Origin of the sequence: Streptomyces sp. NPDC093260 (assembly GCF_040683715.1) — a bacterium.
Taxonomy (GTDB): Bacteria; Actinomycetota; Actinomycetes; order Streptomycetales; family Streptomycetaceae; genus Streptomyces; species Streptomyces sennicomposti.
Genome location: NZ_JBFBEK010000018.1, coordinates 124940 through 175465, shown reverse-complemented (window position 1 = coordinate 175465; position 50526 = coordinate 124940). Strand labels below are relative to the sequence as shown.

At 74.0% G+C, this 50526-nt stretch carries 37 protein-coding genes, 1 tRNA gene and 2 pseudogenes; 21 read left to right on the top strand and 19 right to left on the bottom strand.

The annotated features are described in order from the left end of the window. Positions 1-234: 234 nt before the first annotated feature. The gene (locus AB0N63_RS23335) at positions 235-693 is read right to left on the bottom strand and encodes an NUDIX hydrolase (protein WP_365531055.1); all 459 of its coding nucleotides are present in this window, start codon (positions 691-693) and stop codon (positions 235-237) included. Between the two features lie 390 nt (positions 694-1083). On the opposite strand from AB0N63_RS23335, the gene AB0N63_RS23330 reads away from it, so the two are divergent. Continuing rightward, positions 1084-4386 (top strand): S8 family serine peptidase, encoded by a 3303-nt coding sequence (locus tag AB0N63_RS23330; protein WP_365531053.1) that lies wholly within the window; start codon positions 1084-1086, stop codon positions 4384-4386. 57 nt (positions 4387-4443) lie between these two features. On the opposite strand, the gene AB0N63_RS23325 is transcribed toward AB0N63_RS23330, so the two are convergent. Beyond that, positions 4444-5349 (bottom strand): hypothetical protein, encoded by a 906-nt coding sequence (locus AB0N63_RS23325; protein ID WP_365531051.1) that lies wholly within the window; start codon positions 5347-5349, stop codon positions 4444-4446. 1 nt (position 5350) lies between these two features. Further along, entirely contained in the window at positions 5351-5896 is a 546-nt protein-coding gene (locus AB0N63_RS23320) for a sigma-70 family RNA polymerase sigma factor (protein WP_365531049.1), read from the bottom strand. A 377-nt stretch (positions 5897-6273) separates the two neighbouring features. Here AB0N63_RS23320 and AB0N63_RS23315 point away from each other — a divergent pair, with 377 nt between their 5' ends. Both AB0N63_RS23315 and pepN read left to right on the top strand, forming a co-directional pair. Next, positions 6274-7290: an aspartate-semialdehyde dehydrogenase gene (locus AB0N63_RS23315; protein ID WP_365531047.1), complete on the top strand. Its 1017-nt coding sequence runs from the start codon at positions 6274-6276 to the stop codon at positions 7288-7290. A 162-nt stretch (positions 7291-7452) separates the two neighbouring features. Further along, a complete protein-coding gene (gene pepN, locus AB0N63_RS23310; RefSeq protein WP_365531046.1) occupies positions 7453-10032 on the top strand; it encodes an aminopeptidase N in 2580 nt (859 codons plus the stop codon). An 85-nt stretch (positions 10033-10117) separates the two neighbouring features. On the opposite strand, the pseudogene AB0N63_RS23305 reads toward pepN, so the two are convergent. From AB0N63_RS23305 to AB0N63_RS23280, 6 genes and pseudogenes are all read right to left on the bottom strand, one after another. Beyond that, a pseudogene (locus tag AB0N63_RS23305) lies at positions 10118-10348 on the bottom strand (EamA family transporter); the annotation flags it as partial. A gap of 110 nt (positions 10349-10458) precedes the next feature. Beyond that, positions 10459-11916: an FAD-dependent monooxygenase gene (locus AB0N63_RS23300; protein WP_365531044.1), complete on the bottom strand. Its 1458-nt coding sequence runs from the start codon at positions 11914-11916 to the stop codon at positions 10459-10461. 264 nt (positions 11917-12180) lie between these two features. After that, entirely contained in the window at positions 12181-12456 is a 276-nt protein-coding gene (locus AB0N63_RS23295) for a hypothetical protein (protein ID WP_019983768.1), read from the bottom strand. A gap of 87 nt (positions 12457-12543) precedes the next feature. After that, complete coding sequence (gene malQ / locus AB0N63_RS23290) at positions 12544-14655, bottom strand: 4-alpha-glucanotransferase (RefSeq protein ID WP_365531042.1); 2112 nt, start codon at positions 14653-14655, stop codon at positions 12544-12546. After that, positions 14656-14958, bottom strand: coding sequence for a hypothetical protein (locus AB0N63_RS23285; protein WP_365531040.1), 303 nt, complete (start codon positions 14956-14958; stop codon positions 14656-14658). 511 nt (positions 14959-15469) lie between these two features. Continuing rightward, entirely contained in the window at positions 15470-16006 is a 537-nt protein-coding gene (locus AB0N63_RS23280) for an HNH endonuclease (RefSeq protein WP_009188639.1), read from the bottom strand. Between the two features lie 334 nt (positions 16007-16340). Between AB0N63_RS23280 and AB0N63_RS23275 the strand changes: the two genes are divergently transcribed. The 14 genes from AB0N63_RS23275 (at position 16341) to AB0N63_RS23210 (ending at position 35805) form a co-directional block, all read left to right on the top strand. Continuing rightward, a complete protein-coding gene (locus tag AB0N63_RS23275) occupies positions 16341-17435 on the top strand; it encodes a mechanosensitive ion channel family protein (RefSeq protein WP_365531038.1) in 1095 nt (364 codons plus the stop codon). A gap of 172 nt (positions 17436-17607) precedes the next feature. Then, positions 17608-18840 (top strand): ROK family transcriptional regulator, encoded by a 1233-nt coding sequence (locus AB0N63_RS23270; protein ID WP_365531036.1) that lies wholly within the window; start codon positions 17608-17610, stop codon positions 18838-18840. A gap of 63 nt (positions 18841-18903) precedes the next feature. Continuing rightward, complete coding sequence (locus tag AB0N63_RS23265) at positions 18904-20250, top strand: ABC transporter substrate-binding protein (protein WP_365531034.1); 1347 nt, start codon at positions 18904-18906, stop codon at positions 20248-20250. A 6-nt stretch (positions 20251-20256) separates the two neighbouring features. Next, positions 20257-21198 carry a sugar ABC transporter permease gene (locus tag AB0N63_RS23260; RefSeq protein WP_365531032.1) on the top strand — a complete coding sequence of 314 codons (942 nt, stop codon included), beginning with the start codon at positions 20257-20259 and terminating at the stop codon, positions 21196-21198. A 2-nt stretch (positions 21199-21200) separates the two neighbouring features. After that, positions 21201-22094 carry a carbohydrate ABC transporter permease gene (locus tag AB0N63_RS23255; protein WP_365531030.1) on the top strand — a complete coding sequence of 298 codons (894 nt, stop codon included), beginning with the start codon at positions 21201-21203 and terminating at the stop codon, positions 22092-22094. Positions 22095-22100: 6 nt separating this feature from the next. Further along, positions 22101-23366 carry a 6-phospho-beta-glucosidase gene (locus tag AB0N63_RS23250; protein WP_365531028.1) on the top strand — a complete coding sequence of 422 codons (1266 nt, stop codon included), beginning with the start codon at positions 22101-22103 and terminating at the stop codon, positions 23364-23366. Next, on the top strand, positions 23357-24328 hold the full coding sequence (locus AB0N63_RS23245) for a BadF/BadG/BcrA/BcrD ATPase family protein (protein ID WP_365531026.1): 972 nt from the start codon (positions 23357-23359) through the stop codon (positions 24326-24328). The genes AB0N63_RS23250 and AB0N63_RS23245 overlap by 10 nt, the downstream gene beginning before the upstream one ends. A 424-nt stretch (positions 24329-24752) precedes the next feature. After that, entirely contained in the window at positions 24753-26219 is a 1467-nt protein-coding gene (locus AB0N63_RS23240; protein ID WP_365531024.1) for a hypothetical protein, read from the top strand. Positions 26220-26254: 35 nt separating this feature from the next. Continuing rightward, positions 26255-27268 carry a glutamate ABC transporter substrate-binding protein gene (locus AB0N63_RS23235; RefSeq protein ID WP_365531022.1) on the top strand — a complete coding sequence of 338 codons (1014 nt, stop codon included), beginning with the start codon at positions 26255-26257 and terminating at the stop codon, positions 27266-27268. Between the two features lie 57 nt (positions 27269-27325). Next, positions 27326-28648 carry a hypothetical protein gene (locus tag AB0N63_RS23230; RefSeq protein WP_365531020.1) on the top strand — a complete coding sequence of 441 codons (1323 nt, stop codon included), beginning with the start codon at positions 27326-27328 and terminating at the stop codon, positions 28646-28648. Continuing rightward, positions 28645-31200 (top strand): tetratricopeptide repeat protein, encoded by a 2556-nt coding sequence (locus AB0N63_RS23225; protein ID WP_365531018.1) that lies wholly within the window; start codon positions 28645-28647, stop codon positions 31198-31200. Before AB0N63_RS23230 ends, AB0N63_RS23225 begins: the two co-directional genes overlap by 4 nt. 3 nt (positions 31201-31203) lie before the next feature. Beyond that, entirely contained in the window at positions 31204-32616 is a 1413-nt protein-coding gene (locus AB0N63_RS23220; RefSeq protein WP_365531017.1) for a protein phosphatase 2C domain-containing protein, read from the top strand. A 148-nt stretch (positions 32617-32764) separates the two neighbouring features. After that, positions 32765-34111, top strand: coding sequence for a VWA domain-containing protein (locus AB0N63_RS23215; protein ID WP_365531015.1), 1347 nt, complete (start codon positions 32765-32767; stop codon positions 34109-34111). A 104-nt stretch (positions 34112-34215) separates the two neighbouring features. Further along, the gene (locus AB0N63_RS23210) at positions 34216-35805 is read left to right on the top strand and encodes an FHA domain-containing protein (RefSeq protein WP_365531013.1); all 1590 of its coding nucleotides are present in this window, start codon (positions 34216-34218) and stop codon (positions 35803-35805) included. A 93-nt stretch (positions 35806-35898) separates the two neighbouring features. On the opposite strand, the gene AB0N63_RS23205 is transcribed toward AB0N63_RS23210, so the two are convergent. Further along, complete coding sequence (locus AB0N63_RS23205) at positions 35899-36945, bottom strand: methyltransferase domain-containing protein (protein WP_365531012.1); 1047 nt, start codon at positions 36943-36945, stop codon at positions 35899-35901. 212 nt (positions 36946-37157) lie between these two features. Here AB0N63_RS23205 and AB0N63_RS23200 point away from each other — a divergent pair, with 212 nt between their 5' ends. Then, positions 37158-37562: a globin gene (locus AB0N63_RS23200; RefSeq protein WP_365531010.1), complete on the top strand. Its 405-nt coding sequence runs from the start codon at positions 37158-37160 to the stop codon at positions 37560-37562. Positions 37563-37839: 277 nt separating this feature from the next. On the opposite strand, the gene AB0N63_RS23195 is transcribed toward AB0N63_RS23200, so the two are convergent. The 7 genes from AB0N63_RS23195 to AB0N63_RS23165 form a co-directional block, all read right to left on the bottom strand. Next, entirely contained in the window at positions 37840-38541 is a 702-nt protein-coding gene (locus AB0N63_RS23195) for a hypothetical protein (protein WP_365531008.1), read from the bottom strand. Further along, positions 38538-38954: a thioesterase family protein gene (locus tag AB0N63_RS23190; RefSeq protein WP_365531006.1), complete on the bottom strand. Its 417-nt coding sequence runs from the start codon at positions 38952-38954 to the stop codon at positions 38538-38540. The genes AB0N63_RS23195 and AB0N63_RS23190 overlap by 4 nt, the downstream gene beginning before the upstream one ends. An 8-nt stretch (positions 38955-38962) precedes the next feature. Next, positions 38963-40627 carry an energy-dependent translational throttle protein EttA gene (ettA, locus tag AB0N63_RS23185; RefSeq protein ID WP_365531005.1) on the bottom strand — a complete coding sequence of 555 codons (1665 nt, stop codon included), beginning with the start codon at positions 40625-40627 and terminating at the stop codon, positions 38963-38965. 523 nt (positions 40628-41150) lie between these two features. Continuing rightward, positions 41151-42581 (bottom strand): Cys-Gln thioester bond-forming surface protein, encoded by a 1431-nt coding sequence (locus AB0N63_RS23180; protein WP_365531003.1) that lies wholly within the window; start codon positions 42579-42581, stop codon positions 41151-41153. 176 nt (positions 42582-42757) lie between these two features. After that, positions 42758-43255, bottom strand: a complete 498-nt coding sequence (locus tag AB0N63_RS23175) for a single-stranded DNA-binding protein (RefSeq protein WP_365531001.1) — start codon at positions 43253-43255, stop codon at positions 42758-42760. Between the two features lie 279 nt (positions 43256-43534). Continuing rightward, the gene (locus AB0N63_RS23170) at positions 43535-45643 is read right to left on the bottom strand and encodes a GTPase (RefSeq protein ID WP_365531000.1); all 2109 of its coding nucleotides are present in this window, start codon (positions 45641-45643) and stop codon (positions 43535-43537) included. An 837-nt stretch (positions 45644-46480) separates the two neighbouring features. Continuing rightward, positions 46481-48085, bottom strand: coding sequence for a dynamin family protein (locus tag AB0N63_RS23165; RefSeq protein WP_365530999.1), 1605 nt, complete (start codon positions 48083-48085; stop codon positions 46481-46483). 320 nt (positions 48086-48405) lie between these two features. On the opposite strand from AB0N63_RS23165, the gene AB0N63_RS23160 reads away from it, so the two are divergent. The 3 genes and pseudogenes from AB0N63_RS23160 (at position 48406) to AB0N63_RS23150 (ending at position 49496) form a co-directional block, all read left to right on the top strand. Beyond that, a tRNA-Arg gene (locus AB0N63_RS23160) sits at positions 48406-48478 on the top strand. A 171-nt stretch (positions 48479-48649) separates the two neighbouring features. Next, positions 48650-49266: pseudogene (locus AB0N63_RS23155) on the top strand (exonuclease domain-containing protein); the annotation flags it as partial. A gap of 71 nt (positions 49267-49337) precedes the next feature. After that, positions 49338-49496 (top strand): TerD family protein, encoded by a 159-nt coding sequence (locus AB0N63_RS23150; protein ID WP_365530998.1) that lies wholly within the window; start codon positions 49338-49340, stop codon positions 49494-49496. Between the two features lie 163 nt (positions 49497-49659). Here the strand turns inward: AB0N63_RS23150 and AB0N63_RS23145 are convergent, their stop codons facing one another. Continuing rightward, a complete protein-coding gene (locus tag AB0N63_RS23145) occupies positions 49660-49902 on the bottom strand; it encodes a hypothetical protein (RefSeq protein WP_365530997.1) in 243 nt (80 codons plus the stop codon). 151 nt (positions 49903-50053) lie between these two features. After that, positions 50054-50320: a hypothetical protein gene (locus AB0N63_RS23140; RefSeq protein ID WP_365530995.1), complete on the bottom strand. Its 267-nt coding sequence runs from the start codon at positions 50318-50320 to the stop codon at positions 50054-50056. Positions 50321-50526: the final 206 nt, after the last annotated feature.

The window sequence follows — 50526 nt, the reverse complement described above, 5'->3', positions numbered from 1 at the left end:
AGCTTCTTGCGCCCCTGCGGAGTCCGGTCCCCTCGGATCTCGAAGTCCATCGCACCCCTTGAACTGGGGTGTTGCAACGACCACTAGAACCCAAGACGCACCCGGCGGCCCCTCCGCGTGCGGTCACACACCGGGCGCGGGCCGCCCGCCGCCCTCCGGCGACGCACGGGGCACGGGCACCGCGCCACCGCCCGGCCCGCGACGCCGCCCACCTCGGCCGCGCCGCGGCAGGCGTTACCCCTTGTCGCCCGGGACCCTGCCCGACCCCGGCCGCTCGCGCCACAACCTCAGGCCCACGTCGACCAGTTCGACGCGTCGCAGGTCGGGGACCATGTCCAGGGGGTGCCAGGCGGCCAGGTCGGTGGAACCGTTGGTCTCGTTGCGCAGTTCACCGCCGGTGACCCGGCCCTCGTAGACGATGCGCAGGCCGTGGAAGTCGGCCTGGGCTCCGAGGGGGCGGGGGTAGGTGCGGCGGATCGAGTCCAGGCCGAGCAGGGTGACGGGTTCGACGGTGTAGCCGGTCTCCTCCTCCGCCTCGCGCACCACGGTGTCGTAGGGGTCCTCGCCGTGCTCCATGCCGCCGCCCGGCAGGGTCCAGCGGCGTGCGCCGTCCCGTGCGACCCACCGCGCCAGCAGCATCTGTCCGTCCCGCACACACACGGCGTAGGCCGCCACCCGCAACTCCTCACGCATGAGCAGACGTTACGGCAGCGAGGGCGCGGCCGGCGCGGGTTCGGGCGGACCCCGGCGCGGCGGTGCGCGGCCCGGCGCGGCCGCCGCCGGTGCGCGCCGCAGCCCCACCGCGTGCCAAGGTGGCGTCCGGCCGCGGCGACCGTGCGCAGGCAAGCCGCCACGGCGTGCGGTCGGGCGCACCGAACCCCTGGCGGTATGGGGGAGTTCGACAGGGTGCGTCCCCGGTGGCGCATGGCGGAAGTACGCCATGCGTCCCTCACGCTACGGTCAACTCTCCACAAACATCTTCCTCTCAGGTAAAGCTGAGCGATCGTCCGGCTCCGAAATCCGGACGGCCGCGATCGAACCTGATCGCACCTCGCCTGGTTCCTTTATCTGCAAGGGATGCCGATGACCTCCGACTCCCAGCGCGCCCCGGGCGCGAGACGTCTGGCCCGCATAGCCGTGGCCGCCGGCGTGGTGGCCGCGCTCTCCGCGGCCGGGCCGATACCCCTGGCCGTCGCCGCCCAGGGCGACGGCCCCGCGCCCGCCGACCCGGCCGTCAAGTCGGCGAGCGCCAAGCTCGGTCCGGACGACGCCGAGCTGCTCGCCTCGGCCAAGGCCGACGGCGCCAAGAACGTCACGATGATGATCGCGACCGCGCCGGGCCGGACCGAGCAGGTCGCCGCGCAGCTGGAGGCGGTCAAGGGCGGTTCGGTGGGCCGCACCTACGACCAGGTCGGCTACGTCCGCGCGACCGTGCCGACCGCGAAGGCCGACGCCGCGATCGCCGCCGCCGAGAAGCTGTCCTCGGTGCACGCCATCGACCTGCGGCAGGAGATCCAGCTCGACGACCCGACGCCGGCCGGGGACAGCGCGCAGGCTGCGAGCGGCAAGAGGAGCGCCACGTACCCCGCCCCGGGCAGGAACACCCCGGCGGAGAACCCGTACAACCCGTCCTTCGAGACGGGCGCCGTCGATTTCGTGCGGCAGAACCCGAAGGCGGACGGCCGCGGCGTCACCATCGGCATCCTCGACTCCGGCGTGGACCTCGGCCACCCGGCCCTGCAGAAGACCACCACCGGCGAGCGCAAGATCGTCGACTGGGTGACCGCCACCGACCCGATCCTCGACGGCGACGCCACCTGGCGCCCGATGGTCACCCCCGTCTCCGGACCTCAGTTCGGCTACGGCGGCCAGACCTGGAAGGCCCCGGCGGGCTCGTACCAGATCAGCACGTTCAAGGAGTCCGCGACCGCCGGCGGCGACGCCAAGGGCGACGCCAACCGCGACGGCGACACCACCGACTCCTGGGGCGTCCTGTACGACCCGGCGGCCGGCACGGTCCGCGTCGACCTGAACAACGACAACGACTTCACCGACGACACGCCGATGAAGCCGTACAAGGAGGACCACCAGGTCGGGTACTTCGGCACCGACGACCCGAAGACCGACGTCGCCGAGCGGCAGCCGTTCGTCGTGCAGATCCGCAAGGACGTGCCGATGGACCCCTACGGCGGCTCCTGGGTCGGGCAGAAGGCCGACTTCGTCAACATCGGCGTCATCGAGTCCGAGCACGGCACCCACGTCGCGGGCATCACCGCCGCCAACGGCCTGTTCGGCGGCAGGATGAACGGCGCGGCCCCTGGCGCGAAGATCGTCTCCTCGCGCGCCTGCACCTGGACCGGCGGCTGCACGAACGTCGCGCTCACCGAGGGCATGATCGACCTCGTCGCCAACCGCGGCGTGGACATCGTCAACATGTCCATCGGCGGTCTGCCCGCGCTCAACGACGGCAACAACGCGCGCGCCGAGCTGTACACCCGCCTCATCGACACCTACGGCGTCCAGCTGGTGATCTCCGCGGGCAACTCCGGCCCCGGCGCCAACACCATCGGCGACCCGGGTCTGGCCGACAAGGTCATCTCGGTCGGCGCGTCCGTCTCCAAGGAGACCTGGGCGGCCGACTACGGCTCCGAGGTGAAGACCAAGTACCAGATGATGCCGTTCTCCTCGCGCGGACCGCGTGAGGACGGCGGGTTCACCCCGACGCTGACCGCGCCGGGCGCGGCCGTCAACACCACCCAGACCTGGCTGCCCGGCTCCCCGGTCGCCGAGGCGGGCTACTCCCTCCCGGCCGGCTACTCGATGCTCCAGGGCACCTCGATGGCCTCCCCGCAGGCCGCCGGCGCCTCCGCGCTGCTGCTCAGCGCCGCCAAGCAGAAGGGCGTCGACCTCACCCCGGCCGTCCTGCGCACGGCGCTCACCTCGACCGCCGACCACATCAAGGGCGTCCAGGCCTACGAGGAGGGCGCGGGCCTGATCAACGTCGTGGACGCCTGGAAGTCGATCCGCGAGGGCGCCTCCGCGCACGACTACACCGTCAAGGCCCCGGTCGACACCGCCATCGACTACGCGCTGAAGACGCCCGGCTTCGGCACCGGCCTCTACGACCGCGAGGGCGGCCTGAAGGCCGGTCAGAGCAGGACGTACGACATCACGCTGACCCGTACGTCCGGCCCGGACAAGGCGGTCCGGCACGAACTGCACTTCGAGAACAACACGGAGGGCACCTTCCGGGTCGTCGGCTCCGACGAGGTGAAGCTGCCGCTGAACCAGCCGGTCACCGTCAAGGTCCGCGCCACCCCGGAGTCGGCCGGTCTCAAGAGCGCGATCCTCGAACTCGACGACCCGAAGACCGAGGGCGTCGACCGGCAGATCCTCACCACGGTCGTGGTCGCCGCACCGGTGCAGTACACCTACACGGCCTCCGGCAGCGTGCAGCGCAACAGCACCAAGTCGTACTTCGTGACCGTGCCCGAGGGCGCCAAGTCGCTGGAGGTGGCCATCGGCGGGCTGAAGGGCGAGAGCCAGACCCGGTTCATCGCCATCCACCCCTACGGCGTCCCGGTGGACAACACCTCGACCCCCTACTGCTACCCGCACTACCTGGACGGCAACGGCTGCCGTCCCGACCTGCGCTCCTACGCCGACCCGCAGGCGGGCGTGTGGGAGATCGAGGTCGAGGCGCGCCGCACCTCGCCGCTGCTCGACAACCCGTACAAGCTGGACGTCACCGTGCTCGGCGCGGCGTTCGACCCGGCGACCGTGACCGTTCCCGAGGCGAGGGTCGGCTCCCCGGCCACCGCCTCCTGGACGGTGACCAACAAGTACGCGGCGCTGGACGGCAAGCTCGTCGGCGGCCCGCTCGGCTCGGCGAAGTCGGCCCGGCCGACCGTGAAGTCCGGAGAGAAGCAGACCACGACGGTGACCGTGCCCGAGGGCGCGCAGTCGCTGGACGTCGCGATCGGCGGCGTCTCCGACAAGTCGGCCGACCTGGACCTGACGGTGTACAACGCCAAGGGCGCGCAGGTCGCGCAGTCCGCCGACGGCGACTCGGAGGAGGCGGTGTCGATCGCCAAGCCGGCCGCCGGCGTCTACACGATCGAGGTCGCCGCCTACTCGGTGCCGTCCGGTTCGACCGAGTACGACTACCGGGACGTGTTCTTCTCCCCGGCACTCGGCGCGGTGACCGTGGACGACGCGGCGCCGGTGAAGCTGGGCACGGGTGCCGTGGCGACGGTGACCGGGACGGTCACGGCGGCCGCCGCCGCGCCGGAGGGCCGTGAGTTCTTCGGCCAGGTGCAACTGGTGAACGCCCGCGGCACGGTCGCGGGCCTCGGCAGCGTGCGGATCGAGAAGGTCGTGCAGTAACGCACACCGTGTGGAGGCAGGCGGGCGTCCGGTGGGCGCCCGCCTCTTCGCTGTGCGTCACCCGCAGGCGCCGGTGGGGGCGTCCGCCTGCGCGCGGGCGAGACGGTCCCGCCGCGGGGCGATGGTCCGCTCGCCGACGAGCCAGGCGCCGGCTCCGTCGGCGCGGCGCGGAACGGCCACGAGCACGTGGTCGCCGACGCCGAACCCGAGGGGGCCGGTCAGGGCGACGACGGCCTCCTTCGCCGACCGGTCGGCCTTGTAGACACGGGTCACCCGCAGAGTGACCCGCACCTCCGCGCTGCCGCTCACGGGAGCCACCCGGAGCACGTCCCCCTCGGCCACGAGCCGGGCACAGGCCAGGTACCCGGGCTCCTCGAACACCCCGGCCGCCCCGCTCCCGGCGGCCTTCCCGCCGGGCGCTCCGCTTCCGGCGGTCTCGCCATCGGCCGCCACCCCCCTCTCGGCCGGGTCACCCGGACGCGCCTCGCCGGCGCTCGCCGTGTCGGCGCCACTGGCCGCGCCGTCACCCGCGCCGCCCTGGACGGCGAGCCACCCGAACCCCAGCGCGACGGCGACGACACCGGCGGCGACCAGCCCACGCAGGGCGACGCCCCGCGCACGGCGCGCCCCGCGGGGCCGCCGGGACGACCGCCCGGGACCGCCCCGGACGGGGCGCGGCGCGGTCCCCCGCCCGGCGGGCCGGCCCCGGCCGGGCCGCGGGGCCGGCCCGGCCACCCGCCCCGCACCCGCCGCCGGGGCCGGCCCCTGGGGCGGGGCCGCGTCCGGGGATTCCTCCGTCAGGGCGTCCGCCAGGAGGTTCAGCTGCGCGCGGAGCGTGGCCAGGTCGGTGCGGGCCGATTCGTATTCGGTCAGGTAGGCGGGGTCGTGGGACGCCGACCTCGGGGGCGGTTCGTCCAGGATCGCGGCCAGCAGCGGGTCGGCGCCGTCATGGGGGGCCGTCACGTCACACCACCTCGTTCTCGTGCAGCCGGGTCCGCAGGGCGCGGACGGCGGTGTGCAGGCGGCTCTTGACCGTGCCCTCGGGCACGCCGAGCTGCTCGGCGATGTCCCGCACCGGCAGGTCGGCGTAGAAGCGCAGGACCAGTACCTGGCGCAGCGGGCCGGGCAGCTCGTCCAGGCCCTGGGCGACGGCGAGGGAGAGCAGCCGGGTGTCCTCGCCGGAGGCGGTGTGCTCGGGCCGGCGCTGGGCGGCCAGGCGCTCCCCCAGCCGGTCCTGGCGGGCCCGGGCGCGGTGCCAGTCCATGGCGAGGTTGGAGGCGACGACCGCCGCCCACGCGGAGACGTCCCGCGGCGCCTCCCGGCCGCTCGCGGCGCGTTCCAGCAGCCGCAGGCGGACCTGCTGCACCCCGTCCGGCAGGTCCGCCTGCGGCACGCCGCCGAGTGCGAGCACCGCCCGCACCCGGCGTTCCTGGGCCGCGTCCAGCGGATCGTCGCCCCCGTGGTCCCCGTGGTCCGCCTCCCGGCCCCGGCGCGCCCTTCTGCGCAGCACAAGCCCTCCCCTCCCCCGCTCCCGTCCTACGACGCCGGCGGCGCGCGGAACGTTCGGCGCGGGCGGCGGAAAAACTCCCGGCGCGGCGCGAGGAGGGGCCCGCCCCGGGCAGAGGCGTACGTCACACCGCCGTATGAGCCGGGGACGGGCGGGCAGGCACGCGGCAGCACAGCTTGCGGCACGGAGGCCCCACCGGGTGAATTTCTGCAGCTCAACCGGGGTGCGTACGGCAGTTCCGCAGGCCGTGTGCGGGCAGGGCGCGTCTCGTTCCCCGGGCCGGGGCGCAAAGAATTGGACACGTGGGTCGGGGTCGGCCGCATGATGGAAAGGCCTCGACCGAGCGCACAGCACCTACAGCACATGCAGAGGGAGACACCGTGAGGGTCGGAATCGTCGGAGCCACCGGTCAGGTCGGCACGGTCATGCGCAGGATCCTCACCGAGCGCGGCTTCCCGGTCACCGAGCTGCGCCTGTTCGCCTCGGCCCGCTCGGCCGGCACGGTGCTGGACGGCGTGACGGTGGAGGACGCCTCGACGGCCGACTACACCGGCCTGGACATCGTGCTGTTCTCGGCGGGCGGCGCGACCTCGAAGGCGCTGGCCGAGAAGGTCGCCTCGCAGGGCGCCGTGGTGATCGACAACTCCTCGGCCTGGCGCCGCGACCCGGACGTGCCGCTGGTGGTGTCCGAGGTGAACCCGCACGCGATCGCCGACCGGCCCAAGGGCATCATCGCCAACCCGAACTGCACCACGATGGCCGCGATGCCCGTCCTCAAGCCGCTGCACGCCGAGGCCGGTCTCGAAGCCCTCGTCGTGGCGACCTACCAGGCCGTGTCCGGTTCCGGTCTCGCGGGCGTCGCCGAGCTGCACGGCCAGACGCAGAAGGTCGTCGCGGACGCCGACAAGCTGACCCACGACGGGGCCGCGGTGGACTTCCCCGAGCCGGCCGTCTACAAGCGCCCCATCGCCTTCAACGTGCTGCCCTTCGCCGGCAACCTCGTGGACGACGGCCTGAACGAGACGGACGAGGAGCAGAAGCTCCGCAACGAGTCCCGCAAGATCCTGGAGATCCCCGGTCTGAAGGTCTCCGGCACCTGTGTGCGCGTGCCGGTCTTCTCCGGCCACTCCCTCCAGGTCAACGCCCGCTTCGCGCGCCCGATCAGCCCGGAGCGCGCCACCGAGCTGCTGGCCGGCGCGCCCGGCGTCGCCCTCTCCGACATCCCTACCCCGCTCCAGGCGGCCGGCCAGGACCCGTCCTATGTGGGCCGCATCCGCCGCGACGAGACGGTGGACAACGGCCTCGCGCTGTTCGTCTCCAACGACAACCTCCGCAAGGGCGCGGCCCTGAACGCGGTGCAGATCGCGGAGCTGGTGGCGGCCGAGCTGAGCGCGTAGACCGCGGCGCGGGGCGGCTCGGCCCCGTGGGGACGCAGAGGCGCACGACCCGTACGGACGCGTACGGGGGACGGGCGGTCGCCGTGAGTCGGTGACCGCCCGTTCGTACCGGGCGCGACGTGGAAGGATGACCGCACCCACACATCACGAGGAGATGACCGCGTGCCTGGCACAAACCTGACTCGCGAAGAGGCGCAGCAGCGGGCGAAGCTGCTCACCGTTGACTCGTACGAGATCGATCTCGACCTCTCCGGCGCTCAGGAGGGCGGCACCTACCGGTCCGTGACCACGGTGCGCTTCGACGTCGCGGAGGACGGCGCCGCCTCCTTCATCGACCTGGTGGCCCCGGCCGTCCACGAGGTCACGCTCAACGGCGACGCGCTGGATGCGACCGAGGTCTTCCAGGACTCCCGGATCGCCCTGCCGGGGCTGCTGAAGGGCCGCAACGTCCTGCGGGTCGTCGCCGACTGCGCGTACACCAACACCGGTGAGGGCCTGCACCGGTTCGTCGACCCGGTCGACGACCAGGCCTACCTCTACACGCAGTTCGAGGTGCCGGACGCCCGCCGGGTGTTCGCCTCCTTCGAGCAGCCGGACCTGAAGGCCACCTTCCAGTTCACCGTGAAGGCGCCCGCCGGCTGGACCGTCGTGTCCAACTCGCCGACCCCCGAACCGCAGGACGACGTCTGGCGGTTCGAGCCGACCCCGCGCATCTCGTCGTACATCACGGCGCTGATCGCCGGCCCGTACCACTCGGTGCACAGCGTGTACGAGAAGGACGGCCAGTCCGTGCCGCTCGGCATCTACTGCCGGCCCTCGCTCGCCGAGTTCCTCGACGCGGACGCGATCTTCGACGTGACCCGGCAGGGCTTCGACTGGTTCCAGGACAAGTTCGACTACGCCTACCCGTTCGCCAAGTACGACCAGCTGTTCGTGCCGGAGTTCAACGCGGGCGCGATGGAGAACGCGGGCGCGGTCACCATCCGCGACCAGTACGTCTTCCGGTCCAAGGTGACCGACGCGGCGTACGAGGTGCGGGCCGAGACGATCCTGCACGAGCTGGCCCACATGTGGTTCGGCGACCTGGTCACCATGGAGTGGTGGAACGACCTGTGGCTGAACGAGTCGTTCGCCACCTACACCTCCATCGCCTGCCTGGCGCACGCCCCCGGCTCGCGCTGGCCGCACGCGTGGACCACGTTCGCCAACTCCATGAAGACGTGGGCCTACCGGCAGGACCAGCTGCCGTCCACCCACCCGATCATGGCGGACATCAACGACCTGGACGACGTCCTCGTCAACTTCGACGGCATCACCTACGCCAAGGGCGCCAGCGTCCTCAAGCAGCTGGTGGCGTACGTCGGCATGGACGAGTTCTTCCGCGGCGTGCAGGCGTACTTCAAGCGGCACGCGTTCGGCAACACGCGCCTGTCCGACCTGCTCGGCGCGCTGGAGGAGACCTCCGGGCGCGATCTGAAGACGTGGTCGAAGAAGTGGCTGGAGACGGCCGGCATCAACATCCTGCGCCCGGAGATCGAGACGGACGCCGACGGCGTCATCACCTCCTTCGCCGTCCGCCAGGAGGCTCCCGCGCTCCCGGCCGGCGCCAAGGGCGAGCCGACGCTGCGCCCGCACCGCATCGCGATCGGCCTGTACGACCTGGACGAGACGACCGGCAAGCTGGTGCGCGCCGAGGACGGCCGGATCGAGCTGGACGTGGACGGCGAGCTGACCGCCGTGCCGCAGCTGGCCGGCCGGCGCCGTCCGGCGGTCGTCCTGCTCAACGACGACGACCTGTCGTACGCCAAGGTCCGCCTGGACGAGGAGTCGCTGGCCTTCGTCACCGAGCACCTGGGCGACTTCGAGTCCTCGCTGCCGCGCGCGCTGTGCTGGGCGTCGGCCTGGGACATGACCCGCGACGGCGAGCTGGCCACCCGCGACTACCTGTCGCTGGTGCTGTCCGGCATCGGCAAGGAGTCCGACATCGGCGTGGTGCAGTCGCTGCACCGCCAGGTGAAGCTGGCCATCGACCTGTACGCCGACCCGGCCGCCCGCGACACGCTGCTGTCCCGCTGGACGGACGCGACGCTGGCGCATCTGCGCGCCGCCGAGCCGGGCAGCGACCACCAGCTGGCCTGGGCGCGCGCGTTCGCGGCGACCGCTCGTACACCGGAGCAGCTGGACCTGCTCAACGCGCTGCTGGAGGGCTCCGAGTCGATCGAGGGCCTGGCCGTGGACACGGAGCTGCGGTGGGCGTTCGTGCAGCGGCTGGCGGCGGTCGGCCGGTTCGACGAGGCGGAGATCGCCGGCGAGTACGAGCGGGACAGGACCGCGGCCGGTGAGCGGCACGCGGCGACCGCCCGCGCCGCCCGCCCGACCGAGGAGGCCAAGGCCGAGGCGTGGGCGTCGGTCGTCGAGTCGGACAAGCTGCCGAACGCCGTGCAGGAGGCGGTCATCGCGGGCTTCGTCCAGACCGACCAGCGCGAGCTGCTGGCGCCGTACACCGACCGGTACTTCGAGGTGCTGAAGAGCGTCTGGGAGTCCCGTTCGCACGAGATCGCCCAGCAGATCGCGGTCGGTCTGTACCCGGCGGTCCAGGTCTCGGAGGAGACGCTGCGCAAGACGGACGCGTGGCTGTCCTCCGCCGAGCCCAACGCGGCCCTGCGCCGCCTGGTCTCCGAGGCCCGCGCGGGCGTCGAACGCTCCCTGAAGGCCCAGGCGGCGGACGCGGCGGCCAAGTAGCCGCACCGCGGTACGGCACGAGGGGCGCCCGGTGTTCCGCCGGGCGTCCCTCGGCCTGTCGGCATGTCCGGGGGCCCGCGCGGATCCGGGCGCCGAACGGGGCGACGGCGGCGAGGACGATCGCCAAGCGCCAGAAGGCGTGCTGGACGGGCGGCAGGCTGTCGTGCAGCGCGCGGCAGGTGACGAGGCTGCCGGACCGGACGGCCGTGGCGAGGACGGCGAGGGCGAGGACGGGCAGGGCGGCGGCCCCGCGGGGGCGGGCGGTGGGCGCGGGACTCGGGGCGGGTGTGGTGGTCCTGTTCGGGACGGCGGCCATCGGGAGTCCTTTCGCCGCGACGGCGCGGGAGCGGTCCCTCACCGTCGCAGCGCGCGACCCGTCAGGTCCGTCGTGACTTTCCGTCGCGTCCCTTCAGCGCGACCGAAAGGTCAGCCCACGTGCGCGGCGAGAGCGGCCTCGATCTCGCCGGAGTCCGCCGTGTCGGCGGCCCAGGCGGCGTAGCCGTCGGGGCGCACCAGCAGGGCGGTGCGGCGGTCGCTCGCCCACCGTTCGGCGGCCAGTCGCCCGGCTCGGCGGGGGCCGGCCTCGTGCGGGTAGGGCGCGACGAGGACGAACCGGCCGCCGCGCAGCGCCTCGTACAGCCGTCCGCCGCCCGCGAGGGCGAGGTCGGGCACCCGGGCGCCGACGAGCCGGTGGGCGCCGCGGGGAGCCGCGTAGCGGTGGTCGATGCCGCTGACCTGGCCGGCCACCCGGCGGTTGAGGGGGCCGAAGCGGCCGAGGGCGGTGACGAACGCGCCGCGCAGCGCCACGGCCGGGGGGCGCCGGGCCATGGCGAGGCGCAGCAGACCGCCGCTGCTGCGCAGCACGGACCTGCCGATCGGGTGGCGTTCGGCCTGGTAGGTGTCGAGCAGGGCGTCGGGGGCGTGTCCGTGGATCACGTGGGCGAGTTTCCAGCCGAGGTTGGCCGCGTCCTGGAGCCCGGTGTTCATGCCCTGGCCGCCGGCCGGGCTGTGCACGTGGGCGGCGTCGCCGGCGAGGAAGACCCGGCCGACGCGGTAGGCGGGCGCCTGGCGTTCGTCGCTGTGGAAGCGGGACAACCAGCGGGCGTCGTGCATGCCGAAGTCGCGGCCGAGGGCGAGCCGGGTGGTCTCCCGGACCTCCTCCAGCGTGACGGGCTCGTGGTCGGGCAGGTCCCGGCCCCGGCGCCAGCCGATGACCCGGTGGTAGCCGTCCCCGAAGGGTGCGAGGAAGGCGAAGGCGTCGCCGACGGCGTTGGCGGTGAGCACAGTCTCCGGCGGGTCCGTGAGCCGTACGTCCGCGAGCACGACGGACCGGATCACCGAGTGCCCGGGGAAGGGCAGCCCGATCGCCTCGCGGACGCTGCTGCGCATCCCGTCCGTGCCGACGACGTAGGAGGCCCGGAGCGTGACGGGGCGGTCGTCGGGGCCGCGCGCCTCGACCGTCACGCCCTCGCCGTCCTGGGCCAGGCCCGTCACCTCGGTCTCGTGGCGGAAGTCCACGCCGGCCTTCACCGCGCGCCGCTCCAGGGCCTCCTCCACCTCGTACTGCGGCAGGATCAGGACGTGGGCGAAGCGGGAGGGCAGGTCGCCGAGGTCGAGGCCGAGCCTGCCGAAGAAGGCCAGCCGCCGCAACGGGCGGCCCACCGCCTCCAGTTCGCCGGCGAGACCGCGGGCGTCGAGCTGTTCGAGGGAGCGGGCGTGCAGGGCGAAGGCGCGGGAGAGGTTGCTGATCCGGTGCGGCCGCTTCTCGACCAGGGTGACGGGGACCCCCGCGGTGGCGAGATCGCCGGCCAGCAGCAGCCCGGTGGGGCCGGCCCCGACGACGATCACGGGAGCGGGGGAACCGTGTGCGGTGGTGCCGGGCATGGGAGGCCTCCTGGGTGCCGACTGCCGGACGTCGCCGTTCCCACCCTCATGTCCGGCGTCCGCCCGGTCAACACGCCCCGCCGCCCCGCGCGCCCGCCTGTCCGGAACACGCCGAGGGCGCCGGCCCGCGCCCGTACGGCATGCGTACGGCGCGGGCCGGCGCCCTCGGTGGAAGCGTGTCGGCGGGCGGGTGGACCCGCGCGCGGGCGGACGGCGGCCGTCAGCTCGTGACGGCGCCGGGCCCCGCTTTCGTCGCCGGGCTCGTCAGGCCTTGACGTCGGCCTTGGGGCGGACGTCGATGTTCCGGCTGGTGTCCTGCTTCTGGGACCGGTCCAGGACCATGACCAGGCCGGCGATGACCAGGAACAGGACGATCGGGATGCCGACGAAGTAACCCAGCGTCTCGCCGACGCCGAGGCCCGAGCCGGGGTCGTCACCGTCGTCGCGGGTCACCGCGAGCGCGGGGGACGACATGAGCAGCATCATCAGCGTCGTACCGGCCGCCAGGGTGCCGGCGCGCAGGGCGTTCTTCTTGTCCACAGTGCCAAAGTAGCGAACGCCGCAACGGACCGCGCGTCCGGGGTGCCCCTGACGCCCCGCCGGGAGCCGCCCGGCCCGCGCGGCACCTTACGCCTCCGGCGTCACCCCCGCGCGCAGCACGTCGGTGAGCGCGCGCAGCCGCGGGGAGCCGGCCAGGTCCTCCAGGGTGACCGGGCGGCCCTCGGCGTCGGCGATCGGCAGGCGCCAGTTCGGGTACTGGTCCCAGGTGCCGGGCAGGTTCTGCGGGCGGCGGTCGCCGACGGCGTCCGGCAGCCAGAGGCCGACCATCCGGGCCGGGGTGCGCAGCAGGAACCGGTGGACGGCCCGGATCTCCTCCTCCTCACGACACCGGTCCTCCCCGGAGGGGTCCCCGGGGCCGTGCAGCAGTCCCAGGTCGCCGAGCACCCGCAGCCAGGTCCGCACGTCCTCGGCGGCCTCGGCGCGCTCCTCCTCCAGCGGGCGGGTGAGCAGGCCGAGGCGGTGGCGCAGTTCGACGTGCTCGCCCGTCAGCCGGGCCGCGGTGGACGGCAGGTCGTGGGTGGTGGCGGTGGCCAGGCAGTCGGCGCGCCAGCGGTCGGGCGGCAGCGGGAGGCCGTCGCCCGCCCAGTCGCGTTCGAACCACAGCACCGACGTGCCGAACACGCCGCGCCGGTCCAGCGCCTCGCGCACCCCCGGCTCGACGGTCCCGAGGTCCTCGCCGATCACGACCGACCCGGCCCGCGCGGCCTCCAGGACCAGGGTGGCGAGCATGGCCTCGGCGTCGTAGCGGACATAGGCGCCCTCGGTGGGCGGCCGGCCCTGGGGCACCCACCACAGCCGGAACAGGCCCATGACGTGGTCGATGCGCAGGGCGCCCGCGTACCGGAACAGGGCGCGCAGCAGATGGCGGAAGGGGGCGTAGCCGGAGGCGGCCAGCCGGTCGGGGCGCCACGGCGGCAGGCCCCAGTCCTGGCCGCGCGCGTTGAAGGCGTCCGGCGGGGCGCCGACCGACATGCCGGCGGCGAAGTGGTCCTGCTGGGCCCACGCGTCCGCGCCCTCGGGGTGCACGCCGACGGCGAGGTCGTGCACGAGCCCGACGGACATCCCGGCCGCACGGGCGGCGCGCTGCGCGGCGGTGAGCTGTTCGTCGGTGAGCCAGGCCAGGCGGCAGTGGAAGTCCACGCGGTCGGCGAGTTCGGTGCGGGCGCGGGCGGTCTCCGCGGAGCGCGGGTCCCGCAGCCCTTCGGGCCAGCGGCTGTGGTCCGGGCCGTGCTTCTCGGCCAGCGCGTACCAGGTGGCGTGGTCGGTCAGCGCCCGTCCCTCGCGGGCGAGGAAGGCGGCGTAGGCGGCGCGGCGGCCGGGGCCGAGCGGGACGCGGCACACCGCTTCCAGCGCCTCGCGCTTGAGGTCCCACACCGCGTCCCGGTCGATGAGGGCGCCCTCGTCGAGGACGGCGGCGCGCAGCCGGGCGGCGCGCTCCAGCAGCCCGGCCACCCGCTCGCGGTCCGCGGGGTCCTCGATGTACGGGTACTCGGGCACGTCCTCGACGCGCAGGTGCACCGGGTCGGGGAAGCGCCGGGAGGACGGCCGGTAGGGGGACGGGTCGGTGGGGGCGCCGGGCACGGCCGCGTGCAACGGGTTGACCTGCACGAAGGCGGCTCCGAGCGTCCGCCCGGCCCAGGCGCTCAGCTCGCCGAGGTCGCCGAGGTCGCCCATGCCCCAGGAGCGGCGGGAGAGCAGCGAGTAGAGCTGGACGAGGAGCCCGTAGGCGCGCCGCGGCGGGGTGGGCAGCCGGGGCGGGGCGACGATCAGGTGCGCCCGGCCGGTGCGGCCGTCGGGCGCGGCGGCGGTGAGCCGGTGGACTCCCGGCGGGAGGCCGTCGGCGCCGGCGCGGGTCTCGCCCTGCTCGGTCTCGACGGTGAGCCGGGTGCCGGGCGGCAGTGCGGCGAGCGCCTCGGGGAGGCCGGCGTCGGTCCACCGGACCAGCGTGGGCGGCAGCAGCCGCCGGGCCAGTTCCTCCTCGCGGGCGGCCAGGGCGGCGCGGACGGCGTCGGGGGTGCTCGCGTCGACGTCCAGGGCGGCCAGGACCGCGACGACCGCGGTGGCGGAGGCGGTCACCGTACGGCCCGGCGCGGGGCTGTAGGAGGGGGCGACGCCGTGCAGCTCGGCGAGGCGGGTCAGGTCGTCGCCGAGCGGTTCGGCCGGCCGGGACTCGCTCATCTACACCTCCGCGCCGCTCGGGTCCGACTCGGCGGCGGACCCGTCGGTCAGCGGGGCGGACTCGCTGGTCAGCGGGGCGGTCTCGGCGAGCGGCGGCTCGCTGGTCAGCGGTTCGGCGTCGGGCAGCGGCGGCTCGCTGGTCAGCGGGGCCTCGGCGCCCTGGGTGGCGTAGACGTCCAGGTGGGGGGCGGCGGGCGGACCGGGGCGGTCGGGGTCCGGCTCCGCCGAGGGTTCGGGCAGGGCCGCCGCGGCGAGGTCCGGGTCGGTCAGGGCGGTGAGCAGAAGGTGTGCGGGGGCGGTCACGAAGTCTCCTTGTCGGATACGGCGTCGGGCGGCGTCCAGGGATCACCGCAGCCCTACCCCGTGCGCGCGACGGCAGACGCCCCGATGCCAAGTACGTGCTCCTGGTCACACTCCCCGCCCCCGCGGCCAGGGCAAACCAGACAAGTCCCCACCTGTCCCCGACCGGAGGCAATCGCTCCCCTTCCCGTACCGGAGGCACGACGACCACGTTCCGCAGGCCCGCCCGCTGCCCTACGGGGCGGGTGGATACGACCGCGCAGCGCCTGGTCCGGGACGGGCTCCCGGGCGGCGGCCGACCGGGCCGGGCAGGTCACGCCGCCCGCGCCGTGCACGGCGAACGAGATCTCCGCCGAGGTCGTCGCGGGCCTCACCGGCGGCGACCCGGCCGGCGGCGGACACGGGCCGTTCCAGGGCGCGGAACGGCGGGTTCAGCCCTCACCGTGGCCCGAACTCGTCATTCGTCCCGCCACCCCCGCCACGCGCGCGCCGAGGCGCCCCCCGGCGCCACCCCCTAGGCCGAGATCCCGTCGATCCGTGCCAGCGCGTCGTCCGCGCCGTACGGCTGGAGGTAGGGCAGCCAGCGCGGGTCGCGGTGGCCGGTGCCGATGATGCGCCAGGCGAGGCCGGAGGGCGGGGCGGGCTTGTGGCGCAGCCGCCAGCCGAGTTCGACGAGGTGGCGGTCGGCCTTGACGTGGTTGCAGCGGCGACAGGACGCCACGACGTTGTCCCAGACGTGCTGGCCGCCGCGGGAGCGCGGGATGACGTGGTCGACACTGGTGGCGATGCCGCCGCAGTACGCGCAGCGGCCTCCGTCGCGCGCGAACAGCGCACGCCGGGTGAGAGGGACGGGCCCCCGGTAGGGGACCCGCACGAAACGCTTGAGCCGGACCACGCTGGGGGCGGGGACGGTGACGGTCGCGCTGTGCAGATGGGCGCCGGACTCCTCGAGGCAGACTGCCTTGTTCTCGAGCACGAGGACGAGCGCGCGGCGGAGCGGTACGACGCCGAGGGGCTCGTACGACGCGTTGAGGACCAGGACATGCGGCACGGGGGCCTCCTTGTACGCCGGCGGCGCGTGGCTCGCGCCGGGACGATCTGCAGCCAGTCTCCCCTCAGGCCTGGTGAACGCGCCACCATGTCCCGGTAACGGGCTGGGAGTGTTTTCGACCACACCTCATTGATCCCCCGGAACACGATCCGTTCACACCACCTGCTCAGAGCCGGGTGCGCGCCCCTTGTGCACCGGGTGCCCCCGCGCTCGGGCGGTTCCCCAACGCCGTGCCCCGTTAGTGTGGTGGTTCTGTCCGTCCGGTGACCCTTTCGTGATCCCGCCGACACCTGACCCGCCCACCGGACGACGGACGCACCTGGAGGTACCTGCCGTGTCCCTGCCCGTCGACCTACTGGCCGTCGCGCCCTCACCGTCCCCGTCGGGGTCACCGGCCGTGACGGTGCCCTCGCTCCAGGACGCGCAGGAGAGCGCGAACCAGGCGGCGAGCTGGGTCGAGCAGAACTGGTCCACCTGGCTGGCGATCGGCCTGCGGGTGGTGCTGATCCTGGTGATCGCGGCCGTGCTGCGGGTGGTGGTCCGGCGGGCGATCACCCAGCTCATCGAGCGGATGAACCGCACCGCGCAGGCGGGCAACGCCGGCACGTCGCTGGGCGGCCTGCTGGTCAACGCCGAACGGCGCCGGCAGCGCTCCGCGGCGATCGGGTCGGTGCTACGCTCGGTGGCGAGCTTCCTGATCATGGGCACCGCCGCGCTGATGGTGCTCTCCACCTTCCAGATCAACCTGGCCCCGCTGCTGGCGTCGGCCGGTGTGGCGGGCGTGGCGGTCGGTTTCGGCGCCCGCAACCTGGTGACGGACTTCCTCTCCGGCGTCTTCATGATCCTTGAGGACCAGTACGGCGTCGGCGACACCATCGACGCGGGCGTGGCCTCCGGCGAGGTGATCGAGGTCGGGCTGCGGGTGACCAAGCTGCGCGGCGACAACGGCGAGATCTGGTACGTGCGCAACGGCGAGGTCAAGCGGATCGGCAACCTCTCCCAGGGCTGGGCCACGGCCGGGGTCGACGTGACCGTCAGGGCGGGCGAGGACCTGGACAAGCTGAGGGCGACGCTGACCGAGGTCGCCGAGAAGATGAGCAAGGAAGAGCCCTGGAACGAGTTCCTGTGGAGCCCGATCGAGGTGCTGGGCCTGGACAGCGTGCTGATCGACTCGATGGTGGTCCGGGTGTCGGCGAGGACGATGCCGGGCAGGGCGACGGCGGTCGAGCGCGAGCTGCGCTGGCGGATCAAGCGGGCCTTCGACGCGGCCGACATCCGCATCGTGGGCGGCGCGACGGCCCCGGTGACGGAGGAGGAGGCGCCGGACCCGATGGCGACGGTCGCGGCCCCGTCCGTGTTCTCCAACACCGCCTCCCCGCAGGCGGAGGCCGCCGCCCCGATAGTCCCGCAGCGCCCGGCGCCCAAATAGCCCCGCGCAGGCGCGCACGCCGCCTCCCGCACGCCCCCGTGGTCACGACTCCGTCGCCCCGGGGGCGTTCCGTCTTGACGCCCCCTCCGCGGCGGGCTTAGGTTCCTGCCACTCGAACAGGAAACTTTCCTAACAGTGATCCGGACCAGGAGTCCCGGGGGGTGGGTGCGCGATGGCAGGAACCACCGGTACGCCGCCGGGCGGCGGCGGCACGCCCGGCACTCCCAGGGTCCTGCGCGCCATGAACGACCGCGCCGCCCTGGAGCTGCTGCTGGAGCACGGCCCGCTCTCGCGCACCCGGATCGGCAAGCTCACCGGGCTGTCCAAGCCGACCGCCTCCCAGCTGCTGGCCCGGCTGGAAGCCGCCGGGCTGGTCCTGGCCACCGGCACCAGCGAGGGTCGGCCGGGCCCGAACGCACAGCTGTACGCGGTCAACCCGGCCGCCGCGTACGCCGCCGGCCTCGACGTCACCCCCCGCCGCATCCGCGCCGCCGTCGCCGACGTCACCGGCCGCACGGTCGGCGAGTACGAGCTGCCCACCCCGGGCCGCCGCCCCGCGCTGCCCGTCGTGCGCCAGGTCACCGACGCGCTGGACGGCGCGGTGAAGGCCGCCGGGCTGGCCCGCGACGACGTGCGCCGCCTGGTCATCGGCACCCCCGGCGCCTTCGACCCCAACACCGGCCGGCTGCGCTACGCCTCCCACCTGCCCGGCTGGCACTCCCCAACGATCCTCGGCGAGCTGGCCGCCGCGCTGCCGATGCCGGTGGAGTACGAGAACGACGTCAACCTCGCCGCCGTGGCCGAGCAGCGCCTGGGCGCCGCCCGCGGCCACCGGGACTTCGTCCTGCTGTGGAACCAGGAGGGCCTGGGCGCCGCCCTGGTCCTCGGCGGACGGCTGCACCGCGGCTGGACCGGCGGCGCGGGCGAGGTCGGCTTCCTGCCGGTGCCCGGCGCGCCGCTGGTGCGGCAGGTGACCCGCGCCAACAGCGGCGGCTTCCAGGAGCTGGCCGGCTCCCAGGCGCTCGCGGACCTCGCCCGCGAGCTGGGCGTCGAGGACGTGCCGACGGGACCGTACCCGCGGGCCGCCGCGGAACTCGTCGCGCGCGCCACCGACCACGTCAGCGGCCCCCACCACGCCCTGCTGACGGCGTACGCGACCCGGCTGGCCACCGGTCTGGCCTCCCTGGTCTCCGTCCTCGACCCCGAGCTGGTGGTCCTCAGCGGCGCCTCGCTCACCGCCGGCGGCGAGGTGCTGCGCGCCCTCGTCCAGGCCGAGCTGGAGGAGCTGGCCGCCTCCCGGCCCCGGCTGGTGGTCGGCGAGGTCCGCGACCATCCCGTGCTGCGGGGCGCGCTGGAGAGCGCGCTCGCGGCCGCCCGCGACGAGGTCTTCGACACCTCCCGCTGATCCAGCCGGACCCCCGTCCGAACTCCGCCCGTCCAGCCCGTCCGCCCCAGTGGAGACCCAGCCATGCCCGAAGTGTCCCGGAAGCCGCACAGAGCGGCCCTCGCCGCGGCCTGCGCCACCATGGCGCTGCTCGCCACCGCCTCCTGCACCGGCCAGTCGAACGCCGGCGCGACCGACGACGCCTCCAAGGAGACGACGATCACCTTCTGGCACGCCTGGAGCGCGCCGAACGAGGTCGCGGCCGTCAAGGCGCTGATCGCCGGCTTCGAGAAGGCGCACCCGAACATCCACGTGAACGTCGTCGGCAACATGACGGACGACAAGATCAACCAGGCGTTGCGCGCCGGCGGCGACAAGGCCCCGGACGTGATCTCCTCCTTCACCACCAACAACGTGGGCAAGTTCTGCTCCTCGGGCGCGCTGGTCGACCTCGACCCGTTCTTCCAGAAGTCGGGCGTGGACCCGGGAAGAACGTTCCCGAAGGCGATGAACGAGTACACGCAGTTCGACGGCAAGCGCTGCGCCGCGCCGCTGCTGGGCGACGCGTACGGGCTGTACTACAACAAGACGGCGTTCGAGAAGGCGGGGATCAAGCAGCCGCCGAGGACCTGGTCCGAGCTGGAGGCCGACGCCAGGAAACTGACGGTCCCGGACGGGGACGGCTTCAAGCGGCTCGGTTTCATGCCGGACTACCACGGCTGGGAGACCACGACCGAGCACTACCTCGCGCAGTTCTCCCCGGCCTACTTCGGCGCGGACGGCAAGTCCGACGTCGCCGAGGACCCCGCCTTCGAGCAGGCGTTCACCATGCAGAAGAAGCTGGTGGACGACCTCGGCGGCTTCCGGAAGCTGGAGGGGTTCCGGGCGACGCTCGGCGACGAGTGGGGGGCCAAGCACCCCTTCCACACCGGGCAGGTGGCCATGCAGCTGGACGGCGAATGGCGGCTCGGGATGGCCGAGGAGGCAAGGCCGGACTTCGAGATCGGCGTCGCCCCGCTGCCCGTCCCGGACGACCAGGTCGGCCAGTACGGCAAGGGCTACCTGACCGGCACCATCACCGGCATCGCCGCCACCAGCCGCAAGCAGAACGCGGCCTGGGAGTTCGTCCGGTACATCACCACGGACACCGACGCGGTGGTGGGCTTCGCCAACGACATCCACAACGTGCCCTCCACGCTGGCCGCGCTGAAGTCGCCGAAGCTGAGGTACGACCCGCGCTTCAAGACGTTCCTCGACATCGCGGCGAACCCGCACTCGACCACCACCCCCGCCTCCGTCAACGGCGGCCAGTACCTGGTGACGATCCAGCAGTTCGGCTACGACTACGAGAGCGGCAGGGAGAAGGACCTGAAGGCGGGCCTGAAGAAGACGGCCGCGCAGATCGACGCGGACATCGCGCAGGCGGGATAGCCCACGATGACCACCGTCACCCTGGCGTCCAAACGCCGCCGCGCGGCGCTGAAGACCCTCGCCTTCATGTCGCCCTGGCTGATCGGCTTCGCGGTCTTCTTCGCGTATCCGCTGATCTCCACCGTCTACTTCTCGTTCATGCACTACGACGGCTTCAACCCGCCGGCCTGGAGCGGCGGGAAGAACTGGCGGTACGTGTTCGAGCACTACCCGCTGTTCTGGCCGGCGCTGCGCAACACGCTGTGGCTGGTGCTGGTCACGGTCACCCTGCGGGTGGTCTTCGGGCTGGGCGTGGGTCTGCTGATCACCAGGATCAAGACCGGTACGGGCGTCTTCCGCACCCTGTTCTACCTGCCCTGCCTCGCCCCGCCGGTCGCGGCGACCATGGCCTTCGCCTTCCTGCTCAACCCGGGCACGGGGCCGGTGAACTCGCTGCTGGAGAGGGCCGGCGTCCCGGCGCCCGGCTGGTTCAACGACCCCGCCTGGTCCAAGCCGGCCCTGACCCTGCTCTTCCTGTGGGGCATCGGCGATCTGATGGTCGTCTTCATGGCCGCGCTGCTGGACGTGCCCGCCGAGCAGTACGAGGCCGCCGAACTGGACGGCGCCTCGCGCCGGCAGCGCTTTTGGTACGTCACGCTGCCGAACATCTCGCCGATCGTGATGTTCGCGGTGGTCACCGGGGTGATCCAGGCGATGCAGTGCTACACCCAGCCGCTGGTCGCCGGGAAGGTCGCCTCCGGGGTGATCCAGGGCGCCGGCACGCAGTTCGAGCCCGGCTATCCCGACAAGTCCACCCTCACCCTCCCCCAGCTCGTGTACAACCTCGGCTTCCAGCGCTTCGACTACGGCTCGGCCTGTGTGGTCGCGCTGGTCCTGTTCGTCCTGTCGATGGCGTTCACCGCGTTCCTGATGCGGCGCCGGGGCGGCCTCATCCAGGCAGGTGACTGACGATGACCCAAGTGCTCCGGCCGCCGGCCGCGATCGAGGCTCCCGTGCCGCCCGCCGCCCGCACCGCCCGCCGCAGGGCCGCCCTGGAGTGGATCGCGGTGCACGCGCTCGGTGTCGCCGCCGCCCTGTTCTTCGTGCTGCCGTTCGTGTTCGTGCTGCTGACCTCGCTGATGAGCGACAGCCAGGCGCTCAGCCGCGATCTGGTCCCGCACACCTGGCAGTGGGGCAACTACCGCAAGGTGTTCGACACGCCGGGCTTCCTCACCTGGTGGCGCAACACCCTGCTCTACGCCGGGCTCGGCACGGTGCTCACCGTGCTCTCCTCGGTCCCGGTGGCGTACGCGCTGGCCAAGTTCCGCTTCCGGGGCCGGAATCTGTCGCTGATGCTGGTGATCTCGATGATGATGCTGCCCCCGCAGGTGATCGTCATCCCGATGTACCTGTTCTGGGCCAAGCAGCTCGACCTGTCCGGCACGCTGTGGCCGCTGATCGTCCCGATGGCGTTCGGCGACGCGTTCTCCGTCTTCCTGCTGCGGCAGTTCCTGACGACCATCCCCAACGAGTACCTGGACGCGGCCCGCGTGGACGGCTGCGGCGAACTGCGCACCCTCGTCCGGGTCGTCCTGCCGATGGCGAAGCCGGGCATCGCGGCCATCGCCCTGTTCCAGTTCTTCGCCGCCTGGAACGACTACTTCGGCCCGCAGATCTACGCCTCGGAGAACCCCGGCGCCTGGACCCTGTCCTACGGCCTGGAGTCCTTCAAGGGCGCCCACCACACCGACTGGAACCTCACCATGGCCGCCACCGTGCTGGTCATGGCCCCCGTGATCCTCGTGTTCTTCTTCGCGCAGAAGGCGTTCGTCGAGGGCGTCACGCTCACCGGAGTAAAGGGTTAGACGACAGTGAAACTCACCGTGGTCGGCGGCGGTTCGACCTACACGCCCGAACTCATCGACGGCTTCGCCCGCCTCAGGGACACCCTCCCCGTCGAGGAACTGGTCCTGGTGGACCCGGCGGCCGACCGGCTGGAGCTGGTCGGCGGCCTGGCCCGGCGGATCTTCGCCCGGCAGGGCCACCCCGGCCGGGTCACCACCACCGCCGACCTGGACGCGGGCGTGGCCGGCGCCGACGCCGTGCTGCTCCAGCTGCGCGTCGGCGGCCAGGCGGCCCGGCAGCAGGACGAGACGTGGCCGCTGGAGTGCGGCTGTATCGGCCAGGAGACCACCGGAGCGGGCGGCCTCGCCAAGGCGCTGCGCACCGTGCCCGTCGTCCTGGACATCGCCGAACGGGTGCGCCGCACCAACCCGGACGCCTGGATCATCGACTTCACCAACCCGGTCGGCATCGTCACCCGCGCCCTGCTCCAGGCCGGCCACCGCGCGGTGGGCCTGTGCAACGTGGCGATCGGCTTCCAGCGCAAGTTCGCCGCCCTGCTGGACGTGGCCCCGCACGAGGTCCACCTCGACCACGTGGGCCTCAACCACCTCACCTGGGAGACGGGGGTGCGCCTGGGCGGTCCCGAGAGCGAGGACGTGCTGCCGCGGCTGCTCGCCGAACACGGCGAGCGGATCGCCGGGGACCTGCACCTGCCCCGCCCGCTCCTGGACCGCCTCGGCGTGGTCCCCTCCTACTACCTGCGCTACTACTACGCCCATGACCAGGTCGTCGAGGAGCTGCGCGGGGGACCGTCCCGGGCCGCGCAGGTCGCCGCCATGGAGCGGGAGCTGCTGACGATGTACGGCGACCCGGAGCTGGCGGAGAAGCCGGCGCTGCTCGCCCGGCGCGGCGGCGCCTTCTACTCGGAGGCCGCCGTGGACCTCGCCGCGGCGCTGCTCGGCGGCGGCGGCAGCCCGTACCAGGTCGTCAACACGCTCAACCGGGGCACGCTGCCCTTCCTGCCGGACGACGCGGTGATCGAGGTGCAGGCGGCGGTGGGCGCGAACGGCGCCGTCCCGCTGCCCGTGGCCCCGCTGGACCCGCTGTACGCGGGACTGGTGGCGAACGTGACGGCGTACGAGGAACTCGCCCTGGACGCGGCGCTGCGCGGCGGCCGGGAGCGGGTCTTCAGGGCGCTGCTCGCCCACCCCCTGATCGGCCAGTACGCCTACGCCGAGGCGCTCACCGACCAGCTGATCGCACACAACCGGGAGCACCTCGCGTGGGCCTGACCGCAAGCGTCCTCGCCATCGACGCGGGCAACAGCAAGACCGACGTCGCGGTCGTGGCGGCCGACGGCGCCGTCCTCGCCACGGCCCGTGGCGGCGGCTTCCGGCCCCCGACCGTGGGCGTCGAGACGGCGGTGGACGTCCTGGCGGAGGCGGTGGGCCGGGCGTACGCGGCGGCCGGGATCACCTCCGTCGCGCATGTCTCGGCGTGTCTGGCCAACGCCGACCTCCCGGTGGAGGAGGAGCAGTTGGCGGCCGCCCTGCACGCGCGCGGGTGGGGCGCGGACGTGGCGGTCCGCAACGACACGTTCGCGATCCTGCGGGCCGGGGTGGCCGAGCCGCGCGGGGTGGCGGTGGTGTGCGGGGCCGGCATCAACTGCGTGGGCATGCGCCCCGACGGCCGTACCGCGCGGTTCCCGGCGATCGGCCGGATCTCCGGCGACTGGGGCGGCGGCTGGGCCCTGGCGGAGGAGGCGCTGTGGCACGCCGCGCGCGCCGAGGACGGCCGCGGCGAGCCGACGGCGCTGGCCCGCACCCTGCCCGGCCACTTCGGGCTGGACTCCATGTACGCGCTGATCGAGGCGCTGCACCTGGAGCACGTGAAGCTGCGCCGCCGGCACGAGCTGACGCCCGTGCTGTTCCGCACGGCGGCCGACGGCGACGCCGTCGCCCGCTCGATCGTGGACCGGCTGGCCGAGGAGGTGGTGGCCATGGCGGCGGTGGCGCTGACCCGGCTGGACCTGCTGGCCGACAAGACGCCGGTGCTGCTCGGCGGCAGCGTCCTGGCCGCCCGCCATCCGCAGCTGGACGACGGCGTCCGCCGGCTGCTGGCCGAGCGGGCGCCGAACGCGGCGCCCCGCGTGGTGACCGCGCCGCCGGTGCTCGGCGCGGCCCTGCTGGGCCTGGACCAGGTGGGCGCGGCCCCGGAGGTCCAGGCGCGGGTGCGGGCGTACTACGAGGGGTGACGGCCGCGCGCACGGCGGGCGGGACGGGCCGCGACCGGTCTTTCCGCCAGCGGTGGTTCGCCCGCTCGGACGGCCGGGAGCAGGCCGCCCAGGCCGTCACGGCGCCGTGCGGCGGACCGGCCGTCCCGGCCGCCGGCGACGATTCCCCGGGGTACGGCGAAGTCGTCCGGGGCGCTTGCCCGCCGGTCGTCCGGCACGGCTGACGGCCGTCTGCGGGGTTGCCTTCGGGCCCGCGGTGGAACCGAACCGTTCCCCCCGGCGTATACATGGGCAGGGGATCGTGCGGCACACGAGCCCGCACCCATCGCACCGGTCACCGCGCGGCGGCCGCGCTGCGATCGGATCAAGATCGAGTGAAGCCGGTGCGGATGTCGGTGCCGACAGGGATACTTGCGGCGACGGATGACCATGGGGGAGGTCAGCAGTGACACACTCGCCGAACGGCGACGCGGCGGCGCCGGGCCGCGCCCTGCCCACGATCCCGGCCGTGCCGTCGCAGCCCGGCCCGCCGGCCGGAGCGCCGCACCCGGCCGCCCCCGTCCCCGCCCCCGCCCCGGCGCCCCCGCGCCGCACCGCGTTCGCCGAGGGCGTGGACAGGCTGCGCGCCGCCGCCGTCACCGAACCGGGCCGGCTGCGCGCCATCGGCGCCGTACTGGCCCTCCTCGTCATCGCGTTCGGCGCCGTCACCGCCTGGCAGAGCACGGACCGGGCGAGCGCCGCCGACGACGTCCTGCACAGCAGCCAGCCGCTCAGTTCCGACGCCGCCGACATCTACCGCTCCCTCGCCGACGCCAACACCATGGCGGCCGGCGGCTATCTGGCCGGGCTCCAGGAGACGGCCGCCACCCGCGAGCGCTACGAGGCGGACGTGCGCACGGCCGCCGCCAAACTCGTCACCGCCGCCGCCAACTCCGCCCCCGACTCCCCCTCCGCGGCCACCATCGCCAAGCTCAACGAACTGCTGCCGCGCTACAAGGGCCTGGTGGAGACCGCCCGCGCCAACAACCGCCAGGGCTTCCCCGTCGGCGGCGCCTATCTGCGCACCGCCAACACCACGATGCAGAACCAGATGCTGCCGGCCGCCGAGGACCTGTACCAGAAGGAGAACCAGCGGCTGCGCTCCGACTACGCGGACGCGACGCCCTACCCGTGGGCGGCGATCGCCCTCGGCGTCCTCGCCCTCGCCGCCCTCGCCTGGGCGCAGCGGCGCGAGTACCGGCGCACCAACCGGGTGCTGAACCACGGCCTGACCGCCGCCACCGCCGCCTGCGCCGTCGTCCTGCTGTGGCTGGTGGCCGGCCACAGCGTCGCCCGCGCGGGCCTCAACGGCTCCTACGAGCACGGCGTGCGCTCGCTGAACGTGCTGCACGACGCCCGGATCGCCTCCCTGAAGGCCCGCAGCGACGAGAACCTCACCCTGGTCAGCCGCGGCGCGGAGACCAAGACGCTGCCGGACGGCACCGTCATGGACGCCTACGACTGGGCCTACGACCAGGAGATCGGCGCGCTCGGCAAGACCCTCGACCAGGCCGGCGCCCTCGCCGACGACGCGGCCGGCCGCGACCCGGTGCGGGTGGCGAACGACTCGATGAAGGCCTGGATCGCCCGGCACACCGAGGCCCGCCGGGCCAACGACTCCGGCGACTACCAGAAGGCCCGCGACCGGGTGATCGGCACCGGCGCCGGGGACCAGGCCACCGGCGAGTGCTTCGACACCGTCGACGCCTCGCTGGCCAGGGCGCTCACCCACGAGACCGGCGAGTTCCGGCAGGCCGCCGAGGACGGGCGAAGCGCCATGACCGGGCTGCCCGCAGGGGCCGCCGCCCTCGCGGTGCTCGGCGCGGCCGGCGCCCTGTTCGGCATCGGCCGCAGGCTGTCGGAGTACCGGTGAGAGGGGGCGGTACAAGGGTGGAAGGAGGCGTGAGCGTGCGAGTACGACGACTGCGGGCCGGCCTGCGGGGCTGGGGCGGCGTCGGGGCGATGGCGGCCGTCTGCGTGCTGGCGCTGGCGTTCGTCCTGCTGCTCCCGCGCACCCAGTCGCACGGCGCCGCCCCCGCCGTGGGCGGCCCCGGCGCGGCGAAGGGCGTGCAGGCCAGGGCCGGCGACTGCACGGACGCCGACGCGCAGAACCGCAGCCTGGCCCCGTCCGCCGCCGACGGCCCCACCGTGGCTGCCATCAGGCAGCGCGGCTACCTCTCGGTGGGCGTCGACCAGAACAGCTACCGCTGGGGCTACCGCAACCCGAACAACGCCTCCGGCGCGCTGGAGGGCTTCGACATCGACCTCGCGCACCGCATCGCCGAGGACATCCTCGGCGACGGCGACAAGGTGCAGTTCCGGGCCATCCCCACCAACGAGCGGGTGAACGCGATCCGCAGCGGCCGGGTGGACATGGTGGTGCGCACCATGACCATCACCTGCGACCGGCTGGACCAGGTGGCGTTCTCCGCGCCCTACTTCCTCACCGGCCAGCAGGTCCTCGCCCCGCGCACCTCGGCGATCACCGGCTACGACAAGTCGCTGGCGGGCAAGCGGGTCTGCTCGGCGACCGGCTCCACCGCCTACGACCACCTGTCCGCCGGCAAGAAGGACGGCACGCTGCCCGCCTCGACCGACATCACCACCACCGTCCCCAACCAGCTGGACTGCCTGGTGCGGCTGCAACTGGGCGAGGTGGACGCGGTGGTCACCGACGGCGCGCTCGCCGCCAGCCAGGCCGCGCAGGACCCGACGGTGCAGCTCAAGGGCGGCACCTTCACCAAGGAGTACTACGGCGTCGCGATGAGGCTGGGCGCCGACGACCTGGTCCGCCAGGTCAACCGAATACTCGACCAGTACCGCAAGGACGGGGGCTGGAAGGCGTCGTACGACAAGTGGCTGTCCCCGACGCTGGGCGGGAGATCGGAGTCGGCGACCCCGCCGGCCCCCGCCTACCGGTGACCCGGCCCGCGGCCGGCGCCGGACCGACGGAACACGAACAGCAGCGAGAGGTGATCGATGGGCGGCACGGACCCCGCCGGGCCGGTGCTCGACCGGGACGAGGTGGACCGTGCGCTGGCGCGGCTCGGCGCGGAGCACGAGGCGATCGAGACCTCGCTCCTGGCCCTCCAGGACCATGCGGGCCGCAGACTGCTGGAGGGCGCCGAGCTGACCGGCGTCACCCGGGAGCGCTGGGCGGCCACGGAGGCGTCGATAACGCTGCTGTGGACCTACTTCGACGCCTACACGGCCGCGCTGCGCACCGCCCGTGAGATCCGCGCCCGCCGCCGCTGGTCCAGCCGCGAGGACCTCGTCGAGCTGACCGAGCTGCTGCGCGGCGAGTCGGTGACGGTCGCCGACGCCGCCGCGGGTGAGCCGCACGCGGAGGGCGCCGCACGGCTCACCCACACCTTCACGCTGGCAGCCCTGGTGGACCGGATGAACGAGCTGTACGCGGCCGGCCTGGACATGGTGGTCGCCGCCGACGCGGTGTGGTCGGCGCTGCCCGCCCGGATCGATTTACTCGCCGCGGAGCTCCAGCGCACCCGGCGGCTCGCGCACTCGGTGGGCGTCCGCCCCGGCGAGCACCCGGCCGGCGACGACCTGGAGCGCATCACACGCACCCTGACCCGGCTGCGCGAGGAGGTGGTCTCCGACCCGCTCGCCTACTGGATCCCGGCGCAGGGCAGTTCGGCGCCCGGCGGCGGCCGCCCCGACACCACGGTCTACGACCGGGAGGCACGCGCGCTGGAGGAGGTGCGCCGGGAGATCGACGCGGTGCTCGGGGTGCGCCAGGACGCCGAGCAGCGGCTGATCAAGCTGCGCGACCTGCTCTCCCGTGCCGACCGTACGCTGGCCGAGGCGCGCACCGCGCGCGGCGAGGTGCTGGCGAAGATCGCCGCCACCGAGGTGCCGGTGGTCAGCGGCCCGCCGACCGCGCTCCAGGAGCAGTTGGCGACGGCCGCCGAGTACCGCAGGCAGGCCCAGTGGCACCGTCTGTCGCCGCTGCTGGAGTCGCTGGAGCAGAAGGCGGAGGACGAACTGCTGCGCGCCCGCGAGTCGCTGACGGCGGTCACCGCGCCGCTGGCGGTCCGCGCCGAACTGCGCGGTCGGCTGGACGCGTACAAGGCGAAGGCGGCCCGGCACGGCCTGGTGGAGGACCCGCTGCTGGTCGAGCGGTACGACGCGGCGCGGCGCATGCTGTGGAGCGCGCCGTGCGACCTGCGGGTGGCCGAGCAGGCGGTGCTGCGCTACCAGCAGGCGGTGGCCGAACTGCTCGGCGCCGCACGGGTGCCGCGTCAGGGCGGCCCCCAGGACGGTGACGGCGGGGGTGAGTCATGAGTCAGGCGGGGCAGACGTGCCAGCGGCCGGACTGCGAGGGCGCGTACGAGGACGTCGGCGGCGGCGAACTGTACTGCGACATCTGCGGCCTGGCGCCGGTCGTGTCGGCGAGCGGCATGGTGACCTCGCCGCCCACCGGGATCACCGGCGGCGATGAGGCGGCCGGTTCGACGGGCAGTTCCAGTGCGCGCACGGGCAGTTCGCGCACCTCGTCGCAGTCGTCGCGGTCGCGCCGCTCGGTGTCGGGGCGGCTCTCGCGCTCGCTGTCGGGCCGCTCCACGGGGCGTTCGGTGTCGGTGCGCAGCTCCGGCTCCACGGCGGGCTCCTCCGCGCGCGGCCGGCTCGGCGTGGGCCTGGTGCGGGTGCCGCAGGTGCCGCGCCCCGACCCGCACTCGATGGTGCTGGACAACCCCGAGGTGCCCGAGCGCAAGCGGTTCTGCTCCCGCTCGGACTGCGGAGCGCCGGTCGGCCGGGCGCGCGGGGAGCGACCGGGCCGCACGGAGGGGTTCTGCACCAAGTGCGGCCACCCGTACTCGTTCGTGCCCAAGCTGCGCGCCGGGGACATCGTGCACGGGCAGTACGAGGTGGTGGGCTGTCTCGCGCACGGCGGACTCGGCTGGATCTACCTGGCCGTGGACCGGGCCGTGTCCGACCGGTGGGTGGTGCTCAAGGGCCTGCTGGACACCGGCGACCAGGACGCGATGGCCGCGGCGATCTCCGAGCGGCGCTTCCTCGCGGAGATCGAGCACGCGAACATCGTGCGTATCTACAACTTCGTGGAGCACCTGGACCAGCGCACCGGCTCCCTCGACGGCTACATCGTCATGGAGTACGTCGGCGGCAAGTCGCTCAAGGAGATCGCCAACTCCCGTCGTACACCCGACGGGCGGCGCGATCCGCTGCCGGTGGAGCAGGCCTGCGCGTACGGCATCGAGGCCCTGGAGGCGCTCGGCCATCTGCACAGCCGCAACCTGCTGTACTGCGACTTCAAGGTCGACAACGCGATCCAGACCGAGGATCAGCTCAAGCTGATCGACATGGGCGCGGTGCGCCGCATGGACGACGACGAGTCGGCGATCTACGGCACCGTCGGCTACCAGGCGCCGGAGGTCGCCGAGGTCGGCCCGTCGGTGGCCAGCGACCTGTACACGGTGGGCCGGACGCTCGCCGTCCTCACGTTCGACTTCCAGGGCTACACGAACGTCTACGTCGACTGCCTGCCGGACCCGGACACCATCGAGGTGTTCCGCCGCTACGAGTCGTTCTACCGGCTGCTGGTGCGGGCCACCGACCCGGACCCGGCCCGCAGGTTCGCCTCCGCGCAGGAGATGGCGGAGCAGCTGACGGGCGTGCTGCGGGAGGTCGTGTCCCTCCAGACCGGCCAGGCCCGGCCCGCCCTGTCCACCCTGTTCGGCCCGGAACTCCGGCTGACCGACACCGAGTTGTTCCCGCCCCTGGAGGGCGACGTGTCCCGGCTGGGGGCGCGCCCGGCACGGGGCGGGAAGACGGCACGGTCCGGTGCGGCTCCGGCGGCGCCCGGCGTGACGGCGGCACCCGGCGGCCCCGGGGCGCCCGGTGGCGCAGGAACTCCCGGCGGGCCGGGGGCGGCCGTGCCCGTCAGGCGCGTCGACGTGGCCGCCGCCGCGCTCGCCCTGCCCGTACCGCACGTCGACCCCACCGACCCCAACGCCGGTTTCCTCGCGGGCCTTCTGGCGTCCGCGCCGGGCGAGCTGATCAACGCGCTGGCCGCCGCGCCCGCGCAGTCCACCGAGACCCGGCTGCGCCAGATCCGCGCCCGGCTGGAGACCGGCGAGCCCGGCACGGCGCTGGAGGTGCTGCGCGCGCTGGAGGAGCGGCATCCCGACGACTGGCGGGTGGTCTGGTACCGGGGCGTGGTCTCCCTGGTCACCGACGACCACGAGGGGGCGGCCCTGTCCTTCGACGCGCTCTACGACGCCTTCCCGGGCGAGATCGCGCCCAAGCTGGCACTCGGCCTGTGCGCGGAGGTCCTCGGGCAGCTCGACAACGCCGCCGAGTACTACCGCCTGGTGTGGAAGACCGACCCGAGCTACGTCAGCGCCGCCTTCGGGCTGGCCCGGGTACGGCTGGCCGGCGGTGACCGGCGCGGCGCGGTACGCACCCTGGAGTCGGTGCCGGAGGCGTCCATCCACTACACGGCGGCGCGCGTCGCGGCCGTACGGGCGCGGCTCAGGCACCGTACGGCGCCCGCCTCCGACACGCCGTTCGCGGAGGATCTGACGGCCGCCGCCGGGCAGGTGGAGGCGCTGCGTGCGTACGGTCTGGACCCGGCGCGGCGCGAGCTGTTGTCGGCGGAGGTCCTCGGCTGCGCGCTGGACTGGATACTCTCCGGGGGAGGAGCCGCCGAGGCGGCCACCCGGCGGGTGCTGCTCGGCAGCGAGCTGGACGAGCGGGGACTCCGCTTCGGACTGGAGCGCTCGTACCGCACGCTGGCCCGGCTGGCGCCCGGCGGCAAGGAGAGGATCGACCTGGTGGAACGTGCCAACCGTTACCGCCCCCGGACGTGGGTGTAGTTGATGTCGCAGATGCCCCAGCAGGCCGCCCTGTCGAACTGCCCCAGCTGCGCGGAGCCGCTGGAGTCGGACGACCGGTTCTGCGGCGCCTGCGGATACGACCTGTCCACGGTCGCCGTGCCGTCGCCCGACACGCCGACGCTGACGATGGGCCACGGCGCGGTGCCGAACCCGGCCGCGCCCGCCGAAGGCGGTGCGCCGGTCGCCGGCGCCGCCGGTCCCGGCACGCCGGGCGACGCCTGGCAGCGGGGCCGGCAGCGGCCGCACGCCGAGCCGCCGTCGCCTCCGCACGCCCAGCCGCAGCCGGCCCCTGAAGTCCCGTACAGCCAGTCCCGGTCCGCGGACCCGCACCCGGCCGCGCCCGGCGCGGGCGTACGGTTCGACCGGCCGACGGAGCCCGAGGAGTACCCGTTGCAGGCTCCCGACCCGGCCCAGGCGCCCGACCCGCGGCAGACCCCGCAGACCGCCGCCCCCGGCGCCGACGTGAGCGCCGGCCAGGCCGCCGCGGTGTGCGTGGCGTGCCGCGCCGGCCGCGTCGACAGCGACGGCTACTGCGAGAACTGCGGGCACGCCCAGCCGCGCGAACGCGACCACATGGAGCAGGAGTCGGGCCCGGTGGCCGCGATCAGCGACCGCGGGCTGCGCCACCACCGCAACGAGGACGCGTTCGGCCTCGGCCGCACGGCGCTGCCCGACGGCACGGCCGCCTCGGTCGCGATCGTCTGCGACGGCGTGTCCTCCGCGACCCGCCCCGACGAGGCCTCGCTGGCTGCCTCCCGGACGGCGAGCGAGTTCCTGCTGGCCGCCCTCGCCCGGGGCACGCACCCGCAGCAGGCCATGCACGAGGCGATCGTCGCCGCCGCGCAGGCCGTCGACGCGCTGGCCGACGAACCCGCGGGCGCCCGCGAGCACTCCCCGCACCAGAACGCGCCGGCCTGCACCCTGGTCGGCGCCGTGGTCACGGGCGAGCTGCTGGTCGTCGGCTGGGTCGGCGACAGCCGCGCCTACTGGGTGCCGGTGGACCGGGCCGCCCCGGCCGCCCGGCTCACCGAGGACGACTCGTGGGCCGCGCAGATGGTCGCCGCGGGCCTGATGAGCGAGGCGGAGGCGTACGCCGACGAACGCGCCCACGCGATCACCGGCTGGCTCGGCGCGGACGCCTACGAACTGGAACCGCACACCGCCTCGTTCAAGCCGGACCGGCCGGGCGTGGTCGTGGTGTGCACGGACGGGCTGTGGAACTACGCCGAGTCGGCCGAGGAGATGGCCCAGGTGCTGCCCCTGGACGCCGGGACGCGTCCGCTGCACAGTGCCAGGGTGCTGGTCGGCCACGCCCTGGACGGCGGGGGCCACGACAACGTAACAGTGGCGCTCGTGCCGTTCCCGCTCCCCTCGCAGGGGGCAGGATCGGCCTGAGGGACGCGGCCGCCGGCCGGTGACGGGAGTCCGGCCGGGGGGCCGCCGCCCGCACCACGGGGAAGCTCCGACGGCCGGAGGGGACCGGTCCGTTCACAGTCGTCAGCCCCGCTCCCGGCGGGGTGTCCGGAGGGGGATCTGGGAAGCCATGGCCAATTTCGCGAAATCCAGCGCGCCGCGGTTCTCGATGGACGTGTACCAGAACGAGTTCCTGCCGGAGGGCGGCCGCGAGGTCAACGCCATCGTCACGGTGACGGCGACCGGCGGCGGCACCATCGGCAGCGCGGTCGGCGCGCCGCACCTGTACGCACCCGGGCAGGGGCCGTCCGCGGCGGTGGCGATCATGGTCGACTGCTCGGGCTCGATGGACTACCCGCCCGCCAAGATGCGCAACGCCCGCGAGGCGACGGCCGCCGCGATCGACACCCTGCGCGACGGCGTGCGCTTCGCGGTGATCGGCGGCACCCACGTGGCCACGGAGGTCTATCCGGGCGGCGGCCGGGTCGCGGTCGCCGACGCCACCACCCGCGACCAGGCCAAGCAGGCGCTGCGCCGGCTGAGCGCGGGCGGCGGCACGGCCATCGGCACCTGGCTGCGGCTGGCCGGCCGGCTGCTGTCGTCGGCGGAGGTCGGCATCAGGCACGGCATCCTGCTCACCGACGGCCGCAACGAGCACGAGTCGCCCGAGGAGCTGCAGCGGGCACTGCGGGAGTGCGCCGGCCGGTTCACCTGTGACGCGCGGGGCGTGGGCACCGACTGGGAAGTGAAAGAAGTCACAGGGATCGCCTCGGCGCTGCTCGGCACCGCGGACATCGTCGCCGACCCGGCCGCGCTGGCCGCCGACTTCACGCACATGATGGAGACGGCGATGGGCAAGGAGGTCGCCGACGTCGCCCTGCGGGTGTGGACGCCGGTCGGCACCACCATCAAGTTCGTCAAGCAGGTCGCCCCGACGGTCGAGGAGTTGACCGACCGACGTACCGAGGCGGGGCCGCGCGCCGGGGACTACCCCACCGGTTCCTGGGGCGACGAGTCCCGCGACTACCACCTGTGCGTCGAGGTCCCGGCCGCGAACGTGGGGCGCGAGATGCTGGCGGCCCGGGTGTCGCTGGTGGTGCCGCAATCGGACGGTTCGGTGCAGAACCTCGGCGCGCAGGGGCTCGTGCGGGCCGTGTGGACCGACGACGTGGTGGCCTCCACCGCGATCAGCCCGCAGGTCGCCCACTACACCGGGCAGGCCGAACTGGCCCAGGTCATCCAGCAGGGCATCGATCTTCGCAAAGCGGGAGATATCGACGGAGCGACCGCCAAACTGGGTCGTGCGGTGCAGCTCGCGAGTGCCTCGGGGAACGCCGATACTGCGAAACTGCTTGCGAAGGTGGTGGACGTGGTCGACGCGGCGACAGGTACTGTGCGACTGAAGGCGAAGGTCGCGGAGGCCGACGAGATGACGCTCGAGACCCGGTCCACAAAGACTGTTCGTGTAAAGAAGTGACATAGGAAGCGACGCGGGCGACCGCGTCGGACAGCGAGCCCGGCCCCTCGGGGTGGGAGAAATCCGGTCGCAGCGACCGGAACAGGAGAGGGGGAAGCGCCGACATGCCGACCTGCCCGAACGGACACCAGTCGGGTTCCGACGACTGGTGCGAGGTCTGCGGTCACCGCATGGCCGGTGCCGTACCGCCTCCGCCCCCGCCGCCGCCCGCCGGCGGCTACGGCTTCCCGCCCGCGCCCGCTCCGGGCGGACCCGGTGGCCCCGGTCAGCCCGGCGGCTTCGGCGGTCCCGGCCAGTCCGGCGGCCGTCCGCACCCGGGGGCGTCCGGCGGCGCCCAGCCCGAGCTGTGCCCGCAGTGCCGTACGCCCCGCGAGGGCGGTGCGCCGTTCTGCGAGGAGTGCCGCTGGAACTTCCTGACCAACACGGCCACCTCGTACACCCCGGCCGCACCCCGCCCGCAGGGCCCCGGTTCCGGTGGTCCGGGCGGCCCGGGCGGCCCGGGCGGCCCGGGCGGTCCTTCCGGTCCGGGTCCGCGGTTCCCGCAGGCGCCAGGTCAGTCCTTCGGCGGCGGTGACTCCTTTGACTACCAGGGCTCCCGGCCGTCCCAGGTCAACCGGCCCGCAGAGCCGATCCCGCCGTTCGGCGACCCCCAGGGCCGCCCCGGCGGCGGTCCCGGCGGCCGCGGCCCCTTCGGCGGTCCGCCGCCCGGCCCCTCGGGCTTCGGCGACCCGTCGCGCCCGGTCCCGCCCCCGCCCGGTCCCCCGCCGCACGGCGGCCCGAACGGTCCCGGCGGACAAGGCGGTCCTGGCGGCTTCGGCGGTCCCGGTGGTCAGGGCGGTCCGAACAACCCCGGCGGCTTCGGCGGCCAGGGCGGTCCCGGTGGTCCGAACAACCCCGGCGGCTTCGGCGGCCAGGGCGGTCCCGGTGGTCCGAACAACCCCGGCGGCTTCGGCGGCCCCGGCGGTCAGGGCGGCCCCGGCGGGCCCAACGGTCCGGGTGGCCCCGGCGGTTTCGGCGGCCCCGGCGGGCCGAAGGGGCCCGGTGCGCCCCAGGCGTTCCACCAGCCCGGTCCGCCCCCCGCGCCCCCGTTCGGGCAGGACGCCAACCGGCCGCAGCAGGGCGGCCCGTCCTTCGGCGGCGGTGACGACGACTGGGTGATCTCCCCGCCGTCGTCCGCGGGCCCCGGCGGTCAGGGCGGCCCCGGCGCTCAGGGCGGCTACGGCTACCCGCAGCCCGGCGGCACGCAGGCCCCGGCCGGTCCCGCGTTCGGGCAGCAGCCCCAGCAGCCGGCGACGTGGACGGCGACGATCGGCCCCGACCGCGAGTACTTCATGGCGATGATGCACCGCTCGGGTCCCGAGGCCGCGGGACTGAACCTGCCCGCGTACTCGCCCGAGCAGCAGCGCACGCTCAGCGGCAACCAGGTCACCATCGGCCGCCGCCGGCACTCCACCGGCGACACCCCCGACATCGACCTGTCGGTGCCGCCGGAGGACCCGGGCGTCTCGCACCAGCACGCGGTGCTGGTCCAGCAGCCCGACGGCACCTGGGCGGTGGTCGACCAGAACTCGACCAACGGCACGACGGTCAACGGCTCCGAGGAGCCCATCCAGCCCTTCGTGCCGGTGCCGCTCCAGGACGGCGACCGGGTGCACGTCGGCGCATGGACGACGATCACGATCCGGCGCGGCTGAGCACGACCGCGGACACGCGGACCGATACGGCCGCCGACACGTCGGCGGTACCGGTCCGCGGAAACGCGGGTCAGGACGCCCTGGGTCGGCCGGTCAGTCCGGCAGGGGCCAGGCGTTCGGCCCCTCCGGGTCGTCCAGCCACGCCCACGCGCGCTCGCCGCGCACGGTGATGCCGTAGCGCTCGCGCTCGGGGCGTCCCGCCCGCCGCCACAGGCCGTACGCCTCGCGCGGGTCCGTCCGGCCGCGGGTCAGGGCGAGCAGGAAGCGGAACAGCTCGTCCTCGCGGGCGTGCGCGGGCAGTCCGGCCAGGCTCGGCGGCTGCGCCTCGGCCTCGCCGCCGCCGCGCAGCGGCACGAAGTAGGCGGGGGTGTCCAGGAACCGGCCCTCCGCGTGAGCGGCGTCCCGTACGGTCAGGACGGCCAGGCCGGTGGCGATCGGCAGCAGGATGCGGGCTCCCGGGACGCTTTGCGCGAGCCAGGCGCGCGGCACGGCGGGCAGCGCGCAGGTGGCGATGATCCGGTCGAATGGGGCGCGTTCCGGGACGCCCCGCGCGCCGTCGCCGGTCACGACGACGGGCCGGTACCCGGCCGCCGCGAGGTGGGTGCGCGCCGCCTCGGTGATCTCGGGCTCCAGATCGACGCTGGTGACGAGGTCGTCGTCGCCGAGCCGGCGGGCCAGCAGGGCGGCGTTGTAGCCGGTGCCGGCGCCGATCTCCAGGACCCGGTCGCCGTCCGTCACCCGCAGCTCGGCCAGCATGCGGGCCATCAGCGAGGGCTGGCTGCTGGAGGAGACCAGTTCCCCGTCGCGCAGCCGGGTGGCCAGCGGGGCGTCCTGGTAGGCGCCGCGCAGCCAGCGCTCGCGCGCCACCGGGTCCGGGCTCTCGCCCCAGCGCCGTTCGTAGCCGCCGGCGACGGCGACGTAGTAGTACGGCACGAAGAAGTGCCGCGGCACCGCCGCGAACACCTCCCGCCACACGGGGTCGGCCGCCCACGCCCCGCTCGCGTCGATCTCCCGCACCAGCGCGGCCCGCGCCCGCCGGGCGAGAGCGGCCGGGTCCGGGGCGCGGGTACCTGTCCCGCCCGGGTCCGTCCCGTCGCTCCGGTCGTCCCGGTCGTCCTCGCTGTCGGCATGCGCGCCCATGGCTCCACTGTGCGGCGCGACCGGCCGCGAGGCGAGCACCGAAACGGCCACGGCCCCGCGCACCCCTCGACCGTGGGCGGGTCGTAGGCCGGAAGTCCTCCGTCCGCCGTCTGAGACCATGGACGGGTACTGCAATCCCCGGGGGACGGCCCCGGGCCCCCCGGCCGAGCGGCCCCGGGGCGGACCGGCACGACATTGTGAGGCAACCAGACGTGACCGAGATGCGGCGCGGCACGCTTCCGGAGCAGACGTTCTACGAGCAGGTCGGCGGGGAGGAGACGTTCCGCCGGCTCGTCCACCGCTTCTACGAGGGCGTCGCCGGCGATCCCGAGCTGCGCGCCATGTACCCGGAGGAGGACCTCGGCCCGGCCGAGGAGCGGCTGAGGCTGTTCCTGATCCAGTACTGGGGCGGCCCGACGACGTACAGCCAGGAGCGCGGCCACCCGCGGCTGCGGATGCGGCACGTGCCGTTCAGGGTGGACCGCGCGGCGCACGACGCCTGGCTGCGCCACATGCGTGCGGCCGTCGACGAGCTGGCCCTGCCCGAGGAGCAGGAGCGGACGCTGTGGAACTACCTGACGTACGCGGCGGCCTCGATGATCAACACCCCGGACTGAACCGGGGGACCTGGAGGCCGCGCTCCCCGGGGCCGCCGCCCGGCGCCTCGGCCTGGAGCCCGGCTCACCCTCGCCGAGCGCCTCGGCGGCCCGGAGCTCACCGTGCGGATCACCGGCCTGTACCGGCCCGCCCACGCCGAAGCGCCGTACTGACGGCTGGACGACGGCGACCGCGGTGCCCCTCGCCGACGACCCGGCCGTGCTGCTCGCCGACGAGCCGACCGGGACCCGGCGGGCTCCAGCGGACGAGGACGTCCGGCGGTCCGGCCCGGCGGTTTCAGCGGACGCTGACGTCCAGGGTGCCCAGGCCCGAGCGGCGTACGGCGATGGAGCCATACGGCGTGCGCAGCCGCAGCCAGGCGCCGGAGGAGAACAGCGCGAGCCCCTCCTCGTCGCCCGCCGCGGCACCGGCCGCCGGGGGCCGGGAGCGCAGGAAGCCGAGGGACTGCGCGGCGTGCACGGCCCGTACCGGCAGACGGGTGCGGCCGACCGTGCGGGACCAGATCTCCCGCCCGATCGCGTCCAGCTCGGCGCGGGTGTGCCGCTCGGGCGGCAGCTCCTGGGTGCGGGAGCGGAACTCGGCGACGGCGGCGGACAGCACCGAGCGCAGCGCGTGCGCCGGGGGCAGCCCCGGCTCGGCGCGCCAGCCGCCGCGCGGGGGAAGCACACCCGTCCAGGGCGGCCCGGTCACCGCGGCCGGGACGGCGGCCGTGGCCGCCGCCTCGTCCACGGACTCCAGCAGGTCACCGGCCGAGACGGTCACATCGAGGGTGACGTCGAGACCGTCCTCGTAGGGCTTGGCGAGGCGCACCGCCCGCACGGCCAGCACCTCGAACGACGCCGGCCGCCCGAACACGGCGAGCGCGGTGCCCGCCGCCTGGAGGCGGACGGCGGCGGCCCGGTCGTAGTGGAGCAGCCGGGAGAGGAAGGCGGCGAGGTCCGCCGCTTCCGTGTCGTCGGCGAGATGGAGGACCGTCATGCGGCGACGGCCTCCTCCTCGTCCTCGTCGTCCAGGTACTCCTGGAGGAACTCGCGCTCCTCCGCGGTGATCCGGCGCGGGCGCTGCGCCTCGAAGTCGAAGGGCACGATGACGGTGGAGGCCCGTACGTAGACCGTGTCACCGTCCTTGACCTCGTAGCCGAGGGTGAAGGAGGCCGCCTTGATCTCCGTCACCCACAGCTCGATGTCCACCGGGGCGTGCCGGTGGACCAGCTGACGCTTGTAGTCGATCTCGTGACGCGCCACGACCGACCCCTGCTTGAACTCTTTGTCCGGGCGGAACAGGAAGTCGATACGGGCCTCCTCCAGATAGCGGAGGAACACCACGTTGTTGACGTGGCCGTACGCGTCCATGTCCGCCCAGCGCAGCGGGCAGCGGTAAGTGTGGCGCATCTGCTGGATCAGCCCCGGGTCAGCTTCTTGTAGGTGGCGCGGTGCGGACGGGCGGCGTCCGGGCCGAGCCGCTCGATCTTGTTCTTCTCGTACGACTCGAAGTTGCCCTCGAACCAGAACCACTTCGAGTCACCCTCGTAGGCGAGGATGTGCGTCGCCACCCGGTCGAGGAACCACCGGTCGTGGGAGACGACGACGGCGCAGCCGGGGAACTCCAGCAGCGCGTTCTCCAGGCTGCTGAGGGTCTCGACGTCGAGGTCGTTGGTGGGCTCGTCGAGGAGCAGCAGGTTGCCGCCCTGCTTGAGGGTGAGCGCGAGGTTGAGGCGGTTGCGCTCGCCACCGGAGAGGATGCCGGCCGGCTTCTGCTGGTCGGGGCCCTTGAAACCGAACGCGGAGACGTAGGCGCGGCTCGGCATCTCGACCTGGCCGACGTTGATGTAGTCGAGACCGTCGGAGACGACCTCCCACAGCGTCTTCTTGGGGTCGATGTTGGAGCGGCCCTGGTCGACGTAGGAGATCTTGACGGTCTCGCCGACCTTGATCTCGCCGCTGTCCGGGGTCTCCAGGCCCTGGATCATCTTGAACAGGGTGGTCTTGCCGGCGCCGTTGGGGCCGATGACGCCGACGATGCCGTTGCGCGGCAGGGTGAAGGACAGGCCGTCGACGAGCACCTTCTCGCCGAAGCCCTTGTGCAGGTCCTTGACCTCGACGACGACGTTGCCCAGGCGCGGGCCCGGCGGGATCTGGATCTCCTCGAAGTCCAGCTTCCGCATCTTGTCGGCCTCGGCGGCCATCTCCTCGTACCGGGCGAGACGGGCCTTGGACTTGGCCTGACGGCCCTTGGCGTTGGACCGCACCCAGTCCAGCTCTTCCTTGAGCCGCTTCTGGCGCTTGGCGTCCTTCTGGCCCTCGACCTTGAGGCGGGCGGCCTTGGTCTCCAGGTACTTGGAGTAGTTGCCCTCGTAGCCGTGCAGGCGGCCGCGGTCGACCTCGCAGATCCAGCCGGCGACGTTGTCCAGGAAGTACCGGTCGTGGGTGACGGCCACGACGGTGCCCTCGTACTTGGCGAGGTGCTGCTCCAGCCAGTTCACCGACTCGGCGTCGAGGTGGTTGGTGGGCTCGTCCAGGAGCAGCAGGTCGGGCTGCTCCAGCAGCAGCTTGCACAGCGCGACGCGGCGTCGCTCACCGCCGGAGAGGGTGGTGACGGGCCAGTCGCCGGGCGGGCAGCCCAGGGCGTCCATGGCCTGCTCCAGCTGGGCGTCGAGGTCCCAGGCGTTGGCGTGGTCCAGCTCCTCCTGGAGCTTGCCCATCTCCTCCAGCAGCGCGTCCGAGTAGTCGGTCGCCATCTGCTCGGCGATCTCGTTGAACCGGTCGAGCTTGCCCTTGATCTCGGCGACGCCCTCCTGGACGTTCTCCAGGACCGTCTTCTCCTCGTTGAGCGGGGGCTCCTGGAGGAGGATGCCGACGGTGTAGCCGGGCGAGAGGAACGCGTCGCCGTTGGAGGGCTGCTCGAGCCCCGCCATGATCTTGAGCACGGTCGACTTGCCGGCACCGTTCGGACCGACGACGCCGATCTTGGCACCCGGCAGGAAGTTCAGGGTGACGTCGTCGAGGATCACCTTGTCGCCGTGCGCTTTGCGCGCCTTGCGCATGGTGTAAATGAACTCAGCCAAGAGAAACCGTCCGGCAACTTGAAATCTGGCAGTGGGCAGATACACCCCATCTTGCCGTACGGCCGCCCCAAGGCGGAAACCAGTGAGGGCGGGGGCTGTGAGCGGGGGCCTTCGGGGTGAGCGGATGTCCGGCTCCCGAGACCTCACCCGGGGTGGCGCCCGCTCGGGCCCCGGTCAGGGGAGGATCTCGCAATGTTCGGACTGATGGTCCGCTTCACCTGCGAGGATGCCGTGGCGGCGGTTGCATCCGACGCGCTCGTGGCGCGGACCGGTGAGCAGGTCCGTGCGCATGAGCCCGGAACGGTGATCCACGCCGTGCGCCGTGTGGGCGGCCGCCCCGGAGCGCGTGTTCTACGAGCTCTACCGGGACGAGGACGCCCTCGCAGGAACACGAGGCGAAGGACACGTGCGTCGTTTCCTCGCCGAGCGGGAGCAGCACCTCTCCGGCACCGAGGTCGAACGTCTCGACCTCGTGTCCGGCAAGGGCGTCCCGCTCGGGCGGCGCCTCGGCGGAGCCGTTCGCTCAGGGCTGCGTCGTCTTCTTCTTGCGGATGATGCTCAGGACCGTCGCGCCCAGGACCAGGAGGCTGAGGCCGGTGGCGGCTATCAGGGGGGTGCTGTCCGTGCCGCCGGTTTCGGCGAGGTCGGTGCCGGGGGTGGTGCCGCCCGCCGTGGCCGGGGTGGGGGCGCTCATGAGCTGGGTCTTCGTGCCGATCTCGCTGCTCTGGGTGCGGCAGTCCAGGACGCCGGTGAAGCGCTGTGCGTAGCCGCCCGGGCCCGTGATCGTGAAGTCGTAGGCCTGGTCCTCCTGGAGCGGGACCGTGACCGTCCTCGTCGCACCGGCGGGAACGGCGTAGTCGGCGCCCACCAGCGCGAACGTGAACGGCGCGTCGCCCTTGTTGACGGTCCGGACGTCCAGGCCGTCCCTGGCGCAGTTCTTGGCCGCGGACAGTGCCGGTATCGGGCCCTTCCCGGCCCAGGTGGCGTCGGCGGTCGCGGAGACCGTCGACTCGCTGGAGCCGGCCAGGATCTGCGTCTGGCTGCGGCTGTCGGAGGTGAAGGCGCGGCCCACCGGCACGGTCGTGGAGGCCTGGACGGTCAGTTCGGCCGTGCCGTCGTCGCCGCCCGACGCGTGCGAGGCGTCGCCACCCGAGCCCTTGGGCAGGCCGAAGTACAGCCGGCTGCCGTTCCTCGCGGACGTGACCGGCTTGCCGTCCTTGTCGACGATCCGCACTCCGGCGGCCGCGTCGGCCGGCGGTATCACCGTCACACCGGCGGCGTCGGTGCGCACCGTCACCGGGCCGAGCCGCTCGCCGGGCCGGCCGGAGACGGCGGGCGGGTCCAGCGCCAGTGACGCCTTCGGTTCGGCCGCGTCGCGGGCGCTGCCCTGGAGGTAGTCCGCGAGCTTCTCGGCCTCCGGGTCGACGGCGTCGACGTGCGCGCCGTCGGAGTAGCGCCAGATGGCCACCTGGGTGCCGGCCGCCGCGTCCTGCTCCGTCAGGTTCCTCACGCCCGCCTTGGCCGCCAGTGCCGCCAGGTCGTTCACCTGTGGATAGGAGTGCTGGAGGATCCAGCGGATCTTCCCGGCGTGCTTGTTGGCGCCGAGCGACGTGCCGCTCCAGGGCGTCTCCTGGTACCGGGCGTCCCGCTGGGTGGGGGTGCGCAGGTCGACGCAGTACGTCTGGAGCGTGCCGCCGCCGTCCACGGACATCTCGAACAGCCCCGCGGACACCTGATGGTCACCGCCCTCGTCATGGACGACCGCGGCGCCGTACGTCTTGAGGCCGCCCATGGTCGCGGTGGCGCCGCTCTGGCTCTGCGCCCGCACGTCGGCGGCGGCCGGGTCGGCGCCGGCCAGCACACCGGCGGCGGCGAGTCCGGACGTCAGGACCGCGGCGGCCAGGCGGGCCGCCCCGCTCCCGCGCGCGGACGGCGCGGAGTACGCAGCACACACAGAATTCCCCTTCGAGCAGGACCCGTTGACGTGGGGGCCGGTCCCACCAGCAGAATCTTCGAGCTCAGAAAGCCACCTCGGCATCCTAAAGATCTCCCGCACCACGGTTTACTGTCAGATCGTCAGACTGCTGATCCGAATCGGAATCGTTATCCCGTCCTGACGGGCTGTCGTCGTCACGTCACAGCGACGGGCTCACGCTCCTGTTCGTGAGCCGGCTCCGCGGCCGGCGTCTCCCACTGCGGCTCGGGCCGCTCGGACGCGCCGTCCGGTTCCTGCGTGGTCGGACCCGCGGGCGCCGCCGTGCCCGGCTCCTGCCGGACGGTGCGGCGGAAGGCCGCGGTCCCGCGCGACAGGTCGTGGCCGATGGCCACGGCGTCGATGTCCGCCCAGGTGCGGGAGTTGCCCTCGCGGCCCTCCGAGCGCACCTTCAGCCGGCCCTGCACCACCACGGGGTCGCCCACGCTCAGCGAGGCCACGGCGTTCGCGGCGAGCTGGCGGTTGGCCCACACCGTGAAGAAGTTGGTGTGGCCGTCCTTCCAGGCGTTCTTCTCCCGGTCCCAGTAGCGCGCGGTGACCGCCAGCCGGAACCGCGCCGACGCGCCGGCCTCCGGGTCCCGGTACATCGGCCGGGTCGCCACGTTGCCCACCGCGCAGATCATCGTCTCGTTCATCTCAAAGCCCCTCCCTCGCCCGGCCGTCCGGTCCGGGCGGGCATGCGTACGGGCCCGCCCCGTACGGCTGCGTCTTCCGCGCCGGCCGCGTCCGTCGCGATCGCCGCGGGACCAGACTGCCTCCGCCGGGCCGGGCCCGCTGAGCCCTGTGGACCACCGCCTGCCTGTGGAGAACTCCGTCACCCGCAAGGGTGATCTCCCTCGTCCGGGCCGGGAGCCGGCCCCCTCACCACGCCCCGCGCGGCGAGCCCGGCCCCCTCAGCCGCACGCCGCAGCCCCTCACCGGGCCCCGGACCCCGCCCCCGTGACCCGGGCGTACTGCTCCCGCACCTCCCGGTACCGCAGCAGCTCCGCCGCCACCGGGTCCAGCACCCTGGCCCGCCCGCACCCGGCGGCCGCCTCCCGCAATCGGCGCTCGGCCTCCTGTCCGTACCGCCGCGCGGGACCGCGGGCCGCGATACGGCAGCTCCACTCCACGATCGGGCCGCCGACGATGCCGGCGATCATCAGCAGCACGGGCACCCACAGGTTCGGCGCCATCGCCCCGGCGATCTGGCCCACCAGCCACAGACCGCCGACGACCTGGAGGATCGTCATCGACGCCTGGGCCAGGACCGCGGCCGGCCACCAGCCGGGACGCGGCGGGCGGCCCGGGGGCAGCCCGGCCCGCGCCGCCAGCTCGTCCAGCGCCTCGGGCAGCCCCTGCGCCCCGCGCACCGCGGCCTCGCGGATCGCCTGGGCCCACGGCGCGGGCAGCCCCGCCGACGCCCGCTCGGCCACCGTGCGCACCGCCTGTTCGACGCGCTGCCGCGCGGTCGCCTCCTCGTCCGGTTGCGTCCGCACCGGGATACGGCCCGTGGGAGGTTCGCGCCGGTCCTGGTACCACCGCCACAGCCGCAGCCACGGCGTCCCGCAGGCCCGGCCCGCGTTGCGCAGCCAGGCGCGTTCGGCCGCCTCGCCCGCCGCGATCGCGCCCACCGCGTCCGCGAGCCGCGCAGCGAACTCCTCACGCGCCTCCTCGCTCAGGCCGACCCGCCGCCGGGTGGCGTAGACGGGCCGCAGCCGGTCCGCCGCCGCGTCCACGTCGGCCGAGATCCGCCGGCCCGCGGCCCCGCGCTCGGACACGAACTGTCCGAGCGCCTCGCGCAGTTCGGGCACGCCGTCGCCGGTGAGCGCGGACAGCGCGAGCACGGTCGCGCCCGGCTCGCCGTGCTCCCCGAGGGCGATGCCGTCCTCGTCCAGCAGGCGCCGCAGATCGTCCAGGACCTGGTCGGCGGCCTCGCCGGGCAGCCGGTCCACCTGGTTGAGGACGACGAACGTGACCTCCGCGTGGCCCGACAGCGGACGCAGATAGCGCTCGTGGAGGACGGCGTCGGCGTACTTCTCCGGATCGACGACCCAGATCACCGCGTCCACCAGCCCGAGGATGCGGTCCACGTGCTCGCGGTGCTGCACGACGGCCGAGTCGTGGTCGGGCAGGTCCACCAGGACCAGGCCCCGCAACTGCGGGTCCGCGTCCGGTCCCTGGAGCGGCCGCCTGCGCAGCCGGCCCGGGATGCCGAGCCGGTCGATCAGACTGGCCGCGCCGTCGCTCCAGCTGCACGCGATGGGCGCCGCGGTGGTCGGACGGCGTACGCCGGTCTCCGAGATGGCCACCCCGGCCAGGGCGTTGAACAGCTGCGACTTGCCGCTGCCGGTCGCGCCCGCGATGGCGATGACGGTGTGCTGCCCGGACAGCCGGCGCCGCGCCGCCGCCTCGTCCAGGACGCGGCCCGCCTCGGCGAGGGTGCGGTTGTCCAGCCGGGTGCGGGAGAGGCCGACCAGTTCGCGCAGCGCGTCCAGGCGGGAGCGCAGCGGGCCGTCGTACGCGAGGGGCGGCGCGGGCATCGACCTGCTGACGCGGGGCTCCACCGGTACCAGGTCGGTGGCGCCGGACTCGGTGACGCGCCGGGCGATCAACCCGTCGTCCCAGACCCCGTCCGGTTCCGTACGGCCGTGGGCGTCGTCGTCGTGCGCACGCGCGTGCCCGTCGTCGTCACCGTCGCCCGCGCGCGCGTGGCGGTCCTCGTCCTGTACGCGCGCGTACTGCTCGTGCTGCCGTGCGCGTGACTGCTGCTCGTCGTCGCGTGCGCGGGCGGGGTGCCGTCCGTCGTCGTGGGCGCGGGCGTGCTGGTCGCCGTCCCGCGTGGGTGCGGGTCCGGAGCCGTCGCGCACGCCTGCACGGGGGCCGTCCCCGCGTACGCGCGCGTGCTGCTCGTCGTCCCGTACGCGCGCGTGCTGCTCGACGTCGCGCACGCGTGCATGGCGGTCCTCGTAGCGGACGGAGACACGGCCGGGACCGGTCCTGTCCCTCCGGTCGCCCGCCCCGGCGGCGTCCTGCGCGGCCACGGCGGCCCCGCGGGCACGACCCGCCCCGCCGTTCCCCGAGCCGCCCGGACCCGCCGCTCCGCCGCCCGAACTCCGCGACACGCCGGGACCCCGGACGCCCCGGACGCCGTCCGGTCCGCCGACGCCTCCCAAGCCGCTGGAACCCGATCGGCCGGACCCACCCGAGCCCGCCGACCCGCCCGCACCAGCCGAGCCGGCCGACCTCGCGGCTCTTCCGTACCCTCCGGACCCGGCGGGCCGCGCGGCCCCGGCGGAGGGCAGGAACTCCACCGTCCGGCCGCCTCCGTCCGCGCTCCCCCGCCGCGCGCCGCCCTGGCCGCGCGCCGTGCCGCTCTGGGCGTCTCCCCCGGCCCCAGGGACACGCTCCGTACCGCCCTGCCCCCGCGCGGAGCCCGCCGTGTCACGCTCGTGGCCGGCCGTTCCCCGCTCGGGGCCCACCGTGCCCGGCTCGGCCGCCGCCCGCGCCGTCCGGGTGAACCCGGCCCCCGTACGGGTGGACTCCGAGCCGGGCCGCACGCGCCCCGCACCGGACGGCGCACGCTCCGACTGCACGTCCACGCCGCCGCGCCGCGACTCCGCGCCGACGCGCCGCTGCTCCGTGCCATCCCGCCCAGTCCGCGCACCGGCCGGGGCCGGCCCCGTGCCGGACGCGGCCGGCTCCGGTCCCGACAGTGGGACGCGCTCCACGTCGTCCCCGCCGTCCGGCCGCCCCTGCCGTTCCCCGTCCTGCCGCTCCCGGCCCTGCTCCTCCACGGCCTCCGCGTCCTCCGCCCGGGCGGAGGGTCCCGTCCCGGGGGTGTGTTCCGTTTGGTCCTGATCAGTGACGGCGGTCACCGGTCACCTCTCCTTCAGCAGTACGGACAGCGCGGCGATCAGTTCGGCCTGGGGCTCCGGCTGGACTTCCAGGGCGTCGAGCGGGGCCAGCCGGCGCTCCCGCTCCACGTGCATCACCCGGTCCAGGTAGTCGGCGAGCAGCCGCCCGGCGCGGTCGCGGAGCCGCAGCGCGCCGTGCGCGCCGATCCGCTCGGCGAGCCCCTCGCCGGCGGACCGTCCCCGGCGCCCGCCCAGCAGCCCGGTGGCGGCCAGCGCGGCGACGACCTCGGGGTCCGGCGCGACGCTGCGGTCCAGTTCGCGGACCTCGTCCTCGGCGTACTCCTCCAGCTCGCGCCGCCAGCGCCGGACGGCGAGGCCGATGCGGTGCTCGGAGCTCTCCACCGAGGGGGCTCGGTCGGCCAGTCCCGGGGCGGCGGCGGCCGGTTCGCGCCGCCAGGCATCGTCGACGCGTTCGTCGGCGGCGGTGACGGCGCACAGCACCAGCGCGCCGAGGCTCTCCACGAGCGCGTCGAGCAGTTCCCCGGCGGTGCAGTCCAGGGGGAAGGCCCGCCAGCGTTTCAGGGCGTCCCCGGCGAGCACGGCGCCGGCCTGGAGGCGGCCCCGCACCCGCGCGTACTCGCCGTCGTAGGCGCTGTCGACGGCCGAGGTGAGCCGCAGCGCGGCCGAGTACTGCGCGGCGGCGGCGCTGGCCAGTTCGGGCATGCGCGCCTTGAGCGAGTCCAGCAGGCCGTGGGCGGTGCGGGCCGTGGTGTGCTGCCGGGCGGCGGGGTCCTGCGCCTGGTGGGCGAGCCAGGCCCGCAACGGGGCCACGGCGGTGGCGGGCAGCAGTCCGCCGCCCCAGGCGGACTCGGGCAGTTCGGGCACCGTGAAGCGCGGGACGTCACCGAGTCCCGCCTTGGTGAGCAGCGCCCCGTACTGCCGGGAGACCTCGGAGACGACCTGGTGCGGCACCCGGTCCAGCACCGTCACGAGCGTGGCGTCGTAGTCCTTGGCGGTGCGCAGCAGGTGCCAGGGGACGGCGTCGGCGTACCGGGCGGCGGTGGTGACCATCACCCAGATGTCGGCGGCGCACAGCAACTCGGCGGCCAGGACACGGTTGTCGGCGACCAGCGAGTCCACGTCGGGGGCGTCCAGCAGGGCGAGCCCGGGGGGCAGCGTGTCGACGGTCTCGATGCGCAGCACGCGCGGGGCGTCGTCGGGTGCGGGCAGGTCGTCGGCGGGGTCCTGCTGGGGCTCCCACACGCGGGTGAGGCCGGGCAGCACGCGCATGCCGCTGAACCAGTGCTGGTCCTCCGGGTGGCACACCAGCACCGGGTTGCGGGTCGTCGGGCGCAGCACGCCGGCCTCGCTGACGCGCCGTCCGACGAGGGAGTTGACGAGGGTGGACTTCCCGGCGCCGGTGGAGCCCCCGATGACGGCCAGCAGCGGCGCCTCGGGGTCGCGCAGCCGCGGCACCAGGTAGTCGTCGAGCTGGGCGAGCAGTTCGTCGCGGTTGGCACGCGCGCGTGGCGCCCCCGGGACCGGGAGCGGGAAGCGCGCGGCGGCGACACGGTCGCGCAGGGCGGAGAGTGCGTCGAGCAGCTGAGGCCGTACGTCCAAGGTCACCACATGTGAAGAATGCCCAATTTTGAGGGAATTCTGAAGCATATGAGCATGCTCGCGCGCCGACAGAACAGATGGGGCGGAAGGGATCACTGGGACGCGGACACAGGCCAGGCATAACGAGTGCACAACACCCGGTGCGCGAGGCGTGAAAAGCGATGCACGATTCGTACCTGCCTGCGATTATCGGGAGCGCTTCACCGAACCTCCACACCGAGCCACGGAGGCGAAGCAGCAGGGACATGGACCCGGGAGCCCTATCCTTGTCCCCGGCGACGTCACGGATCAGCCCGCACCGGGCGCCACGACCGCGACGATCACACCAGGCCCCCGTAGCTCAGTGGATAGAGCAGGCGCCTTCTAAGCGCTTGGCCGCAGGTTCGAGTCCTGCCGGGGGCGCGCACGGCGCCGGACCCTCCTCCGGGAGGGTCTTTTCGCTGTTCAGAGGGTTGCCCGAGGGCCGGGGCGGCGCCTCCCCGCAGGACAGCGGCGGAATACCTGCGTTCGGGTTGACGGAGTGATCGTGTCCGGATCGTCCCTGCCGTCGCGCCTCTCGCCGCCGCGCTCGGCGTGTCACGCCTGCCCGACTCCGCGTACGACTGGGCCCTGGTCGATGCCCAGACGTCCGGCCTGATCGCCCGGCGTGACCGGATCCCGTCCATCGCGGTGCCGGCCCTCGGGCCGGACGGGAGCCGGACCGGCGAGTACTCCACCCTGGTGAACCCGGGCTGCGAATCCCGGCCCCGTGCAATCCACGCCCTGACCGCCGAGCGGCTGCGGGGCGCCCCGAGCTTCGAACAGGCCGCCGGGCGGATCGGCGCGTTCCGCCAGGACCGCTGGTGGCGCACAACGCGCAGTTCGACCACGACTTCCTTGCCCGTGAATTCGCCCGCGCCCGGCTCCGCCTCCCCGTGAGCCATCGTCTGTGCACCCTGGCCCCGAACCGGTGCGTGGAGCCGCTCGCCGCCGATCTCAGCCTGGCGTCGCCGGCCGCTCACCACGGCGTGCCGCAGGCCCGTGCCCAGGACGCGCTGGACGACACGCGCGTCCTCGCCGACAGCTTCCGGTCCTCCCTCTCCGAAGCCGCACGGCTGGACGTCCCGCTGCCGCTGGCGCCCTGTCCGCCCCGGCAGGATCCGCGGTTCGCGCCGAAGCCGCCGAAGTCCCCGTGCGCCCGCCGGAACCCGACGGCGCCGCCGCCTTCGGGGACGTCGGGGCCGTTCAGCTCACCCTCGCGCCGTGCGTCGACGCTCCGACCGTGACGCAGGCCACGCTGGACGCCGCCACCAGCGAACGCACCCTGCTCCTCGCCGAGGTCTACCGCCGGGGCCCGCGCTGGGGCTTGCGTGCCGTCGGCCAGGGCCACGACCACGGCCGGAAGACCCTCGTCCGCCGATACGGCGCCGACGTGGAGTGAGTCCCGCCGGGCACTCGGACGCGGGGCCGCGGGAGGGGCCGGCACGTCCGCGCACACGGCGACGGCCGGGACCCTGGGGGTCCCGGCCGTTCTCGCTGCGCGGACAGGCCTGAGCGACGGATGCCGACGTGAACAAGGGCGCCTCGGCCGCCCCGGCCGGGCGTCAGGAGCTCTTGCGCTTGATGATGATGGTGCTGCTGCAGTCGACGTGGCCGCCACCCGAGCAGTGCTGCGACTGCACACAGCGAATGGCGTTGTTGCCGTCGTCGACACACCTGCCGGAGACGCCGCCGTCGTTGGAGGCGTCGTCGTGGGCGAAGGCCTGGCCGGCGCCGAACCCGAACAGGGCGAAGCCGCCCAGGATTCCGGCCGCAGCGGTCGCCGCGAGCTTCTTCGTAGTGAGCATCTACCTTGTTTCCTTATACGGTCGACCAGCCGCCGGCGGCGGCCGAGTCGCTCCGAACGACAGGACCGGCCGACGGGCCGGCCCGGCTCGGGGCCCGGACCAGGGGTCCGAGCCCCGAGGCCTGCTGCCTAGATCACGTGGTGAGTGATCGTCAGCCGAAGCTGAGGGTGGAGGGGCAGGTGACCGAGGTCGCCTTGCCGACCGGGTTGCCGACGCCGAGGACGTTGGCGGCGATGCCCAGGTCCTGGATGTTGACGAGACCCTGCTGGGTGTCAACCTGGCCGGTGCAGGTCTGGCTCTGCTTGCTGTCCACCTTCAGACCCTCGTCGCCGCCGTGGGCCTGGGCCGCACCGGCACCGATGAAACCGACGCTGCCGAGCATGGCCACGACGACAGCGGCCTTCTGGAACTTGCGCATTACCTCTCCTTTTTCATGTCACTACAGCCCGTCATGGGCTGATCACTGACGGTCGTCAGCGTAGAGCAGGTTTCGTAGGTTTTGACAATCGAAACGCCCATACGCGCAACTTTCCCGAAAAATCCGCTTCGTGACGCCGTCACAAACGGAGTGCGCCGGCGTGGCGGACGACAAAGGGGTCCTCCGAGGGTCTCCGTCGGCCTTCG

Excerpts from the sequence above, each read along its gene's own strand:
- AB0N63_RS23140 (WP_365530995.1), bottom strand. The coding sequence starts at position 50,320 with ATGCGCAAGTTCCAGAAGGCCGCTGTCGTCGTGGCCATGCTCGGCAGC.
- AB0N63_RS23300 (WP_365531044.1), bottom strand. The coding sequence starts at position 11,916 with ATGCCCGGCACCACCGCACACGGTTCCCCCGCTCCCGTGATCGTCGTC.
- AB0N63_RS23260 (WP_365531032.1), top strand. The coding sequence starts at position 20,257 with ATGACCACCGTCACCCTGGCGTCCAAACGCCGCCGCGCGGCGCTGAAG.
- AB0N63_RS23145 (WP_365530997.1), bottom strand. The coding sequence starts at position 49,902 with ATGCTCACTACGAAGAAGCTCGCGGCGACCGCTGCGGCCGGAATCCTG.
- malQ (WP_365531042.1), bottom strand. The coding sequence starts at position 14,655 with ATGAGCGAGTCCCGGCCGGCCGAACCGCTCGGCGACGACCTGACCCGC.
- AB0N63_RS23255 (WP_365531030.1), top strand. The coding sequence starts at position 21,201 with ATGACCCAAGTGCTCCGGCCGCCGGCCGCGATCGAGGCTCCCGTGCCG.
- AB0N63_RS23190 (WP_365531006.1), bottom strand. The coding sequence starts at position 38,954 with ATGCGCCACACTTACCGCTGCCCGCTGCGCTGGGCGGACATGGACGCG.
- AB0N63_RS23215 (WP_365531015.1), top strand. The coding sequence starts at position 32,765 with ATGGCCAATTTCGCGAAATCCAGCGCGCCGCGGTTCTCGATGGACGTG.
- AB0N63_RS23225 (WP_365531018.1), top strand. The coding sequence starts at position 28,645 with ATGAGTCAGGCGGGGCAGACGTGCCAGCGGCCGGACTGCGAGGGCGCG.
- AB0N63_RS23210 (WP_365531013.1), top strand. The coding sequence starts at position 34,216 with ATGCCGACCTGCCCGAACGGACACCAGTCGGGTTCCGACGACTGGTGC.
- AB0N63_RS23265 (WP_365531034.1), top strand. The coding sequence starts at position 18,904 with ATGCCCGAAGTGTCCCGGAAGCCGCACAGAGCGGCCCTCGCCGCGGCC.
- AB0N63_RS23220 (WP_365531017.1), top strand. The coding sequence starts at position 31,204 with ATGTCGCAGATGCCCCAGCAGGCCGCCCTGTCGAACTGCCCCAGCTGC.
- AB0N63_RS23230 (WP_365531020.1), top strand. The coding sequence starts at position 27,326 with ATGGGCGGCACGGACCCCGCCGGGCCGGTGCTCGACCGGGACGAGGTG.
- AB0N63_RS23330 (WP_365531053.1), top strand. The coding sequence starts at position 1,084 with ATGACCTCCGACTCCCAGCGCGCCCCGGGCGCGAGACGTCTGGCCCGC.
- AB0N63_RS23335 (WP_365531055.1), bottom strand. The coding sequence starts at position 693 with ATGCGTGAGGAGTTGCGGGTGGCGGCCTACGCCGTGTGTGTGCGGGAC.
- AB0N63_RS23205 (WP_365531012.1), bottom strand. The coding sequence starts at position 36,945 with ATGGGCGCGCATGCCGACAGCGAGGACGACCGGGACGACCGGAGCGAC.
- AB0N63_RS23270 (WP_365531036.1), top strand. The coding sequence starts at position 17,608 with ATGGCAGGAACCACCGGTACGCCGCCGGGCGGCGGCGGCACGCCCGGC.
- AB0N63_RS23175 (WP_365531001.1), bottom strand. The coding sequence starts at position 43,255 with ATGAACGAGACGATGATCTGCGCGGTGGGCAACGTGGCGACCCGGCCG.
- AB0N63_RS23195 (WP_365531008.1), bottom strand. The coding sequence starts at position 38,541 with ATGACGGTCCTCCATCTCGCCGACGACACGGAAGCGGCGGACCTCGCC.